This window comes from Sphingobacterium sp. G1-14 (assembly GCF_002196555.1).
Lineage (GTDB): Bacteria > Bacteroidota > Bacteroidia > Sphingobacteriales > Sphingobacteriaceae > Sphingobacterium > Sphingobacterium siyangense.
This window is the reverse complement of the sequence record NZ_CP021381.1, coordinates 403,701-461,371: the sequence shown is the minus strand read 5'-3', so window position 1 is coordinate 461,371 and position 57,671 is coordinate 403,701. Positions and strand designations below refer to the sequence as shown.

Here is a 57,671-nt window from a genome sequence, read left to right as displayed (position 1 = left end):
CGATTGTATTGAACACTTTGAGGACATCAAACTAACAACAACGGTAGATCCGGCACGGAAAATACCGTTTATGCAATATCATGTTTACAAATATGTCATTGCCATCGACCATTTCCGTAATCAACTCTATATTTTTGAACATCTGCTGGATGACGAAGAATCAGAACTTGAAAGAATGCAGTTCCTTATTCAGAACAAAAACTTTCCTGAATATACCTTCAAACTAGCTGGCGAGGAAAGCTCCAATCGTACCGATGAAGAACACCGTCAGTTGGTTAAGAAGATGAAAGAGCATATCCAACGTGGTGATGTATTCCAGATCGTTCCATCCAGAGGCTTTAAGACACCGTTCTCCGGTGATGAATTCAATGTCTATCGTGCGCTCCGCTCCATCAACCCTTCGCCCTATCTTTTCTATTTTGATTATGGTGACTTTAAACTTTTCGGATCATCGCCTGAGGCTCAACTGCGTATCCACGGGAAACAAGCGACGATTTTCCCTATTGCAGGAACATTCAAACGGACAGGTAACATGGAGGAAGATCAAAAGATAGCCACCAAGCTCAAAGAAGACCCAAAAGAGACTTCCGAACATGTTATGCTCGTCGATCTTGCCCGCAATGACTTAAGTAGACATTGCACCCAAGTTAAAGTTGAGTCTTACATGGAACCACAATATTACTCGCATATTATCCACTTGGTCTCCAAAGTAACGGGCACATTAAAAGATAATATCAACCCATTTGACATCGTAGGTGATACATATCCAGCGGGTACGCTTTCAGGAGCTCCAAAACATATGGCGTTGACATTGATTAATCGTTATGAAGGATTACAACGTTCATTTTATTCGGGTGCAATTGGATTCATGGGTTTTAACGGAGACTTTAATCATGCCATTATGATTCGTTCCTTCCTAAGTAAGCAAAACACCTTACATTATCAGGCCGGTGGCGGTATCGTACTAGATTCAGACCCCGAAATGGAGCTACAAGAAGTAAATAACAAAATTGCTGCGCTACGAAAAGCATTACAATTAGCAGAAACATTATGATCAGACCATTGGAATACTGTGTCAACAAGCAACATATCCATGATTCGGTAGACACCATTGACAACCGCATCGTTGAGCTATTGGCATTACGAAAAACCTATATCGGCAAAGGCAAGTCCTTCGAGGATGAGCAAAACGAAGAGCAGAATATTATACGGAACCTGGACAGTAATTATGTCCTACTGGCAAAAAGATTTCATTTGCCAATCGAATTTATTCAGTCTATATTCCAGGAAATTGAAAATTATATTAATCAAGATTTTATAGCAAAAGGTTATGAGCAACAATAAAATAGTCGTTATAGACAACTACGATTCGTTCACCTACAACTTGGTCCATTTGTTACAGGAATTAGATCAAGAGTATGTTGTATGGAGAAATGATAAATTTAAACTGGAAGATATTGATGCTTTCGATAAAATACTTCTTTCGCCGGGCCCAGGTATTCCAGAAGAAGCTGGATTATTACTTGATGTTATCCGTACCTACGCTCCACATAAAAGTATATTGGGTATTTGCTTAGGCCAACAGGCTATTGCAGAAGTCTTTGGTGGTACACTATTCAATATGGAAAAACCTTTGCATGGCGTAGCAACAAATATTACTGTTGTTGATGAGTCAGAGAAACTGTTTCGGGATTTCCCAAAAGATTCCAAAATTGGACGCTACCATTCTTGGGCTGTAAACAAAGACACCCTACCAGCTAGCCTCAAGGTAACGGCGATCGACGAGAATGGCATCATTATGGCCTTAACCCATACCGAATACGATGTAAGGGGAATGCAGTTCCACCCAGAGTCGGTATTGACCACAAATGGTAAAAAATTAATTGAAAACTGGTTGGGAATCTAACATCTAAAAAAATGACTATACTTGATAAAATCATTGAACGAAAAAAAATAGAAGTAGAAAAAGCAAAAGCTTTAGTTCCTTTTGAGGAACTATTAAACTATCCCTATTTCAGTGTGGCTTGTCTATCGTTGAGAGAATCTATTCTTGATCCTGAAAAAACAGGAATTATAGCGGAATACAAAAGAGCATCGCCATCAAAAGGAGACATCAATAGTACTTCAGCAGTGGAAGATGTTGTAAAGGCATACGAGGAGGCAGGTGCTTCGGCAGTCTCGGTTCTTACTGATAGCGAATTTTTCAAAGGCAATTTAGAAGATCTATCGAAAGCACGCGAGGCTATTAGCATTCCTATCTTAAGAAAAGAATTCATCGTGGATAAATATCAGATCACCGAAGCGAAAGCTTATGGAGCAGATATCATCCTTTTAATTGCAGCATGTCTGAAAAAGGAGGAAATACAGGAATTTGCAGCCTATGCACACCAATTGGGTTTAAATGTTTTACTTGAGGTACACAATGAACAGGAACTGTTGGATAATCTTTTCGATGACATTGACGCAATTGGTGTCAATAATAGAAACCTTAAAGATTTTTCAGTCGACATTCAGCATTCTTATGATCTCCTGAACAAAATACCAACAGAATATATTAAAGTATCTGAGAGCGGTATAGCTGATCCTTCGACAATTAAAGCCTTAAAAAAAGCCGGATTCCAGGGATTTTTAATTGGTGAAAATTTCATGAAGACAGCCGATCCTGGACAAGCTATCAAAGACTTTGTAAAAGAAATATAGAAAGTTATGTAAAATCAATCTAAATAAGATTATATTTGCCAAGGTATAAGCTAAGGTCAGTGTATTTTGGAAACGGATTTTTTTATTATAGATCGAGAGAGTTTTGAGCAAATATATCTTCGTCATTGGGAAGGTATGTTTGCTTTCTGTCTTAGTAATATCCAAGATGAAGAGCATGCAAAAGAAATCGTTCAAGATGTTTTCAAATCACTTTGGGAAAGACGAAATGAGCTTCGACTGAAAGAAGTGGAACGTTATCTGATCCGCTCGGTAAAACTCAAAGCTTTTGAATACATTCGCAACAAGGTCTCCCGTCAACAACACCTAAGCAATATTTCAAACACCAGCGAATCCCACTATACGGACAATACGTTGATTGCTGAGGAACTCGCAAACAAAATTTCCCACCTGGTCAACACACTGCCTAACCAATGTCGAAAAGTATTTCGGATGAGCAGGGAACAGGGACTTACCAACAAGCAAATTGCCCAGGAACTGGTGATCTCTGAAAGAGCTGTAGAATACCATATTTCGCGGGCACTTAAAACATTAAAAACAGAATTAACAGAATATATATTGTAAGTTGATCCATAAAAAGAGAAATCTCGTATTTTTGTTAGCAAGTTGAATATACTGATGAACATAGACAAGAAGTTAATAGAGAAATATCATTTAGGCCAATGCTCGCCAACAGAAAGACTGTTGGTCGAACAATGGTTGCTGGATGACACCTTCGAAACTAAGCCATTGCCTATTTCTACAGCTCAAAAAAACAAATTAGAAAGCGATATCTGGGCCGACATCAATGCGCATATTGAACAATCCAAGGCACCAATAAAAATTAAACAAAAAAAATACAATTTTAGATACCTTGGCATTGCAGCTTCGTTATTAGCCGTACTGAGTATTGGCTTCCATCTGTTTAACATGAGTGAAAAAACTGATGCGACATTCGACAACAGAACGAATGCTAACCTAAAATATATCAATCAGGATAACTATAAAATAGTTTTAGGCAAAAATGCGACTGCTCAGATCAATACCGATACTGGGGAAATTAAAACGACAGGCAATATGCTCTTTATACCCAAAAAGAACTTTGCATTCAGCCTTTCGGGAGATAAAAAGAAAGAACTAAAAATCGGCGAGACCTATTTTGTACTGCAACCGCAAAAAAATGGAAATCAGGTTATCATTGCCAAATCCGAACTAACTTTTCTTGCACCAACATTACAGCACGAACTTAAATTACAATTTAACATCATTTAATCGATCCCTATCCCCCATCCTATAGAACCATGCTAACAAGCCGTCTTATCTTATTCTTACCGCTCTTGCTTCTTAGCTTTACGATAAGTTGCCGATCAGAACATGCTGAGAAAAACTTAGCTGGCAAATATAGCTTCTATACCATGGATAAGGATTTAGGAAACACCATCATCACGACCAACAGCATTGATAGCGGAAAATTAACGATTCGACAAAGTGGAGTTGATATCCCAACACAAGAGTTCGATCGCAGCATCATTGTTAAAAATGGCAGATTTTATTTCCTCAGAGAAGGGAAATTTAGAAAATATACACTAGAAAAAACAGGCCTAAAAGAAATTGCTCAGCTGTCTATGCCTGACCAACATATTGAAAATATCAATTGGCTCAACAACGACACCTTACTCCTTTTCACATCAGACAACAAAACCAATCGCCGCCTATGGTACACTAAGGTTGCTGTCAATGACTTTAACGTCGCTCAGCAACAAGAAATAATCATACCTTCCTCAGCTTCCGATTTCAATATTATTTCTGTTGGCTTTAGTACCATACACCAGCAACAGCTACTCGTTGGATATACCTTCAATAAAATAATCAATGAAACAGACTTCACCACAATAGACACCCTCTATGTAGCAACATTCGATAAAACGACATTACAATTAAAAGAAATTCAAAAAGATACCCGATCCACTTATCCCGGAGGGATCAATACGGTACAATCTTATAGTTTCAATGATGAAGAGGGAAACTATTATTTTATGGCATGCCCAGGCATAGCCTTAGGAAATATTCCCTCAAAGCCAACTGCTATCTTTAAAATTGGTCAGAAATCAACTCAAATTGACCCGAATTATTTCTTTGATTTAACAGCACAGACCCATAACCACGCTTATGGTATGTGGTACCTGGGAAATCATCAAGCAATTGTACGGAGCGAACGTAAAGATCGCTATACCGATTTCAGCGACCACCACTCTACTTATCAATTTGAATATTTCCTTGTTGACCTCAGTGCCAAAACCACACGCAAACTCAACCTACCATTTGACAAAGGCACCCGTAAAGAATCTGTACTTGTTGAAAATGGTAAAGCATATATCACCATTGATGACAGCTCAGACAAACATCAGGTTTGGGTTTATGATATCAAATCAGGTCAAATTACCCCAGGGCTTCAATTAGATCGAGAGACCGATTTCATTGTAAGAATCGATCGACTAAATTAATTCTATCTGTAAAACAGACTATTACAAAAATTATTCTTTTTTTTCACCTTAGGACCTTCGGTAAATTTAGAGTTACGCAACTTCTTTATGTGTAATTAATCTAAATAAAACAATGTTCAAATTTAAAGTGATATGGTTAATGTTATTTTTAACCCTATCTTTTCCCTCGTTTTCTCAGCAACTGGCCCAGATCGAAGGTAGCATCAAAAATAGCACAAAGGAACCGATTGAAGGCGCTACAATCCTCCATAAAGGTACTAACAACGGTGCAAAAGCAAATAGAACCGGTACCTTTATACTAAAACATGTACCCTTTGGGAATCATGAATTTATTATTTCAGCACTCGGCTATAAAACTTTAACGCTGAAACTCGAAGTCAATAAGTCAACGGAAATTCTAAAAGAGATCACATTAAGTACGGAAAGCAATTCATTGGATGAAGTACAAGTTGAAGGAAAAACTGTCAGCAAAAGGATCAAAGAATCTGGTTTCAACGTTAATGTAATAGAAACCAAACAATATGCCAATACCAATTCCGATATAAATCAAATACTCAATCGAAGTACAGGCGTAAAGATTCGAGAACAAGGCGGCCTAGGTTCCCGATATTCCTTTTCGCTAAATGGCTTATCTGGCAATAACATTAAATTTTTTATCGACGGGGTACCAATTGAATCTTTCGGCAGTGGCATGAGTCTCAATAATATGCCGGTGAACATCGCAGAACGCATTGAGGTGTATAAAGGTGTCGTACCGGCACACCTGGGCTCAGATGCTTTGGGTGGAGCGATCAACATCGTCACCAATCGTGATTATAAAAAATCTTTAGATCTCAGTTATAGTATTGGCTCATTTAATACACACCGCGCTGCGGTGAGTGCTGGTTATAAACATCCCAAAAATGGCTTGATGATCAATTTGAATAGTTATTACAATTTCTCAAATAATAACTATCTCATGAGAACCAATCCCAAAGCTGGTGTATACCTAAAGGCACCTATACCTCCGAAAAACGAATTATTTGACACCCTGCAATCCGCAAGGCGTTTTCATGATGACTATCGTTCATTTATGACACAGGTTGAAGTGGGCATAAGTAATAAAAGATGGGCCGATATCGCTGTCTTAGGCTTGACTTATAATGACGTGTATGACCAGCAACAAACCGCAGCGACACAAGAACGTGTGCTAGGGCATGTATTCAGTAAAAGTCATACGTTTACTCCAAGCTTGCGCTATAGAAAAGACAAGTTTCTTTTTGAAAATTTATCAGCAACTGTATACGCAAATTATTCACGAGGCGAAAATATTATCACCGACACGAGCTCGAGGACATATTACTTTTGGAACGGTATAGCTACAGAATATAGTCCCAATGCAGGCGAACTGAATAGCTACAAATCCATCACCCATCAAAAGATTAACAACAGCTTTTCGCAGGTAAATTTAAATTACAAGCTATCAGCATCGCACCTATTCAATTTCAACTATAATTTAAACACCAATAAACGCGAAAATTACAATGAGATAGATCCCTACAATGATTTTTATAATATAACAAATCAGATCTATAGAACGACTATTGGGCTCAATTATCAACAGATTCTTTGGAAAGAGCGACTAAATAATTCATTTTTCATCAAAGAGTATGGCTTATCTGGCAAAACCAACACTGCTGGTAAAACCTCCAAAAACTACTTTGGTTATGGCGCTGTGACGAACATTAAATTAGATGCGAGTTACGGCATAAAACTATCGTATGAACATGCCTATCAACTACCAACTTTTACCGAGCTCTTTGGAGATGGTTTAAACGTTATGGCTAATGAAAAATTAAAGCCTGCAAATAGCGACAACTATAACCTGAATTTCTACTATGGAACAACCTTTGGAAACCACTATCTAAATGTGGACGCTTCAACCTATTATAGGAATGTTAAGGACTATATCATTCAGAAATCTTACGACACCCCGCAGGGGCAAAAACAATTAGCGGACAATGAAGGCGGAGTGAAGGTCAATGGCCTTGATTTCGAAGTTAAATATGGGTACAAATCCAATTTTATGGCCGTATTAAACATGAGTTATTATAATGCAGTCGATCGCGAAAAGTATGATAAAAATAATAGAGAAAAGATAACCTACAAAAATCGTACACCCAATGAGCCGTGGCTATTTGGAAACCTAGACATCAGTTATGGCCGGAATAACCTTTTTAGCTCCAAAGACAATCGTATACAGCTAAATTATTACTTGCAGTTTGTAAATAACTATTCGTTAAGCTGGTCCAAATTAGCAGAAAAATCAACAAAAGATTATATTCCAGCCCAATGGTTACACAATATTGCCGCTACCTATTCTTTCAATAACAATACTTATAACATCACCGTCGAGGGAAAAAATTTGACTGATCAAATTGCTTACGATATTTTCAAGCAACAGCGCCCCGGTCGTTCTGTATATCTAAAATTACGGTACCTCATCCGCTCCTCACATTAAAAATTATTTAAAACTATAATATCATGTTAAAATCAATTACAAAAAACGTTAGTTTAATTGCTTTGGCAGGCATTTCGTTAATAGGCTGTAGCAAATCCACACCTGACAACGGTACGCCCACAAATCCAACGGAAGAAGTTGGTGGAAATTTTGCGATAAAGTTCAGTACAGACAATGGTTCGTTTATGCTTCCTGTAAAAGATCTCATGTCAGGTACGATCTCTCCAGTAGGCGCCGGTACTGATGTAACAAGTATGTTCCCATGGGAAGAAAATGTAATTCAAAAAGGCAAGTATTTCTACTCGATTGATCCAAATGCCGCTCAGTTCGGAAAATATAGCTTTGAAAATGGTGTATTAAAGGCTATTAAAGTCATTCCGTTCACCAAGTTAACCACTTTATATATAGGCTGGCATAGTTGGCTGGATGACGATCGCTTGGCCGTCGGCCCACGCAATAGCAACGAATACGCTGTAATCAACACAAATACGATGCTTGTAGAGGCAAGTGGTACAATAACCTCAGACACCGACATCCCGAAAGACCATAATATGCGGATTTATGCTTTTCTTCCTCAAGGTAATAAAGTCGTCTTAGGTTATTGTTTATATAACAATATAACAAAGGTAAGCTACGACATTACGTATACAGGTTCGGTTGACTATCCATCGTTTAAAAACTTTAAGAAAACAGGTGAAGACAACCGTTCAGCACCCGTAGGTCCAGTTAGAAACGGTTATTTTCATAAATTCAAGGAAAATGGTTACACTTATTTGCAAACGTATACAATGCCCGCATTGGGTGGGGGCAAAAACCTACCTACTGGATTCTATCGAATTAAAGATGGAGATGACAAACTTGATCCAAATTACTTCTTCAATATCAGTCAGTACCAAGGCGGAGATAACCAACTGGGGGTTTCTTACCTAGGTAATGGTAAGGCTTTACTTATCAGCGCACATGACACAAAAAATAATGTTAAAGAATGGAACGATTGGTGGTATGCTGCTATGTGGGAATACCTAATCGTTGACGTAAACTCACAAAAAGTAGTTAAAAAATTAGACTTTCCATTGGTCAGTAATTCCCGCTCGGCAGTTGTCATCAATGGGAACGCATACATAGCGGTAAATGATCCCAAAGCTGACGCCATCTATATTTGGGAGTATAACCCAACTACGGACAAATTAACAAAAGGCGCCAAAATACTTGGGGGTGACGCAGATACACCAATGCTATATAATTTAGATTAATCTCTTATTAAACCGGGGCGACCTATTGTCGCCCCTTCGATTAAATACTATCCGTTATCATTATTAAATTATGTTCAGTAAAATCAACGCCTGGCTGCATCTTTGGTTGGGACTTGCCGCCGGTATTCCCGTTATTATCTTAGCAATTACAGGTTGTGTACTCGTCTTTGAACATGACATCAAAGAATTGACTACCAACTATATTCACGTCGAACCCAGAAGTGCCGAAGAACAACTTCCTCCTTCCGTTATTTACAAAGCAGTAAACCATATTCTTCCTGATAAAGAAATCGCAAGTTCCTGGTATAACGGATTAGACAAATCCGTCAAAGTGAGTTTGGACCATTCCGATAGTCTAGTTTACGTAAATCCCTACACCGCAGAAGTCCTCGCCATTGTAGATCATGAAGATTTCTTTCATTTCATGGATGAAGGGCATCGTCACCTTTGGATGCCTGTAAAAATAGGACGACAAGTAGTCGGCTGGAGCACATTCATCTTCTTTATATTGTTGATCACTGGGCTTGTACTCTGGTGGCCAAAAAAATGGAACAAGAGATCTAGAGAACAAAGCTTTTCAATCAAATGGAAGGCGAAATTTAAAAGAGTGAATTATGACCTTCACAATGTGCTCGGCTTCTATTCGCTAACAATAGCGCTGGTTATGTGTTTTACTGGACTCATCATGAGCTTTCCATGGATCCGAAGCGCTGTCGTCTCGTTGACTGGGGGGTATTCAAATAAACCTAAGATAGAGAAATCAAATAAAGAAGAATACATTGATCAACCTTTAAACGATGCTTTAGTTGTTGCAGACCAGATTTGGCATAAAGTACGTCGTGAATATGCCAAATATAACAAAGAGGCAGTCATTGTCCATTATCCTGAGCCGGAAGACAAAACAGTGTATGCTTGTACCGACATGGAAGGTGGCACCTGGCGAGATCTCAATTTCGACCGATATACACTTGAGCTAGCCGGCAGAAAACAAGGTCCCATTGATGAGGCAAATACCACAGAATGGTTGATGCGATCCAACTATGCACTCCATACTGGTTTTATTGGAGGAATGACAACAAAAATCATCTATTTCGTGGCCTCATTGATCTGTGCGACCTTACCGGCAACGGGATTCTATATCTGGTGGGGCAAGAAAAGAAAAACGGTAAAAAAAACAAAACATACACAGCTAGCAACTCCTTAAATTTTAGTAATCTCTTAATCATAGTACTATGCGTCATATCCAGCATTATATCGTAAGTTTTCTATTTATTTGTACAACGTTCAATTGCTATGCACAAAAAACCAATCCTATTAAGGGACAAATTGTGGGTGAAGATAAACGAGCTATTCCCTATGTAAGTATAAGCCTTCATAACGCCAAAGATAGTACACTATCCAATACGATTCTTTCGGATAGCTTAGGACGTTTTACATTCGCCAATGAAAAAGCAGGTCGTTATTTTGTGAAGATAAAAAACATCACGCATCAAGAGACTTTTAGCCCACATTTCAGCCTGACAGAGCAACTGGGTGAAATTAACCTCGGTCAGATTACCCTCTTACCGAATAATACGTATTTAGCAGAAGTACTGGTACAACGCAAAAAGCAATTCATCGAACAACAACAGGATAAGCTTGTGTTCAATGTAGAAAACTCGATGCTTGCTGATGGCAATAATGGACTTGAACTACTGAATAAGATTCCAGGAATAGCTGTAGATGACAGCGGAGTATTAAGTATGAAAGGGAAATCGGGAGCAACCCTGATGATCAATGGCAAGATGACCTATCTTTCAGGCGATCAACTTGCCAATTTACTGCGGAGCACATCTTCCATTGATATCAACAAAATCGAGGTTATGTCCAACCCTAGTGCAAAACAAGATGCGGCCGGTTCAGCAGGAATTATCAATATCGTTTTAAAAAAAGGAATAAAACAAGGATGGAACGGTGCCATCTCGCTCAATGGAGGGTTAGGCAGGGGCACACATCTTGGCGGTAGTCTCAATTTAAATTACCGCACGGAGAAACTCAATGTATTTGGAATTTACAATCAATATCATCAGAACCTCGAATATTTCAATTCCCTCACCCGGTATTTTTATCCCGATCAGCACAATGTTCCAGAATCTTATAGCCAACAGGAAAATAACATACGCCCCAAACTACGGTCTAATAACTTTAGAGCTGGTATAGATTATAACATAGATTCCAAACAGACACTTGGCCTACTTATCAATGGCGGTTTTGGCAAATATCCGAAGTATGAACCCACGACAAATAGTTTCAGAAACTTTGACGATAATCAATTAGTGTGGTCTTCTGCTACGATAACGGAAGGAAAAGAACACTGGCGGGACATGCTCTACAATGTCAACTATACTGTCAAATTTAACGAGAAAGGGCACGAACTAAAGATCGATCTCGATCTTGTCGACCATTATTCCAAAATGGATCAGCAGCTGAACACGAATTATACGAAAGCAGATGGCTCCACGCTCAACCAACCATCGTCACGTAGAGGAGACATTCCATCAGACAATAAAGTGTACGTCGCCAAGTTGGATTATATACTCCCGCTAGCCCAAGGGTATAAACTGGAGACAGGTTGGAAAGCCAGTCATGTACGCACAGAAAATGACCTGCATTATGACACCTTACAAAAGGATCAATACGTCCCGGACCTGACAACAAGCAACCATTTCATTTACAAAGAAACAATACAAGCGGGTTATATCAATCTATCCAAAAGCTGGCATAAAATTTCGGCACAGGTTGGTGTCAGAGGTGAGCATACGCATACTTTAGGTAATCAAATCACCCTCCATGAGCAATTTGAAAAATCATATTTCAAACTATTTCCTTCGGCATTTCTAACCTATACCCTCAATGAAAAAAACAAATTGCAGACAAGCTACAGCTACCGCGTACAAAGACCATCATTTTGGGATCTCAATCCATTTCGAGTATATACAGATCCTTTTTCCTATTCGGAAGGCAATGCTCAGCTGAATCCTGCTTACGAGCATTCTCTTGAGTTTGGCTATACACTTGCCAGCAAATATATTTTGACCTTAAACTATGCAAAGAGGACCAATGTCGTTAACGAGATCATTGGTACGGATCCAACCAATCCATACATTACCTACGAACGTCCTGAGAATATTGGTTCATTTAGAAATTACGGATTGTCAATTATCGCCCCTAGCCAATTGACAGCTTGGTGGTCAGCTACACACTTCGCAAATTATTACCGTAATGAATATAATATCCCACAAGAGGATGGCTTGATCAGCCGAAAAGGCAATACGCTTACACTCAATAGTCAGAATACATTCAAATTGCCTAAAGATTGGTCTATAGAACTCGGCGGGAACTACGTATCGGGGCTGACAATAGGCTTAAGTCAGATCAAGAGTTACGGCCAAATATATACTGGCATCCAAAAAAATATACTCAATAAAAGAGCATCTGTCAAGCTAGTTGTGAATGATATTTTGAGGACCAACAATCGGCGTTATGAGACCTTTTCGTCAACAATAAGGCTCGTAGGGAAATCGAACCCTGACAGTAGGACGGCTATACTCTCCTTTAACTATCGATTTGGCGGGGTTGGCGATTCGAACGGTCAACGTTCGACAGGATCTGAAGAGATCAAAAATCGGCTCTAAACTCGTGACAGTTAGCTAACTTTATACTAATGCCAAATTTTGTACCTTTGTAAAAAATTATCGAAGATGTCGGTCAAGATTGGTGAAAATATTGATTTGGGTAAATTCCCATTGTTATTAGCTCCGATGGAGGATGTAAGTGATCCTCCGTTTCGCTATGTGTGCAAACAGAATGGTGTTGATTTAATGTATACTGAATTTATTTCTTCGGAAGGCTTAATTCGGGATGCTGCAAAGTCAATTCAAAAACTTGATATTTTTGAATATGAACGTCCTATTGGCATTCAGATCTTTGGTGGAGATATTGAAAGTATGCGTCAGTCTGCTGAGATCTGCACAAAAGCAGAGCCTAATTTAATCGACATCAATTACGGCTGTCCAGTTAAAAAAGTAGTCTGCAAAGGAGCTGGTTCATCCCTGCTACAGGACATCGATAAAATGGTTGCAATGACAAAAGCTGTCGTTGAGGCTACGGATTTACCCGTAACGGTGAAAACACGTCTTGGCTGGGATGATAACACAAAAAATGTATACGAAGTTGCCGAAAGGTTACAAGATGTGGGGATCAAAGCACTTGCTATTCATGGACGTACGCGCGCGCAGCTGTATAAAGGTCAGGCGGACTGGTCTATGATTCGTGATATCAAACGCAATCCGCGCATCAAGATTCCAATTTTTGGCAATGGCGATGTAGACTCTGTCGAAAAAGCTGCGGTATGGCGGCAGGAGTTTGAAGTGGATGGCATTATGATTGGCCGTGCAGCAATCGGATACCCCTGGATTTTTAGAGAAATAAAACATTTTTTCAATACTGGTGAGCGTTTAGAAGGACCAACTATTGCCGAACGTGTCGAGGTTTGCAGAACACATCTGAACAAATCCATTGAATGGAAAGGTGACAAATTGGGTATTTTTGAAATGCGCAGGCATTATGCGAATTACTTCAAAGGAATCCCTAACTTTAAAGAACACCGAATGAAGTTGGTCAGCTTACAAAGCCAAGCTGAGATTCTTGAGGTACTTCATGAAATTGAACACAATTTCTCGGCAGAAATGGTATAATCCTAAAGTCCACAATTTATAAAGAAAAAGGTCGTGCTAAGTTAATATTAGCACGACCTTTTTTCGTTTAAGCGTCTTTCTTTATGAATCGCTTGAGCTGATTTCTTTCCATCATAAATACACCTCCAATGTAAGCAATCAAAAGCCCATTACCAACGAAGGCATTATGATTAAATACAAAGTAGGATAGATAGGAGAAACATATCCCTAAAAGTATATACATCAGGATCTTGCCCAATTTATAGGGTATAGGATAATGTTTTTGCCCCCATACATAAGATAGCACCACCATAGAAAAGTAGGCTAGAAATGTGACTATTGATGCTCCAACATAACTGTACCTCGGGATCAGGTAATAATTTGCAACGATGGTTATTCCTGCCCCTACCAATGAAATATACAATGCGTACCGCGTTTGGTCAGAAAGCTTATACCATACGGAGAGATTCATATAAATACCCAGCAGGACATAATTGAATAGTAATAGCGGAACGATAAAAAGTCCAGACCAATATAAGTCACGAGTTTCCACATTTCCTTTAATAAAATACTTCAGCCAGTCAATATTCGCTGTAATCCCCAGCATAACTAACATCATGGCAATTACGAAATATTCCATAATCAACGCATAGGTCTTCTTTGCATTGGCATTTTTTGCATAAGAAAAGAAAAATGGTTCGGCCCCCAATCGAAAAGCCTGAACAAAAATGCTCAGAAACATTGCTAATTTTCCAACGGCTCCATAGATCCCCAAATCGCGATCCCCAATATCCTTAGGCAGGTAGATTGGCAACACAATTTTATCTAAATTTTCGTTGATGATATAAGAAATATTGGCAATTAAAATCGGAAAGCTATACGATAGCATCTTTAAGATTAGCTGCTTTTCCGGTTTAAAATAGAAACCCCTCATTTCAGGAAGGAGCAATAGAAAGGTTGCTGCACTTGCCACAATATTAGAAATAAATACATAACCTATCCATTCATTTCTATACCAACCGGAACACCAATTACCCAAAGTACCACCATCTTTTATCAGATAGGGAACTAGCGCAATAAAGAATAGGTTAAGAATAACCATAATACCGATGTTGGCCAATTTAATAGCACCAAATCGAATAGGCCTTCCCTCCGATCTCAATTTCGCAAAAGGAACAATAGCTAAAGCATCCAATGCCAATATGAGGGCGAAATACTTCACATAGCTCTCGTAATCGGCATTGTAAGTTCCCTTATTCAACCAGCTACCAATAGTGCCAGCAAAGACTATGGCCGTAATAAAAAATAATGTTGCCAAAGAAGCAATGACGATAAAACTGTTATTGAAAACCTGCTTTTTATCCTTTTCTTCGACTTTTTGGAGAAACCTAAAAAAAGTTGTTTCCATTCCAAATGCCAAAACGGCATTGATCATGGATGCCCAGGCGTACATATTAGTAAATATTCCGTAGGACGCAGGTGGATATTTGAGGACATACAATGGCGTCATGACGAAATACAGCATACGGGCTATAATCGTACTCAGGCCATAAATCATGGTCTGTCCGGCGAATTTTTTAAGTACTGACAAGGCGAAACGGCTTAAGATTGAACTCTTTTAACTACTTCAAAATTGGAAAAGCCCTTCATTTCGCCTTCCTTTACCTCAACACTTTCAACGATTGCACCCTCGGGTCCTTCTTGGCAGAACTCCAACAGTGAATCTAGTGCAAAATCGTCGCCCTCGCCCTCTATATAGACAGAACCATCTTTTAAATTGACAACAAAGCCTCTAACACCGACTTGATCTGCAACCGCCTTGGTTGTCAATCTAAAAAAGACCCCCTGTACTTTACCTCTTATTGAAATATTCAAATGTTTCATCTGTAACTTATTTTTTCTTCCATCGGTCAGATGGAACTTACCATGACTATAGTTTCGTTATTATAGTCATGGACGGTTCAATAAGAGCAAAAGTACAGAAGTTTTGGGGAATTAAATACTACGCTAAACGTTTTACCTTAACATCTTCATTTAGGCGCATGTGTTCCATACCTTGCAACAACACAATCCCAGGTTTTTTACCCACTTCAAGTGAGCCAAATTCATTCTCAATGTTCAACGCGATAGCACCATTGATTGTAGCCCATTGAATAGTCTGCAAGAAATCCAGATCCTCAAAGTGCGCATGCAATACCTTTAGCTCCTCCAAAATGGACAATGTATCGTTTGAAGCTAAACTGTCCGTTCCGATTACCAAACGCTGTCCGGCATTCATAAAATTCTGAACCTTTGGTAATGTTCCCTCAATATAAAGGTTGGCTTTTGGACAGAGACACCACATCACATCACGATCCATACGCTCTACAAAATCCAAATCTTTAAGAGAGGTATAGGTGTTATGAACCAACAATAATTTATTTGGATAAGGCAAATAAGGAAGATAAGACTGAATCGAATTTCTTGCCTGCGCCTTAATCGCATCAGCATTTTTTCCTATACTTTTATAAAAGTCCAAGAACTCACCCATTTTATAACGGAACAGTTTATTCTCCTCTTCACTTTCTTGATTGTGAATACTGATAATATTTGTTTCCGGAACCATCTTCTTGAATTTCTTAAAAAGGACCTTCGAACAAGAATAGGGAGCGTGCGGAGTAATGGATACATGCCCATTCCTAAACTCTTGGGTCAACGATTTAGCCTCCTTTAACTTAAAGTCAGCTTCTTCAGGTTCAATTCCGAGCACCTCCACAAATGTGTGATATAATATCTGTGAATCTTCCTTCAATTTTGAAGAATTATCAGTGTTGGCGTGATCTCCGACTGCGACAATACCATTTTCGTACATATCTCGATCGGCTTTGGCCATAGCGTCATCTATTTTTTTCATCGATGCCGACCGCGTTGTCATCACCTTACTGAGAAAGCTCGGAAGCCCCGTACCTTTAGGAACAATACCTTTCATATGCGACAATTCAATGTGGCAATGTGCATTGATAAAACCTGGAATTATCACTCCTTCATATCTCTCAACCTTCGTTTTATCTGAAGGTGTAAATGAAGTTGGGTCATAGATACCTTGAATTACCCCCTCCTCATCTACCGAAACAATACCGTCTTTTATTGGCATTGAAGTAATCGGCAGAATATAATTAGCGCTTAAATATTTTAACATTTTATCTCCTCACTATCAATTTAGTAACTAAAATTTTTTGACCTGTATGAATACATACCTCTAGTAGAAAAATTCATGCCAAGGTACCTAAAAAGAACAATAAATACCAAAAACAACAATTTGCACAAATTTTTAACCAAAAAGAAATAATACCGCAAATCCACTCTTTTCCATTTGTCATAAATTACTTCTTTATACTTCATTTCAATTTTAAATTTATATATTCGCAGCATCGAATAGGGGTGCCTTGTTTTGTCAGGAACACAAATAAAGGCTGAGATTATACCCAACAGATTAAATTCTGTACACCTGATCCAGATAATGCTGGCGTAGGGAGAGGTTAGTTAAATAGTGCGGTCATAGTAACCCCTTGCTATGATTTGTTTAACTCAAACAAAATACATTACCATGATCAAATTTTTGATTTGTAGCTCCTTAGCTACTATTTCAAGCCAAATTGCCATTGCGCAACAAAATCTGACAATTAAAGCTGTAGACAATACTAATCAGACCCCCTTACAGTATGTTTCCATATCCATAGATGGACAAGCATCCTTCGCTGGCCAATCGGACAAAAATGGACTGATTAAACTATATCGTATCAATACAGGTAAGCACCAGATCCAGGTATCTTCTCTTGGATATAAAACATGGAGCCAAAATGTGGATGTTAAAGACAATTTGGAGCTTACGGTAGCGTTAGAACCTAGTACAATTCAAATGGAAGAGGTACTTGTTCAATCTACCCGTGCCAAAAGAAATGCTCCTACAACCTTTAAAAACATCTCCAAAGAAGAAATAACGCGTAATAACCTCGGCCAGGATATTCCATTCCTTTTAAATCAGACTCCATCCGTGCAGGTCAATTCCGATGCCGGTGCAGGTATAGGTTATACCGGAATGACAATCAGGGGATCGGATAATCAACGAATCAACGTAACATTAAATGGAATCCCTTTAAATGATGCGGAGAGCATGGGTTCATTTTTTGTAAACCTTCCCGACTTTGCCTCTTCTACCGAGAGCATCCAAGTTCAGCGTGGTATTGGGACTTCGACGAATGGTGCCGGATCATTTGGAGCCTCATTAAATATTCAGTCCAATACGTTAGTCGAAACCCCTTACGCAGAGCTCAACAATTCATTTGGCTCCTACAATACCTGGAAAAATACAGTCAAGGTAGGTACCGGGCTAATTAACGACAAATTTGCCTTCAATGCCAGATTATCTCGAATCAGTAGCGATGGTTATATCGAAAGAGGTAGTTCAGACTTACAATCTTTTTATGTGGACGGAGGTTATTATGGCAAGAAACATATTTTAAAAGGAATTGTATTCTGGGGAAAAGAAAAGACATATCAAGCCTGGAATGGCGTTCCCGAACCATTGATTACTGGCGATCGATCACGCATGGATGACTATGCAGATAATGCACTCGAAATCTCGGGCGCAGAGAAGGATCGTTTCATGAACGCCGGCCGGGATTATAATCTATATACGTATCAAAATCAAACAGATAATTATACGCAGAAACATCATCAACTTCATTATACCAATATCCTGAACGACAAATTGACGCTCAATACAGCCCTACACTATACAAGAGGTTATGGTTACTATGAAGAAATGAGACCCGGAGATAAACTAAGTAAATACGGTTTGCCTAACGTCATCATTGGTAAAGATACCATACAAAAAACAGATCTCGTCCGCAGGAGATGGCTTGATAATTATTTTTATGGCATGACCTATGCCCTAAATTACAGACCGAATGATCAGCTTGAAATTACTTGGGGTGGAGCTTATAATCAATACAAAGGAAAACATTATGGCCAGGTGATTTGGGCACAATATGCATCAACAGGTTTTCTTGACGATAAATATTACTTCGGGAAATCACAAAAAAATGATTTCAGTAATTTCTTAAAGGTCGATTATAAACTAGATAAGTGGATATTAATGGCCGATATTCAATATCGGAATGTAGATTACCACATGTATGGTGATGATGATAAGGTGAAAAATTATAATTATCATCCTAAGTTTAATTTCTTAAACCCTAAAGCTGGTGCAACTTATTTGCTAAATGACCATTCAAATGTATACGCTTCTTATGCCTTTGCACAGAAAGAACCTGTTCGCAAGGATTTTATAGAGAAAAATAGCGCCTTACCCGACCCGACCCCGGAGAAAATGCAGGACATCGAATTTGGCTATCGCTTTACAAATGAAAAATTCAACATCGGATTGAATGGGTATGGCATGTTTTACAAGGATCAGTTGATCCCAACAGGTGAAATCAGTGATACTGGCTCTCCAATTCGACAAAATGTCAAAGATAGCTATAGAATGGGGCTTGAATTCGATGGATCATGGAACATCAACAAGCAGTTCAACTGGAAAGCAACAGCTAGTTTCAGCCAAAATAAAATTAAAGACTTTGAAGAGGTAATCGGTGATACAAGGATATTTTATTCGAAAACAGACATTGCTTTATCTCCGGGAACGATTTTGTCAAGTAATTTTTCTTATAGTCCGATAACATCACTTACATTCTCTCTTCTATCCAAATTTGTAGGAAGACAATATCTAGATAATTCATCTGCGAAAGAGAGAAGCATTTCCTCTTATTTTGTCAACAATCTGTTAGCAAACTATAGCTTTACAGCATTAGGTATCAAAAACATCAGTGCAACTTTACAGGTCAACAACATCTTCAACGAAAAGTACGAAGCCAATGGCTACACCTTTGGTTGGATGGAAGGTGATACCCGAAAATATTATAATTTCTATTTCCCACAAGCACCAACAAATTTCCTATTGGGCTTGAATTTCAAATTTTAGAAACAATTTATTTAAATAAAAAAACGTCTCTTTTTTCCTGAGGAAGCAAGAGACGTTTTTTATTTAATATGGTGGATAAATTGCACATTACATCGTGTTTAACAATCGGAATTTTTACCTTTGGTTTTATACTTTTCATTATGCGCGCAGTTATACAACGAGTGAAAAACGCCTCTTGTACGGTAGATAATCAGATTACAGGCCAGATCCAGAAGGGTTTAATGATTTTATTAGGAGTTGAAGAAGCAGACACAACAGAAGATCTTAAATGGTTAGGACAGAAATTCATCAACTTACGCATCTTCGAGGATGAACAGGGCTTGATGAATAAATCGATACAGGATATAGACGGAAATATCTTACTCATCTCACAATTCACCCTCTTTGCTCAAACAAAAAAAGGAAACAGACCTTCTTTTATCAGAGCAGCAAAACCGGATAAAGCCAAACCAATGTATGAAGAGATGGCTTTATTGTTAAGTCAATTGCTCCAAAAAGAGGTTCAACTTGGCGTATTCGGAGCAGATATGAAAATCGACCTACTGAATGATGGTCCAGTTACCATCGTCATGGATACAAAAGATAAGGACAACTTTTAATTTTTTATTGAAAAAGATGACAATTAAAGAAGCACAAGAGGTTATTGACAAATGGATCAATAGTACCGGAGTACGTTATTTCAACGAACTGACAAACACCGCCATACTCATGGAAGAAGTCGGTGAGGTTGCCCGAATAATGGCTCGGAAATACGGAGAGCAATCTTTCAAAAAATCAGACAAAGAAGTCAATTTAGCAGATGAAATGGCCGATGTATTATTCGTTTTGATGTGTCTTGCCAATCAAACGGGAATTGATCTAACAGAAGCTCTGGAACAAAATCTTCAAAAGAAATCAATTCGGGATGCCGACCGCCATAAAAACAACGAAAAACTTAAATAATTGGAGATAGTATTGTTTGTACAACTCTTTGAGATAATATTAAAGTTTTAAATCGAATACGATGTATAAATTCATAACCTATTCGCTCATAGCGAGCATATGTCTTGCCTCTTGTGCGACAAAACAACAGCTAAATTCTAAGGTCGAGCAGGCCAGTACTTTTAATAAGGCTACCGTAGTCACAGCGCATCCTTTGGCTTCAGAAGTCGGCGTAAAGATTTTAAAACAAGGTGGAAATGCAATAGATGCTGCAGTTGCCGTGCAATTTGCTCTTGCAGTTGTTTATCCCAATGCAGGAAATATTGGCGGCGGCGGCTTTATGCTCTACCGCGATCATCGGGGTAATTTAGATGCCCTAGATTTTCGTGAGAAAGCTCCTCAAAAAGCATCCCGGGATATGTATCTCGATGCCCAAGGTAATGTTATTCCTGAGTTGAGCCTTTATAGTCAATTGGCCTCAGGCATCCCTGGGTCTGTTGCCGGTATGTGGGAAGCACACAGAAAGTATGGCAAGTTGCAATGGAAAGATCTCGTACTCCCAGCAATACAGCTAGCCAGAACAGGTTTTAAAATCAGTCAACGACAAGCTAATGAGTTTGAAAGCCATAAAGATCGTTTTGTCAAGCTGAATCCCTCTGGTGCTGCAATTATCAAAACCAAAGCTTGGAAAACAGGTGACCTATTTATCCAGGAGGAGCTAGCGAAAACGCTGGAAAGAATCGCAATAGAAGGGCGAGACGGCTTCTATAAAGGTAAAACGGCCGACTTAATTGTTGCCGAAATGGGCAAGGGGAAAGGCATTATTAACCATCAAGATCTACTGGATTATCAGGCACTTTGGCGTATCCCAATTTCCACAAATTATAGGGGCCACAAAGTTATTTCCATGCCGCCGCCTTCGAGTGGGGGAACATCTCTTTTGGCCCTGCTCAAATCAGTCGAACAGTTTCCACTTCAACGCTGGGGCTTTCAAACCGATTCAACCATTCGTGTCATGGTCGAAGCTGAACGTTATGTATATGCCAATCGGGCCAAATATTTAGGAGATCCTGATTTTATTAGGGTACCCGTCCAACAGCTTATTGACTCCAGCTCAAATGCACATAAACTCAATTCATTCAATTTCCGTAAAGCGACATTAAGCAAAGATGTCAATGCAGATGTCATTCCTGGCTATGAAAGTGAACAAACGACACATTTCAATATCGTAGACGAGCAAGGGAATGCAGTATCCATTACAACAACACTCAATGATTCTTATGGCTCGGGAGTATTTGTGGCCGGCGCAGGTTTTCTCCTAAACAATGAAATGGATGATTTCTCTGTGAAAACCGGTGTCCCAAACATGTATGGGCTTACAGGAGAAAAAGCGAACGAGATTCAGCCCGGCAAAAGAATGCTCAGCTCAATGACACCCACTATTGTAGAAAAAGATGGCAAACTATTCATGGTTGTGGGAACCCCGGGGGGATCAACTATCATTACCTCTGTTTTTCAGACTATCCTCAACGTTATTGACTTCCGACAAAATGCACAATCGGCAGTGAGCCTGCCAAGATTTCATCATCAATGGCTTCCTGATCGCATTGATGTCGAAAATAACGCTATCAATGCCAATTTACGTGGCCAATTAACAAAAGATGGCTATACGATAAATCCGAGAGGGGCAATCGGCCGTGTGGAGAATATACTTGTCTTACCAAATGGTAAATTACAGACAGGAGCCGATCCACGTGGAGACGATACAGCGAAAGGTTATTAGATTAAAAATGATTAAACTATTTGATGCAATCCCTATCTTACAAGAAACAACATATTATGAATCAAAGGAACTACAACAGGATTTTCAGAGCAACATTAGCGACCATATTTACGTTGATTTTATTTTCAAACTGCAAAATACTTCAAGGGCCTGATCTTACAAAGATACAAGTTGGTATGACCAAAGCACAAGTTATTCAAAAACTTGGAAAACCAGACGCTATTGTGGCTGCTAAGAAGTATCAGGAAGGCATCTTAGAAATATACGAATATAATACTCCTCAACTTGAAAATCCAGTAGATTCAGCCTCAGGATTTCGTCAATATTGGTTACATTTTTTTAATGACGAGCTGCAGGAATGGGGTACTAAACGTAATTATTCACCTCGAGAATACGATCATTATTACGAGAAATACAGAAGGCGTCATTAAGTACAAGGCATAAAAAAACCTGTTATCTAAGATAACAGGTTTTTTTTATAAGGATGAATCTTACATCATTCCACCCATACCGCCACCCATTGGAGGAGCACCAGCACCTACAGGGTTTTCTTCAGCTTCGTCAGCTAAGACACACTCGGTAGTCAATAACATTGAAGCAACTGAAGCTGCATTTTCCAATGCTACACGAGATACTTTAGTTGGATCAATTACACCAGCAGCGATTAAGTTCTCGTAACGGTCTGTACGTGCGTTGTAACCGAAATCTGCAGTTCCTTCTTTCACTTTTTGAACGATTACTGCACCTTCAATACCAGCGTTATTACAGATCTGACGTAATGGCTCTTCGATAGCGCGTTTAATGATGTCAATACCGATTTGCTCATCTTCGTTGTCACCTTTAAGGTTTACCAAGGCTTCAGTTGAGCGAATGAATGCAACACCACCACCAGCGATAATACCTTCTTCAACAGCTGCACGAGTTGCATGTAAAGCATCATCAACACGGTCTTTTTTCTCTTTCATTTCAACCTCAGTAGTCGCACCTACATATAACACAGCTACACCACCTGACAATTTTGCCAGACGTTCTTGTAGTTTTTCGCGATCGTAATCAGAAGTTGTTGTTTCGATTTGTGAACGGATTTGAGCAACGCGTGCTTTGATATCCTCTACATTACCAGAACCATTGATAATAGTTGTGTTATCTTTGTCAACTTGAACTTTTTCAGCTTGACCCAAGTAAGATAACTCAGCATTCTCTAATTTGAAACCTCTTTCTTCAGAGATAACAGTACCACCAGTTAAGATAGCGATATCTTCTAACATTGCTTTACGACGGTCACCGAAACCTGGAGCTTTAACAGCTGCAACTTTCAACGAACCACGGATTTTATTAACAACTAATGTTGCAAGTGCCTCACCATCTAAGTCTTCAGCAATGATCAATAATGGTTTACCAGTTTGAACTTGTTTCTCCAAGATAGGCAACAATTCTTTCATGTTACTGATTTTCTTGTCGTAGATCAAGATGTATGGGTTATCTAGTTCCGCTTCCATTTTGTCAGAATTTGTCACAAAATATGGCGATAAATAACCACGGTCAAATTGCATACCTTCCACAGTTTTTACTTCTGTTTCAGTACCTTTTGCCTCTTCAACAGTGATAACACCGTCGTTACCTACTTTTTCCATTGCTTGAGCGATCAAAGCACCAATTACTTCGTCATTGTTCGCTGAAATAGTAGCAACTTGTTTAATTTTATTGTTGTCTTGACCAACTTCTTGAGATTGAGATTTCAAGTTAGCAACAACAGTTGCAACAGCTTTGTCAATACCACGTTTTAGATCCATTGGATTAGCTCCAGCCGCAACAGATTTGATACCTGGAGCAACGATTGCTTGCGCTAATACAGTAGCAGTTGTAGTACCGTCACCAGCTTGATCAGCTGTTTTGGAAGCTACTTCTTTTACCATTTGTGCCCCCATATTTTCTAAAGCGTCTTTCAATTCGATTTCTTTCGCTACCGAAACACCATCTTTAGTAATTACTGGAGCACCAAATTTTTTCTCAATAATTACGTTACGTCCTTTAGGACCCAATGTTACTTTAACTGCATTAGCTAAAGTATCTACACCTTTTTTAAGGGCCTCGCGAGCCTCAACGTTATATTTTACTTGTTTTGCCATTGTTATATGAGTATTTAGTATTTCTAAGAAGCATAATTAGGCGTTGAAATAGAACCGTAAACCAATTTTATCTTTTAATACGTCTAATTTTAAAGCTTCACTAAAATAATCTATTGAATTCTTATTTGAGCCAGCAAGCTCATTTTTAAATAACCTGTTCGTATTAATTAGATAACAGCGTAAATATCAGACTCACGCATAATTAAGTACTCTTTTCCTTCATAAGTGATTTCAGTACCTGCGTATTTTCCATACAATACTTTATCACCAACTTTAACAGTTAACGGCTCGTCAACTTTACCTGTACCTACAGCAACTACTGTACCTTGAGATGGTTTTTCTTTCGCTGTATCGGGAATATATAACCCTGAAGCTGTTTTTTCTTCTGCAGGAGCAGCCTCTACTACTACTCTATCTCCGATAGGTTGGATACTTAATGCCATAATTAATTTACTTTTTATCTGTTATTGAATTTATTTTAATGTTATAATCGTTATAAACACATCATCTTTTATGCCAATTGTAAATAAGACAGCTTATAAGACAATTTTTCACAGAAAAGTTAATATCTCCATCGACAAAAATTCATTTTGCTGTCACACTGTCATTCCCGGCCTGCCAGTCTTACTTCCGTCGACCGCCATCCCAATAAAATTAACGGTACAGGTCTGCCTTAGACAAAATACCCAACATAAAAAAGCCCCGTCTGTGAAAACAAACGGGGCTCATAATTCTTTAATGACAACTATTTCTTAGCTTCTTCTGCTGGTTTTGTTGCCGGTGTAGTCACTGGGGCCTTTTCTTGCGATTGAGACGGAGCAGCTTGCTCTTGTCCCGCAGGAGCACCAGCAGGTTGTTGTCCAGTACCCAAATTCAATGGACCTTGTTGTTTAGGCGCTTCAATTTGACCTCCCAATCCACCTTTAGATGTACTTGGAGACGTACCAATAACATTTACACCTAAGCTAAATACCATAATGGCAATAACCATGATCCAGGTACCTTTTTCCAAAAAGTCACCTGTACGTTTTACTCCCATAAGATTCGTTCCACCTGAAAAACCAGATGACAAACCACCTCCTTTTGGATTTTGGATTAAAACCAAAAACGCTAAAATAATACTAGCTAATATGATTAGACCGATTAATAATCCTTGCATCTCTTTATGTTATTAATTTAATTTCTTTTCTAATTCTGTTATGCGTGCCGCAAAGTAAGCATTTTTTTCTGGATATTTCAAAACTAATTTTTTGTAAACCTCTATTGCTTTTGGATATAAGCCTTGCTCCATATAGATCTTTGCAAGCGTTTCGGTAACAAGTGAATGTTGATCTTCCGAACTTTTCCTAGCTTTATTCTCCAAGTCTAATTTTTCCGCTTGCAGAGGCTGAATCATAGGCTCCTCACGAATAAACTTCTCGATCACCTCATCAGTTTTACGTGGTATTTGAAAAGATATGGTCGTTTTAACCTCATCACTCAACTTTGCTTCAGGCGATTGTAAGTGAAAGATATTCTCCCGGATCTGTTGATCGAGTAGCTGACTATCCAGTTTCTCATGAATTTTAGCAATATCGTCATTGGAGGGCGTCATCGGGCCTAATGGAGATTTAACATAGGGCTGATAGGTATCAGCATATTCTAATCTCGTCTTATGCAACCACCATAAGAAACTGTATGGCATGGTATCATCATCATAGACCGAAACACGCTCTTGACCATCATCCATTATTTCGGCAACAGATTCCGATAGAACAGGTGTTACTAGTGCCGACTCCTCTGAATCGGCAATAATTTCTTGCTGCTGATCGCTTGACCGAAAATAATCTTTTGCAACCCCCGCTTGAATCAAACGATCCAATTCATCAACCTCCACCTTGGATAAAACTGGTTCAGCAACAATTTCGCTCTCAGTTTCAATTTCGACAATCCCATCATCGTCGCGAATTGCTCCATCCACTAGAAATTCATCTGAAGGCATTATTGTATCAGGCTCTGCCGCTGATTTACAATGCATAAATTCATACAACCAACTCGGAGAAGATGCATAGAGCAAAGTAGACGATAAATTCTGAACTGAACTATGCTTGCCAAAAACTTTACGCTCATAGACAAATCGCAGGCTTTGGGCATACGGGTATTTTTCAATCAATGCTAAAACAACATCTTCGGCCACGGTGTCCGGATGATTGATTGCTTGAAAAAAAAGCTCGTTATTGGATAATGATATATTAAGATTCATCTTGGAAATAGAATTACCAATTAGCAAACGCTTTATTGTATATATCCTCAGTTAACATTTGAATAATTTCTTTACCCAAGGTCTCTTCTTGCGCGCTCTGAAGGTTTCCTGCAAATTCTTTAAATCGCGTAAAAGGTTGCTCAAAATCATCCTTCGGATTAATTTTATTATGATAGGTAACCTTGATTGTAATAGTCAATCTATTCATAGCTGCACGATCTGTCCCAGCTTCAACAGCTGCCGGACTTATCGAATACTCTGTAATAAATCCCTCAAAGGTAGCATCACCATCTTGATTCACCTGACTCAATCGAGATTGGTTACGGATACGCTCTTTCAGTGCCTCCGTAAAATTCTGACTTAAGGTCGGATAAACCAAAGGAGCTATATTTTCGAAATATTGAATATTGACTGTTTTCATTCCCTCAGGAATGGATCCACCAGTAAATCCATATTTTACCCCACAACTATTCATTACAAACAAAAAGGTTGTGGTGAGAAAAGCATATAAAATTTTTCTTGACAACATCTGTAAACCTTAATCTAAATTTAAGTCTTTAATTTTTCTGTACAAAGTTCTTTCAGAAATTCCCAACTCTTGCGCAGCAGCTTTACGTTTACCGCGGTGCTTTTTCAGTGCTTTCTTGATCAGATCAGACTCCTTATCAACAAGCGATAAAGATTCTTCAACTTCTTGAGCATCCTGCAGATATTCATCCTGTGCAACAGGACTTTTTAATACATTTGTCGTATTTGCCGGAGAATGTATCGTTAGCGTTGGGGTTGTATTATAATTTTCTGGATCCGCTTTCAATTGTGGTTCAATCTCTTGGTACAATTGATTAATGTAGGGAGAATTTTGATCAAATGTGCTAGAATCGACACCTTTCTGAATTAATTCAACCACCAGTTTCTTCAGATCAACCATATCCTTCTTCATATCAAATAAGACTTTATACAGCAAGTCTCTTTCTGAAAAATCCTCTTTTCCACCATTATTTGAAGGAACGACCGCTGGCAAACTCGTTCTGGATTCATTGGGCAGATAATTTTGAAGTGTATATGAATCAACAATGCGTTCTTTTTCCAAAACAGCGATTTGTTCCGCAACATTTTTCAGTTGACGCACGTTTCCAGGCCAGCTATAGTTGCGTAGCATATTCTGTGCATCTTCTGTCAGTTGAACCCCAGGTGTACGGTATTTCTCAGAAAAGTCCACAATAAACTTGCGAAATAATAAGTTGATATCTTCAGGTCTTTCACGTAAAGACGGTACGCGCAATGGTACAGTATTTAAGCGATAATAAAGATCTTCGCGAAATTTACCTTTTTGTACGGCTTCAAACACATTCACATTTGTCGCAGCAACCACCCGCACATTTGTCTTCTGTACCTTGGATGACCCTACCCGTATATACTCACCGGACTCCAATACCCGTAATAATCTTGCTTGTGTACCCAAAGGCAACTCACCTACTTCATCTAGAAAGATTGTTCCACCATCAACGACTTCAAAATATCCCTTCCTGGCTTCATGGGCACCCGTAAAAGAACCTTTTTCGTGACCAAACAACTCGGAGTCAATGGTCCCCTCTGGTATAGCTCCACAATTGACCGCAATAAAAGGGCCATGCTTACGGGAGCTCAATTGATGGATAATATGCGAAAAAACTTCTTTACCACTCCCACTTTCACCCTGTATTAATACGGAGATATCAGTTGGAGCCACTTGTCGTGCAATATCGATAGCACGGTTCAACAAAGGCGAATTACCGATAATTCCAAATCTATTCTTTATATCTTGGTTATCCATAAATTTCCAGTTGGAAATAAAACAATCTAAGTTTTCTTAATCAACAATCTTTCCTAATAATGTCGCAGAAGTACATGACTCGATAAGTACATTCACATAATCACCTTGTTTAAATCGAGGATCGATTGGAAATACCACCAATGCATTTTGATCATTACGACCGCAAAAATCGAACTCAGACCTTTTTGAAAATCCCTCAACAAGCACTTTACATACTTTGCCAACAAAATGTTGATAACGATATAAGCTATGATCGCGCTGTTTATTGATAACTTCTGTTAAACGACGTTTTTTTACATCCTCTGGAATATCATCTGCGTATCTTTTTGCAGCCAAAGTACCTGGCCTTTCCGAGTAAGCAAACATATAGGCGAAATCGTATTTGACATAATCCATCATAGATAATGTTTCCTGATGCTCCTCTTCCGTTTCAGTACAGAAACCTGTAATAACATCTGTAGAAATAGCACATTCAGGAATAATACGACGAATGGCATCCACACGTTCCATATACCATTCACGGTCATATGTACGATTCATCAATTCCAATACACGGGAATTTCCAGATTGAACTGGCAAGTGAATATAATTACAGATGTTTTCATGCGAAGCTATTGCATATAAAACTTCATCTGTAATATCTTTTGGATGGGAAGTAGAGAAGCGAATACGTAAAAGCGGGCTGATTTCAGCAACCATCGTAAGCAAGCTAGCAAATGTTATAGTTTCACCCGGTTCCTCCCCTTCAGCTACTGGAGCAGTATATTTGTAGGAATCCACATTTTGTCCCAACAACGTAACCTCCTTATAGCCTGCATTAAAGAGATCTTGGGCCTCCTTGACGATAGATTGCGGATCACGGCTACGTTCACGTCCACGTGTAAAAGGAACAACACAGAAAGAACACATGTTGTCGCAGCCACGCATAATCGAAATAAAAGCTGTTACACCGTTTGAATTCAAACGAACAGGATTAATATCGGCATACGTTTCCTCTCTAGATAACAAGACGTTTACAGCTTTAGCTCCATCGTCAACCTTATCAATCAAATTTGGCAGATCGCGATAAGCATCTGGCCCTACAACGACATCAACCAACTTTTCTTCCTCTAAGAATTTCGATTTCAAACGCTCGGCCATACACCCCAGCACTCCAACGATCATTCCAGGATTTTTTGCTTTAGCAGCTTCAAATTCCTTTAGACGATTGCGCACTCGCTGTTCTGCATTTTCGCGGATTGAACAGGTATTAATAAAAACCACATCAGCTTCCTGATAATTCTTGGTTGTTTCAAATCCCTTATCCAACAAAATAGAAGCAACAATCTCACTATCCGAAAAATTCATCTGGCAACCGTAACTTTCAATATACAGTTTGCGTCCATTACTTAAAATCGGATCCTGTTCTAATAATAATGCCTCACCCTGACGAGATTCGTCGTGTTCCTTAGTGGTATGTGTTAAATCTAGCATAGCTCGATATTCAATAGAATATAATTTTTATTATTTTCGATGGCGTAACCAATGCAATGACCGATCTTTTGCTGATCTGATTTTATGCCCTTAGTTATTTCAAAGACTACAAAGTTAGAAATTTAAATCCATATAATGACAGTTTGTCAGACAGAAATATGGTTTATCCTTTGTCAAATTTTAGGAGCAAATGGACCATATAAAAATTCTGACACGCTGTATTTCACAAAAAAAGCGTTGATTAAATCAACGCTTTCTTATGATTCAAGATCAATAAATTTGTTTCAGGAGAATATTCCTAAAAATGCTTACTGACCTGCTTGTTGTTTTGCTTCTTTTTTCATTTGATCACCTGCTACAATAACGATTTCAACACGACGGTTTTGAGCTCGTCCTGCTTCCGTATCGTTACTTGCAATTGGCTCAGAGAAGTTTCTACCTTCAGTTCTAATACGCGAAGACGCTAAGCCTTTAGATACCGCAAATGCACGTACAGAATTTGCGCGGTCCAAAGACACTTTTTCATTCGCAGCCAACGTACCTACATTATCTGTATGTCCGATAACCAGGATTTCAGTACCTTGTTCTTTGTTCAAGGTTGTTACCAAATTTGCGATATTATCTTTAGCTGACGCTTTTAAATCTGATTTATTGAAGTCAAATAAAATACCTGAATCAAACTTAACCACGATACCTTCCGCAGATTGCGTAACTTCAGCACCTTCAACAGTTTTAGAAATCTCAGCAGCTTGCTTATCCATTTTTTTACCAATCAATACACCGGCAGCTCCACCAATGGCAGCACCCGCTAATGTACCGATAGCCGTATTACCGGCTTTGCCACCGATCAATGCACCTAAAGCACCTCCAGCAACACCACCGATTACACCACCTTTAGTCGTATTATTTGTATTTTGGATGGTAGAACAACTTCCAAATAACATAGCTGAGGTTGCAACTGTCAAACCTAATACAGCTAATTTTCTATTCATTTTCATATGTATGCTATCTAAGACTTTTAATATTCAAATTAAATACCGTTCTACTAAAATCAAACAAAGTGCCAAAAGACATTTTTATCAACTTTTTTGTTACAAAACACTGAAAAAGGCCGTTAAAACTTCCAAAAATGACGTCGATACGCTACATAATTTTAAATCACCTTTTCCTACTCGTACAAACAGCTAACAGTAACAAAAGCAAAATGTTTTTATTTTTCTTGAGTCTTTACTTCAATATCAGGTAAAAGAGCTCCTTTAGGCCTTCCCTTTGCATTAAAGTCGTCCATAGATTGTTGTACGTAATGCATTAAATCATACTGTCCCCAATGCTCAGCCAAATCAAAAGATGGACGGTAACGTATCATAAAAGCATCTAATTCTGTACTATCCAGCTTCGTCAGATTTTTAACAGCTTCACGAGAGAAAATACGATCAACTTGTAATTCATCCTTCTCTTTGTCCATAAATCGCCCAAAGCGTTTTGCATTCTTGGCTTCCCTTCCAAAAAGATTATAAAGGGCGGTTGCAGGACTACCCAGATAGGTTCCGAACTTATTTTTACCCCCATTATAAACACCCTTTTTAGCGTAATTATTCATGGCATCATTTAATTCGGCCTCTTTCGTTTTTCGCTCAACGATGACGGTCTCCAATCGTATCCCTTCTTGCAATTCCACATAAAACTCATTCAGGTTGGTCAGCACGGTTTTAACAGGTGAATACCCGACTTTGGTAAAAGACAGGGAGTCTCCTACCGATGCATCAATCGTAAAAACACCAAAAGAGTTACTCAACGTTGATCTGTGCGTGCGCATATTAAGCACCACAGCATCTCCAATGCGATTACCGTTCCCCTTTTGCAGCACCATTCCCGAAACCTTCTGCTGTTGTTGCGCAGTAGCTCCAAAATAGGTGAATAACAGCAAAAAAAGCCCTAATATATGTATATGTATTATTTTCATCCTATTATCTCTCTTCAATTACCCCAATTGGTTTCAGTGCGATTGTAAATCAACAATTTCATTGGGTCAAACATTCATTTCCGTAAGGAACAGCTTATAATTTATTTCAATCTTATTAATTCCCAGCTACACCTAACCTACTTTGTTAAAAGTAATAATAGTTTGACACTTGTACTGTTAAAAAAGTTTAAATATTCTTTGTTTATCATTTGTATGGATAAAAAACAAAATTAGCCCCTTCAGCAACTACAACAAACAAGCACATATAGTCTTTCGCAGGCTTATAGTTCTGAATAAAAGACGCTTTACGATCTTCTTGAATAATATCCATTTCTACAAACTCTTCCAGTGTCGAGGCGTTTATGCTCCATTTCGTCTCCAGTTCCTTACGATCTAATATCACTTCGCCAACGGAAACTTCATGCTGATGTGCGACAAAAATTGGGTAGTCAGAATAACCTTCTTCAACAATCTCCAGCGCTACTTCGCGGATTGATTCACTATAAAAATCGAGATCTACCTGCAGACTTTTTAATGGACTTTGCTCTGTAGACGGTGTATTTTCTTCTCTTGCAGATCCTGCAAATAAATCTTCTACTTCCATACTGTATGCTATTACTTCTTTAATTCCAATAAAACCACATTCTCAACGTGTTGGGTATGCGGAAACATATCTACTGGCTTGATCCGCTTCACCTCATATTTTTCGCCCAACAACACCAAATCGCGTGCCTGTGTAGCAGCATTACAACTGACATATACAATACGCGGTGATTCCATTTCTAACAAACGAGCTACAACGTCAGCGTGCATTCCTGCACGTGGTGGATCTGTAATCACCACATCTGGTTTTCCGTGTTCAGCTATGAAGGAAGGGGTCAACACATCTTTCATATCTCCAGCGTAGAACTTTGTATTCGTAATATCATTGATCGACGAATTGACTTTAGCGTCCTCAATGGCAGTAGGAACATACTCTACACCAACAACTTCTCTCGCCCTCTTAGCGACAAAGTTTGCAATTGTACCCGCTCCTGTATACAAGTCATACACCAACTCATCCCCCTTTAAATCGGCAAAGTCACGTGTGATTTTATACAGCTCATACGCTTGTGCAGAGTTTGTTTGATAGAACGACTTAGGCCCAACTTTGTAACGCAAGCCCTCCATCTCCTCATAGATAAAATCACGACCGGCATATACATGAATATCCTGGTCGAAGATTGTATCATTGCGTTTCTGGTTTACAATATATAACAGGGAAGCGACTTGAGGAAACTTTTCTTTAACAAATTCCATCAACAACTCAACCTGTCCTTCTTCCGGATATGCAAACACAACGATCACCATCATCTCCCCGGTTGAAGAAATACGGATAATCAAATTACGCAATACACCTGTGTGTTCACGCAAATCGTAGAACGTCATATCTTGACTAAGAGCAAAATCACGGATACTATTACGAACTTCATTTGAAGGATCTTCTTGCAAAAAACAATGATCGATATCTAAAATCTTATCAAAACGTCCAGGCACGTGAAAACCCAGTGCATTCATTTCTAATTGGGACGAATCTTCATCAACAGAAGTCAACCATTTTTTGTTTGAAAAAGTATATTCTAATTTATTTCTGTAATATTCTGTTTGCACAGAGCCTAAAATACTTTCCATCGCTGAAGTATCTACTTTCCCAATACGCGACAGCGCATTATCGACAGATTGTTGCTTAAATTTTAACTGAGCATCATAGGTCATATGCTGCCACTTACATCCACCACACACTCCAAAATGTGCACAAAACGGATCTACGCGATAAGATGAAGCCTCTTTTAAACTGGTTACCCGAGCTTCCGCAAAATTCTTTTTCTTGCGCATAAGCTCCACGTCAACAACATCACCAGGAACAGCTTTTTCTACAAACAAAACCAAATCTTCGGTTTTTCCAACACCTCTACCCTCTTCGGCAATATCAATGATGGCAATATCTTTCAAGAACTTTTTATCTTGCGGAATTCTTCTACTCATAGGGTGCAAAAATACAAATTTATACCGATTTTCCATCTGCATAAATTATTTATAGGCATTGATTATCACTGGTATAAACGGGTTCTTAACAGGCTCGTAACTTCGTAAAGGAAACAATGGGACAAAGGAATATGAGCAAAAGCAACTCCCCTACAAGAGAATCATAAGAAAAGAGAGCTATACTCAAAAGATGGCGCCGCGATTTGGGCAGAGATGAAAGGCTTAGGATAATTTTACTGAACTGTTGCCTGAACAAGATAAGGAAGGATCTCTTTCTGAAACGAAATAAAGTTTTTTCGTACATCGGCATCTGAGACGGCCGTAAAAGCAAAAGAAAACACAATGCTTTTACTGGACTTGATCAAAAAGGTCAGCTTTTCTTCGCTAATCGCTTCATTTATTTTTTCATTCTGAATGAATGTGCTTAGGAGCAAAAACTCCAAATCTTCAGAAAGCGTTTTTAAATATTCTTGTGCGTTCGCAGATTCCCGGATAAACTCCCAACCGATCAATTCATTGCAAGCCGTATAAGTCAGTCGGCTTACCCGCAAAATTGTTGAAGCCAAAAACGAAGCCATATCATCTTCATATTTGGTTGTTTTCAAAATATCCTGCAGACTCGCACGAAGATAATCCATGAGAATGGCATGCAAGATCATCTCTTTACTATCAAAATACTTGTACACCGTCGCCTTCGCAATCTTAGCTTTTTTTGCCAATGTGTTTACACTGGTTTTATGGTAGCCATTTTGACGAAAGAGCTCACGTGCTGTTCTTTTTATGGATTCAATAATATAATCTGGTTCCATATACGTTAGATCGTACGAATGTTGAAAGTCATCTACAAAGCTTAAAGACCAAAAAGCATCACATTATTCTCTTGCCTAGTTATCGTAGAGAATAATGTGATGCCACAATCTTTACAATGATTAATTTATATTAATTCAGTCTCAAATTGAGACAAGAAACGTGTGTCATTTTCTGAGAAAAGACGTAGGTCTTTAATCACATATTTAAGGTTTGTGATACGTTCTATTCCCATACCAAAAGCAAAACCCGAATATTTTTTACTATCGATACCACAGTTATCAAGCACGTTAGGATCGACCATACCGCAGCCTAAAATTTCTACCCAGCCAGAGTACTTACACAAGTTACACCCTGCCCCTTTACAGATTGTACAGGAGATATCCATTTCTGCCGAAGGTTCAGTGAAAGGAAAATAGGATGGACGGAAACGTACTTTGGTACCTTCGCCATACATCTCTTGAACAAAATGATATAAAGTTTGTTTCAAATCCGCAAAAGAAACATTTTCATCTACATATAAACCTTCTACTTGATGAAAGAAACAGTGTGCACGTGCTGATATAGCTTCATTTCTATAAACACGTCCAGGCATTATCGCACGAAACGGTGGTTTACCGGCTTCCATTAAACGCACCTGAACCGAAGAGGTATGCGTTCTCAATGTAATGTCATTACCTTCTTGTTTTTTGATAAAGAAAGTATCTTGCATATCACGCGCAGGATGTTCCGGCGGAAAATTCAACGCAGAAAAATTATGCCAGTCATCTTCAATTTCCGGCCCTTCTGACACAATAAAACCCAATTTCTTGAAAATTTCAACAATTTCTTTACGAACTAAAGAGATTGGATGTCTAGACCCTAGCTGAAAACCTTGACCAGGCAATGTTAAATCACTCGCTAATTCCTGGGATTTTTGCTTCTCACCAGACCCGAACTTTTCTTGTACTTCTTTGAATGTATTTTCTGCTAACTGCTTAAATTCATTCAACACTTTTCCCAAAGTACGTTTCTCTTCAGGCGTAACTGTTTTGAATTCATCAAAAAGATTTTTCACAATCCCTTTGGAAACCAAAAACTTCAATCTGAAATTTTCTACATCGGCTGAAGAAGTTGGCACAAATGCCTTAATCTCTTCAGTATACTGCGTAATTCTATCTTGCAACATAATTAGAGCAAACATAGCCAAAATTTCCGCTAAAAAGAAATTTTGAACTTCGACTGAGCATCATAAAAAAACACGCAACAGAAACAGCATACTCGCTTGGGAGAAAGCTATCAGATTTCAACCCCCAAAATACGAATAAAACAAAAGAGCAGGCATAGTTGCCTGCTCTTTTGTTCTTCGATGATTTTACTATATTTACTATACATGTAAAGTTTTTACATAATCTCAAATTCTTCCGCTTAAAATGGTAATGGATTATCCTCCTGATCATTCTCCGTAAAATCGACCTCCACTTCCTTATCTTCGACTTTTTGCGCTTGTGTGTTTGCTGTATTACCAGCACTTACACCAGCATTCGGCTCAAAATCCGATTTACGGCCTAAAAGCGTAAAGGTTTCGGCGACAACCTCTGTAGCATATCGTCTAATACCTTCCTTATCTTCATAAGTACGAGTCCGCAGCCGACCTTCAATATAAACTAACTTCCCCTTTGTTAGATATTTTACAGCCACGTCAGCCAGACCTCGCCACATAACAATATTGTGCCATTCGGTTTGTTCTACTCTTTTTCCGTCTTTGTTATACGTTTCTGATGTTGCCAATGGAAAACTGGCAACAGAGACATTGCCTTCTAAATAGCGAATTTCGGGATCTTTTCCAAGATGTCCCACTAAAATGACTTTGTTAACTCCTGACATAATTTAAAAGCATAAATGGTTAAAAATTTGACCTTTCCAAAAAGGTAAAGATCAACTTGTGTTTAGCTAATTTATCTAAATCTTTTAGAAATACATAATCCCAATTGGATTTTTTTTGAATTAGATCGCCTTTTAACCGCACCTCAAAAAATGTCGCATAAATATTCTGATGACTCAAGATATGTTTTGTCTGCTGCTGTAAAACATGCAGCTCTGCATCGGGACCGAAACAGGAAATAAACCACTCATCGCTAAGAACATCCGGAATTGACAAGCTGTAATTAGACTCCAAAAGTGGAAACTCATATAGATTCTGCCAAACGTCACCTTCACCGCGTTTAGACATCAGTATCCGATCGTTGTCCTTCAAGATAAAATAATTAAAGTATCTATCTTTGCTTGCCTTGGCTTTAAGCTTTACAGGCAATTGATCTACCTGGCCTTTAGATAACGCATAACAGGAAGGACGAAACATACAGAATTCACATAAAGGCAGCTTGGGCTTACAATGGGTAGCACCAAAATCCATAATCGCCTGATTATACAATGCCGGGTGTTTAGGATCAAGATTTTCTTTGGCTATAGCTGTAAAAATCTTCTTTCCTTCCGTAGAATTGATAGGTGTTTCTATGCCATAGTATCGCGCCAATACACGAAACACATTTCCATCCAATACCGCCTGGGCTTCATCGTTCGCAAAAGAGGATATCGCCGCAGCAGTATACTCTCCTATTCCAGGAAGCGTTATTAATGTTTGATAATCTACCGGAAAAACACCCTGATACTGATCGCGAACTATTCGCGCAGCCTTATGCATATTCCGGCCTCTAGAATAGTAACCCAGACCTTGCCAAAGATGAAGAATGTCATCTTCTTCTGCATTCGCAAATTCCACAACATTCTTAAATCGCTCGACAAAGCGTACATAATAGGGCAAGCCTTGTTCGACACGAGTCTGTTGCAGAATAATTTCAGAAAGCCATATTTTGTAGGCATCTTTTGTTTCTCGCCATGGTAGATCTCGCTTATGTTGTCGATACCATACTTGCAATTCCTCGCCAAATTTCATAGCGACAAAAATGCGTAATTTTTCGCTAATACCAACATTCCATCATTCGAGGATAGGTCTACGAATGTAGGTAATCTGTTCATCAGGTTCTAAAATCGTATTTTCCAATGTGATAAACCCCTTATATTTTTCCTTTAGCGCCTGATAGAGACGTCCATCATAAGAAACAGCAAATCGCCCATCGGCTTTGAGATAAACCGGCAAATGTCGATTGCCCACGTCGAAGCAGAACTCGCCCACAACAGATAGATTCTGACTATCCAACAATACACAAAGACAAGGTAAAATGTTGACCTGGATAAATAAATCACCGCGATGATAAATACACTGCCCTGAACGCAATGCGCTGCTATCATCACGCTGTATGCGCACTCGATTACCCTTTCTTGTTTTCCGCTGGATAACGCGCTTATTTACTTCATAATAGGAAAGATCCAAAATATCTGAATCGCGGCCCAGCTTCAATTTGTCAAAATCAGGGATAACATCAATCCATATCTCGTCGTGCAGGTTTCCCTTATGCATAGTTAGTTCCTTCCACCACTACAGCATCCACCAACTCCCGCTTACTTTTTCGACGAGGTTTTCTGTGTTCAATGACGGTGATTTCCTGCGCCTTCGATTTCTCATCTTCGGCTATAGCTTCAACTGTTGTGTCTTCCTTCTTTTCAGAAAGCTTATGTTGTGTAAAATCCCAACACAATTGCCCCAACATATGTAAAAAGTCATAAAGCAACTCTCCATCAGTACCCAAAGCACGTAGGATAACCACATCTTTTGAAGCCTGCGTAAAGCCGTAAGAGATGTCATTGTATTCAACAGTTAGGATTTCATCCAATTCATATTTTAATTCTTGCGCAAAAAGAGCCGAGAACACAAAAGTTGCCTGATGGGTGTATCCCTCAAAAAATAACATCTTCTGTATCGGCTGACTTTTGGGACGCAAAAGCTGATTGTCAATAAAGGACAGTTTACCTTGTCTAAAAATCTTGGTTTGGGTATGCAGGCTACCAAACTCAAAAGCTTCTTTCATGTGGATTCTTCCCACACTAATAATGTCCCCCCACATCAAAACTGCATCTTCAGCCAAGTGAATATGATTGCTTGCCTTAAAAATAGAATCCTTAAACGGGGTTACTGGATGTGGAATGTAATGAAACAGGCCTCCGGCATCCACATGCACGTCCGTATGTTGTCTTGCTCCGGTTTTCATAGGATGAAGCTTATTGAAAGACTGTGTAAAAAGTTTCAATTGTGCATCTTTTTTCACATGAACATCAATGTGCAAATAATCCGTATCCATAATACCAGGCGATGCACTCATGATGATCATTTCCAAATGATTGGTCAATCCTGACGCGCCATAATGCGTTAGTTTATAAGGTGCATTATGATAACTTTCCTTCAATCTACTTCTGCCGTCCTCTTTGGCAACATTTAATACGATTTTGCTATCCATATACGATAAATTTTAACCTACGGGCTCCAACAAAGCATACTTTTTGATCCATGATTTCACATCTTCTAAACCTTCTAAAGTCATTAAGTTTGTAAAAATAAATGGTCGTTCACCACGCATGCGGATTGTATCCTGACGCATAACTTCCAAGTCGGCATTTACATAAGGGGCAAGGTCTATTTTATTGATCAACAACAAATCCGAGCGCGTAATACCTGGCCCACCTTTACGCGGCATTTTCTCTCCTTCAGCAACATCGAGAACAAATATGGTCAAATCGGCTAGATCCGGACTAAAAGTCGCCGTCAGGTTATCGCCCCCACTTTCAACAAAAATCAGTTCCACATCCTCAAAACGATTCGCTAATTCTTCTACAGCTTCAATGTTCATCGAAGCATCTTCACGGATAGCCGTATGCGGACAACCTCCTGTTTCAACACCAATAATACGTTCAGCGGGCAGTGCCGAATTCTGTTGTAGATACATAGCGTCCTCACGCGTATAAATATCATTTGTTACGACACAGATACTATAATCTGCCGACATCGAACGTGTCAACCGTTCAATAAGTGCCGTCTTGCCAGAGCCCACAGGACCAGCAACACCAATTTTCACGTAATTTCTCTTAGACATCTTTTATTTCAGTTATTTTTACGAAATGTAAATTCTCGTGTATAATTTTTCATGTTGCATGCATCCAATATCCTGAGCGATACAACAATTTCCAATCAGATCATCATCCAGTTCGGGCTGTAATGCAACCAATTTATTAATCAAGGGCTGTAGTTTAAACAAAATCTGCTGTGCATCCATTTGGCTAATTGGAACCAGTTTGGCACAATTCGTCATAATACCATTCAAAGAATTATAATAAAAAGCACTCAGTGCGTCTGCATAACTAATTTCCTGCGCATGGGCAAACATGGCAAATGCCATCGCATAGTGACCATGCAATTCTTGCGCATTTATCGCCTTTAGATAAGCCGAACAACGCTTGACCGGTTTTAACTTTTCTGTCAATTTTAAAAACCGTATTCCCAATTTCTTACTGGCATCCCGAATCTCATAAGGGGCTTTGAAAGCGGTTATCAATGCATCCAGTTCAGCGATCTTTTTCCTAGTTGCTCTTGATTCACACAATTGCCAGGCCTTATGAAAAAAAGCGGCATCGTTGTAATAGAAACTATGCTCCAATAAAGTCTGTGCATATTCTTTTGCAGTTTTAGCATCATGTACAATCTCTTTATTGATATAAGTTTCCAAGCCATAGGAATGTGTGAAGCCTCCAATCGGAAATACAGAATCATTAATCTGCATTAATGTCAACAATGGATTCATATGTAATCGTTATTAATTAAGTATTAGAGTCCCTTGGCCAGGGTAATTTTGTGCTGGACTACGGCATACTGATGTATGCGTAACGTATGGGTTCTTTCAATCACCCGTAGTTCTTTCGTCGGCGTAAAACCTGCTCTTTCTAAGGTTTCCCAAAGGGGATTTTCATAGGCTGCAATAATTTCATGTGCAGCGTTGATGAAAACAGGGATATGTTTGTTGCCAATTTCGAGACATATCCGAGCCATATCCAAGAGGTTTTTAGGACGTACAACAAGGCAAGGACAGGGCAATATTCGAACAGCAATGCGCAGTTCCTTTGTTTCGAACAAAATATCACCGTCAAACAAGGATTCCGTCCCCAAATTTTTAAAGCCTATTTCACGGCCTTCAACAGTGAACCCTCGGATAATACGTCTTTCCGTATCAAACCATTCGAGTTCCAAAAAATCAAGTTCAACACCGTTCTGATCTGTGCTATCGGCCCAAATATTCCCCTTAATGTCTCTTGCTAACAACATAAATAACCAATTAGAATAAGAAGTACCGTTGGGCCATTGGAAGTTCCTTCAATGGTTCACAGGTCGCCAACACACCATCGACTGTTACTTCATAGGTTTCTGGATTAACGACGATATTTGGTGTTGCATGATTATGTACCATATCTTTTTTCATCACCGTACGACATCCCTCCACAGGCAGGCATTTACGTGACAAATTCAATTTTTGAATATTTCCGTTCTCCAAAGAAATTTTCGAAACGAAATTGAAGCATAGTTTTGAAACTGCTTTACCATAATTCCCAAACATTGGCCTATAAATGATTGGCTGTGGCGTCGGAATTGACGCATTGGCATCCCCCATTTTAGCGCCCAAAATCATACCGGCTTTGATGATCAACTCGGGTTTTACACCAAATAATTCTGGTTTCCAAAGGATCAAATCTGCATACTTTCCTTTTTCAATCGAACCAATATATTGGTCAATACCATGTGCTTTAGCAGGGTTGATTGTAAATTTAGACACATAACGTTTGACACGGAAGTTATCATTTTCTTTGCCTTGATCTTCAGCTAAAGGGCCGCGTTGGATTTTCATCTTATGGGCGGTTTGGAATGTACGGGAAATGACCTCTCCCACACGTCCCATCGCTTGGCTATCCGAACTCATAATTGAAAATACGCCCATGTCTTGCAAAATATCCTCGGCAGCAATTGTCTGTGGACGGATACGTGAATCAGCAAATGCCACATCTTCTTTCACATTTTTATCCAAGTGATGGCAGACCATCAGCATGTCCAAGTGTTCTTCAGCAGTATTTACCGTAAAAGGTTTTGTTGGATTGGTAGATGCAGGGAGGATATTGGGATACATGGCGATCTTAATAATATCCGGAGCGTGTCCACCGCCGGCTCCTTCCGTGTGAAAAGTATGGATTACACGACCATCTATCGCAGCAACAGTATCTTCCAAGAAACCGGCCTCATTCAGTGTGTCGGTATGGATCGCAACTTGTACATCGTATTTATCAGCAACTTTCAATGCCGCATCAATTGTTGCCGGAGTCGCTCCCCAATCTTCATGGATTTTCACGCCCAGTGCACCAGCTTCAATTTGTTCTTCGATAGGTTTAGTGGTCGATACGTTACCTTTTCCGAAAAAACCAACATTGATAGGAAGGTTTTCAAAAGCTTCAAACATACGCTCGATATACCACTTTCCTGAAGTCACTGTCGTTGCCAGTGTTCCATCTGCAGGTCCCGCACCGCCACCAATAAAAGTAGTTACACCAGAATATAGCGCTGTTTCAATCTGTTGCGGCGAGATAAAGTGAATGTGCGTATCAATACCGCCTGCAGTTAGGATATAGCCCGCTCCCCCATGCACTTCCGTAGAAGCACCGATGATCATGCCTTCGGTTACACCATCCTGTACATCTGGGTTTCCAGCTTTACCAATACCTACAATTTTACCATCCTTAATACCGATATCGCCTTTTACAATACCCCAGTGATCAATGATAATGACATTAGTGATGCAAAAATCCAACACACCCTCATCACGCAAGGCACGAGCAGATTGCCCCATACCATCACGAATAGTTTTACCGCCACCAAATTTGTTCTCTTCTCCGTAAACATTGAAATCTTTTTCAATTTCAATAAAAAGCTCTGTATCTGCCAGACGAACCTTATCTCCAGTGGTCGGTCCAAAAAGAGCGGCATATTTGTCTCTCGGGATATAAAGTTCCCCATCAACATATTTTACAGATGATTTATCTAAACCTAGTTTATCTAAACCAAGCGCATGTAGACCAACAGTAGTACCCAAAGTAGTGAGCCCTACAACTTTAATCCATTCGCGTCTATTCCATCCTCCCATATTTATTTAGATTGTCTGAATTTCAATTTTTTCATTTTATCAATGGCTTTGGTCTTCACCGATTGATCTGTATACTTCCCATTTGTCAATCCATTAAAACCGTGGATTTCCTTACTTCCGCCAAATTCAACCAGAACAACTGATTTTTGTTCCCCTGGTTCAAAACGAACAGCGGTGCTGGCTGGAATATTCAAGCGCATCCCAAACGCTTTCTCCCTGTCGAAGGAAAGCAACTTGTTCGCTTCAAAGAAATGATAGTGTGAACCTACCTGAATCGGTCGATCACCTTCATTTTTCACAACAATGCTTGTGGTTCTGTGCCCAACATTAGCTTTGATTTCCTCTTTTTTTAAAATGTATTCTCCTGGAATCATATCATTCAATATTTATTAACGAATAGGATCATGGACAGTCACCAATTTAGTTCCGTCCGGAAAAGTAACTTCGATCTGTACATCATGGATCATCTCGGGGACTCCTTCCATGACTTGGCTCCTCTTCAATAAGGTAGTACCATAAGACATTAAGTCCGCCACAGACCTTCCGTCCCTAGCCTCCTCCATAATCTGGGCACTGATGTAAGCGATACACTCTGGATAATTTAATTTTACCCCGCGTTTCAATCGCTTAGCCGCCAATTCGCCGGCCAAATGCAACAACAGCTTTTCTGTTTCTCTCGGTGTTAAACGCATAAAAAAATAATTATTTGTTAATTTGTTAAAGGAATTATTATAAAACTGGAATGGTAAAATATGCCCCAAAGGCTAAGCGGTTGTACTGACTCTTGGCCATATCCATATAGCCCTTATAGTTTACGGTGTTACCAACGTAACCTAAATAAAACCGAAGATCCTGGTTGTGAAACGGCTTATGTTGCAAAGCCGCAAAATAGGTCCAGTTTTGGCGAAAATTCTTACCTAGTTGATTATCATCTCTCGATCCCGCGATCTCATACCCACCTTTCAAAGCAACCTCCCATTTTTTACTCAAAAATTGATCATAGCGCAATATGGCAGAGCTGTAGTTCACATCTTTGGCCAATACACGGTTCTCGCCAGTTCTACCATAAAATTCGTTGATCGCCGAAGATGCAATCATCGCATGATCGACAGCAAGATAAGAGTACTGTAAATCAAGATATAGCATCTGTTTTGCTGTTTTGAATTTATTCGCTAATGAAACGGCATGATTAGTATGTCCCTTTGCAAACTGAGAGATGTTGTAAGACCATTTCGTATTAAAACGCTTATCCATAAATGCACCCACCCAAGTGAAATAGGCTCCCATTGGTACACTAGAGCGTTCCAAATCACCTACAGCAAAACCATTTTTTGCATGAAGCTCCATAAAACTATCATTGGTCGTGTTGTAAGCTTGGGCATGTAACGAATGATTCGGGTTGACTTCATAAGATAACATTCCACCGACAACAAAGAGATTCAGTATACGGTCGACATAGTCTGTGAACTTATATTCGTAAATTGGGTTATTTTCAAATTCATAACTCCCGACCATCGCACTTTGCTTGCCGGCCGTAACGGACCATTTGAGATCCTTGCCAAACTTGTACTTGATCAATGCCATGTCCAAGGCTCTGGATCCATTATCCTGACTCGTTGGAGCAAATGACCGATTCAAGCGAAAACGTACTTTATACGACAGTCTATCATTGTATTCCCCGCTCATCAAAATACGGGCATCATCAAGGTTTGCTTTTGCTTGAGACGCCCCCTCCCCATTGTCCGTTTGCAGGCCTGCTCTTAACAGGACATCCAATTGAAATGATTTTGCTCTCGCGGGTTCTTTCAGTAACAAGCTGCTCCTTTGCGCCTGAACAGAGTCCGTTTGGATCTGCTCCTGCGCATGCAATGATGCTATGCCAATCCCCAGTGTTGTAAAAAGTGAAAGTGTTTTTTTCATCCTTATATTTTGTTCCTTTATGGTAACGAAGCAATCCCGCGGTTTCAAAACATAATTCGATTCGAAACAACAAGATAGATCCATGAGTTATACTTATCTCTGGTACAAGTATATCACAGCCACCTAAAAATGGAATAAGGATGAGATTAAAATGAAATTAGAGAGGAGTTTTTGGGATTGTAACAACGACCAAAGTGCCTTGACCTTCCGTTGAATTGAGGAACAATTCAGCACCATGGAGGTCAAAGATATTTTTGGCTAAAACAAGCCCCAAACCATTGCCATAGATGTCACCTACATTAGAAGCACGGTAAAAAGAGGTAAAAATATGTGGCTGGTCTTTTTTAGGAATACCTATCCCTTGGTCAAACACTTTTATCGTAATATTTTTGCTATCGCTACTTATGGCTACGCCAACCTGCAGTCCATTGCCGTACTTAAATGCATTTGAAATAATATTGCTAAAGGCAATAAAAAACAGATCCGGGTTCGCCAAAACCGTAAGTTCATCACTATCTTCTGGAATTTCTGTTAGATCAAAAGAAAGCTTGAGGTCCTTATGAATACTTTTTTCGGCTTTATAAATTTCATAGAGTAACTCGTCAATTCGAATAATTTCTTTATTGTCCACTTCCCCCTTGAAGCCCATGCGGGATAGTTGCAAAAGATTGTTGATAATCAACTCCATTTTATCCGCATATTTCGCGATAGTCTCCAGGGAATAGTAGGCTTCATGCTCTTTCGACAGGAGCTGTTGTGCCAATTCGGCTTCTCCCCCAATAATTGTAAGTGGGGTCTTTAGCGAATGAGAGGCATTTCCAATAAAACTCTGTTGCGACTGAACCGAGATATCCAATCGGCTAAGCATTGAATTTAAGTTCGCAATCAAAACACCCAATTCATCTTTGCTATTGCTAAATTTACTAAACAGGCGATGGTCTAAATGTGCGATATCAACTTTATCTAAATCATTGTTGATATCCTTAATGGGTTTCAATAATCGGTCAGCAAAGTAAAAAGACATCAGTACAATTAAAAAAATCGCCAAAATCCCACCTGTGATCAGGGTACGATCCAATTGACGCTGTTCATCATGGCCGTAATCATCAATACCTTCCGATACAACAATCAAATTTTCCTGGTGAAGATGATCCTGAAAGAATACCGCTACAAAGGCAGTCTTACCATGCATATATCTTCCCTTTCCATGACGAATTACATCGGCATAGAATGTTTTTGGCATAGGCAGCTCAGGCCTCAATTGAACTCGATCACTTCCCTTAACAACACGAATGAGATGGTCTGTTCCTTCAGATAATTGTTTCAGGTATTTACGTTTTACCTGAATATAAAGCGCCCTATTTTCATCCTTCTGATGGACGATATGATCTCCGACAATCACGGCGTTCTCTTCTAGCCGATGAAAAAATTTGGTCTGTAGACTGTCGTACGTGAAATAAGACACATAAATGGCAAAAATAACAAGCAGCAGGGTGCTGATGATAGAAAATAGGAGAACTATTTTGGTCCTAATTTTCATGACGGATTACATAGCCCATCCCAATCACTGTATGGATAAGTTTACGTGAAAATTGTTTATCGATCTTTTTCCGAAGGTAATTCACATACACGTCAACAACATTGGTACTTAAGTCGACATCCATACCCCATACTTCTTCTAGGATATCGATCCGACTTAATACCTTATTTCGGTTGAGCATTAAAAATTCAAGTAAACGAAATTCAGTAGCTGTGAGAATAATAGGAGAATTGGCACGTTGAACCGATTTACTGTCTCTATCCAATTGAAGATCGTCAAATACCAATATATTTTTCTGCTCGGTAATGGTTTTGGATTTGCGGCTGTAGCGACTGATTCGAGCTTTTAATTCCTCTAAACGGAACGGCTTTGTCAAGTAATCATCCGCATCCCTGTCAAAGGCCTCGACAATGTCCTCCGTTTGATTTAATGCCGTTAAGATAATAATTGGGACTTCGTTGTTGGACATCCGAATGTTTTTACAGACATCTAAGCCATTCATACCAGGCAACATCACATCCAATAGGATCAGGTCATAACGGTTCAATCCCGCCATTTTTAGACCAGTATAACCATCCATAGCAATACTAATATGATAGCCTTCTTCTTTTAAGCCTCTTTCGATCAATGATATGACGGATGGTTCATCCTCTATTAGTAATAGTTCCACAGGTATCTTTTTTAAACAGTAAAAAATTCGAGGTTTGTAAAATACAAAATTAACATTTCACCTTTTTCCAAAAAGCTACATTCCCTAATTATTTTCGCTTTTTCTTGACGATTATATGATAATAACCTATAAAACAAGTAAAAAATACATACACCCCCGCAAGACCGCTATCTCAACCGTCGTCCTTACAACGATTTACTTCACTTGATATAGAAATAGTCCACAACTTAAGGTCTCTACTCAAAAGATAGGACTATTTCGAGCACCTGAATCTGAAGCACAGACCAAAAATTAGATTTAAACAACCAAATACAATAATATCTATTTTTGAAAGAATTTCCACAAACAGCGAAAGATTATTTCAAAAATCAATCGAATTTCAATATTTTTGCAGCTTAAAATCACACAATGAAACAATTTATCCTTTGTTTACAGTTGGCGTTTTTACTCCTTATCGGACAAGGACACGCTCAGCAAAAGCTATATAAAATTTCATATCAATTTGCTGATCCTGAAACGGGAACAGATACCGCATCTTCAGAATTCATCAAAATATTGGCTGGAAATAATGAAGCATTAATGCAGGCCTTCATCACCAAAGACCAGATGCGAATTGAAAGTTTATTATTCGGAAAATCGATACAGATCAGCAATATCCACGAAGGCAGCTCTTTTCTACTGGATGAAATAAATAAAACCTATACTGCAACAGAGCTGGCCACCGGCAAACTCATTGAGACTGCCGTAAACGAGGGTGATAATTATGCCTATTCGGGAGATTTTGAGATCAGCTTAGTTCCCGATCAAAAGAAGATAATTGCAGGAATCACCTGCGAAAAAGCAACATTCAATCTAACAGGTAGCCAAGATCCACAAACGGAAATTACCGTTTGGTATGCACCAAAATTGCCAAAGTTATACTGGGGCACTTACGATTATCTCGAAAAAGTGCCCGGGGCAGCGCTCTATATCGGATCGGCCGGGCTCGGAATACAAGCGACCAAGGTGGAAGAAATAACATTCGACAAATCACTCTTTGAAATTCCGGCGGATTATGAAGAAGGTGAACCTATTGAAGAAGCTGTAGATTCCACGCTAAACGACCATTTATCTTGGTATCAAGATTCCAATACAGCATATTTTGGTGTACAGGACAGCTTAGGAAACAAATTAACACCAGCAAAGTATACGGCAATATATAGCTATGTAGGAGATTATGCTATCGTAACTGATGCAGCTCAAATGTTTGGCTTAATAGACATACAAGGCAGAGAAGTTATTCCATGTCAATATGAATCGCTCAGTTTAGAAACCGAAGGCGGTCCAGTGGTTTACATGAGAGATCTTAAGTATGGGCTGTTGGATACAAACGGTAAAATATTGCTGCAGGCCAAATATGACTTTATTTCAGTTCCTAGCCCAGAATATGCACTTTTTACGGAAGGAGATCATACGGGTATCATGGACCAAAAAGGCGCTGTTTTACTTCCTGCCAAATATGAAACCATTTCGGATTATCGCGATAATCTCGCGTTAATTCTAGTCAACCAATCCTACCAGCTTATTAATAAAACGGGGCATAATCAACTTAAAACGGATTATGAGTTTCTATCTTTTGCGGGTGAAAGACTTCTACTGGCATTTAATGACAATAAATATGGGTACATTGATTACACAGGGAAAGTCGTTGTTCCATTTAAATTACAAAATGCCCAAGCTTTTGAAAACGGGCTAGCGCTTGTAACGGAGGATCTAGAGAATTTTTATTATATTGACGCAAAAGGGAATTTTATCAAGAAATATGAAGAGTAATCCACAGACATTCCACTTGTCGACATTGCATCGTGGAAAATACATGTTAATCTTGCTAATTTCAATCTTTTTGATCGGAATGGGAATGTCTAAAGTTCCCATACAGGAAATTCTCAAGATTATTATTGCTCTTTTAATGATTCCTTTAGCACTGTATCTGGCCATAAAGTCTTCGACTTTGTCGTCGACTTGGGTCTTGGATGAAAATACACTTCAGATAAGCAACGCTAAAAAAACAATCGTTTTCCCTTTGAATAATATTTCTCATATCAGGAATCTCAAACGTTCCGGTGGCAACCTGATCATTATCAACCAAAACAAAGGGCCAGCCTTCCGTACCTGGCGCAACAAATTATTTCAAAAGGAAGATGATCTTCCCCTGCTAACGGAAGCCCTAAAGGACGCTGACATCGAATATTACGACCTATAAATTCTTTCTTCCTTCGGTAACATTTGTTACAGGCTTTTGCAAAGGCAGTATGTACCTTTGTAACATCACTTAAGAACAATGTTATGCTATTGGAATACATCAAACAACCATGGCCCTGGTATATTTCAGGACCTTTAATTGCACTGGTCATGTACCTGCTGCTCAAACAGGGAAAGGATTTTGGCATGTCCAATAATCTGCGTACCATGTGTACTGTATTAGGAGCCGGAAAAACTTCCTCTTTTTTCAGATTCGATTGGAAGACCCAGTCATGGAATTTATTGGTGGTACTCGGGACAGCCATTGGCGGTTTTATTGCACATAATTTTCTGAGCGATGGCACTGCAAGCCAGATTAATTCCAAAAGTGTTGCCGACTTAAAAGAGCTGGGTATTATCGACCATCTACAAGGCTACCTTCCTGAATCCATTTTCATTTTCGATGGATCTTTGTTTCAGTTTCTACTTTTAAGTATTGGCGGTGTATTGATTGGGTTTGGAACCCGCTATGCTGGTGGATGTTCATCCGGCCATGCTATTTCTGGACTTAGCAATTTTCAGCTTCCTTCTTTGATCGCCGTTATAGGTTTCTTCCTAGGAGGGATCATCATGGTTCATTTTTTATTCCCGCTAATTTTCGCATAAATGAAAGCACTAAAATTTATTTCCATCGGTATATTGTTTGGAATCATCTTATACAAATCAGAAGCCGCATCATGGTATAGAATCTACGAAATGTTTCAATTTCGTTCCTTTCATATGTATGGGATTATCGGTACAGCACTGACCACAGCAATTATAATCGTACAAATCATCAAGAGAAAGCAAATCAAAGATAGTAACGGGATGCAAATAGCATTCCATGATAAAGACAAAAGTATTACACGATACCTGCTCGGGGGAACAATCTTTGGCTTAGGCTGGGCATTGACAGGCGCTTGTCCGGGACCAATGTTTGCCCTAATCGGTGCTGGTTATTGGACTATAGGGATCGTCTTGCTTTTCGCTTTGTTGGGTACTTGGCTTTATGGTGTCTTGCGCAATAAGTTGCCGCATTAGTTTTAACAAACTACTTTATACCAAATCACCTCATATACGCGCAATCTGACGCCTGTACCACGGGTTAAAATTTTAGAAAGAGAAAATGGAATTAATATTTATAGCTGGTTTTATATTAGCTGTTCTGGTCGGCCTATCAATGGGTTTGATGGGTAGTGGCGGAAGTATTCTAACATTGCCAATATTTGTTTATATTTTTCATATAGAACCTCAATATGCATTGGACTATTCGTTGTTTTCTATAGGAATATTAGCCTTGGTCGGATCAATTTCTCCGTTGAAAAAAAGAGAAATTGACCTGAAAACTACGGCCATTTTTCTCTTTCCATCGCTAATTTCGGTCTATTTGACCAAGCGTTATCTCCTTGTAGCCATACCAGAGTCATTCCACCTGGGCGAAATAGCAATCTCCAGAAACCATATCATCATGCTGCTTTTCTCGATTGTGATTTTGATTTCTGCGACAGCAATGGTACGAAGACGTAAACAGGTTCAGCACGATCGATTCAGGGGCGGAATTGGCCAGATTTTCAACGTTGTCCTCGTCGGATTGCTCGTCGGTATCATGACCGGCCTGGTGGGTGCAGGAGGAGGCTTTATCATTGTACCGGCCCTCGTATTACTCTTAGGAATTCCACTTAAGCAGGCCATTGCCACTTCATTGTTTATCATCGGTTTAAACGCCTCATTCGGTTTGATCGCGAATTATCAGTTCCTGGAACATATGAATTGGTTTATATTGGTTACCTTTACGTTAATCACTTTAATAGGCCTCCAAATTGGTTCCAAATGGAAAGACAAATTAGATGCAGCAAAATTGAAAGGTATTTTTGGATACTTTTTAATTAGTATCGGCATCCTAATCTTCGCTTTCGAATTCATTCAATTTGTAAATCATTAAAATCACACGTTATGTTTTTTCAACACATTTTTGAGTCATCTTTAGCACATTCGAGTTATATCATTGGTTGTCAAGCCAAGGGTGTAGCGCTAGTCATTGACCCTAAAAGAGATGTAGACAGCTATCTTGAGATTGCACAAAAGAATAATCTGACCATAACCCATATTGCGGAAACGCATATACACGCCGACTACCTTTCAGGTACGCTAGAATTAGCCGCATTGACAGGCGCCCAACCTTATCTATCCGATGAAGGTGGAGAAGATTGGCAATATGAATTTCCACATATTGGATTAAAACATGGAGATCAATTTCAAGTTGGAAATCTGATTTTCCAAGTTATCCATACCCCTGGACATACGCCCGAGAGTATCAGTTTTGTATTGATTGATACGCCTGCAACCATGGAGCCAGTCATGATATTTACAGGTGATTTTGTATTTGTTGGAGATATCGGACGCCCAGATCTGTTGGAAAATGCCGCGGGAATGATCGGAACCAAGGAAATTGGAGCCCACCAAATGTACCAATCGTTGCAACATTTCTTGGCTCTACCTGATCATATTCAAGTATGGCCCGCACACGGGGCCGGATCCGCTTGTGGAAAGGCGCTAGGCGCCGTTCCGAGTTCAACAGTTGGTTATGAAAAAATACGCAACTGGGCGCTTCAATACCAAAACAACGAAACAGCCTTCGTGGAAGAGCTATTATCAGGACAGCCCGAACCGCCACGCTATTTTGCCATGATGAAAAAACTCAACAAAATAGCACGGCCTTTGCAAACAGCAGTTCCTCAGTACAACAAGTTAACGAACAAAACTTTTCTGGATTTATACCACAAAGGAACAACTGTCATTGATACACGCCATAAGTTTGAGTTTGCCAAAGGATATCTCCCAAATAGCATCAATATTCAGAATAACAAAACGTTTAATACCTGGGCTGGCTGGATCCTTAATTACACGGATCCCTTTATACTCATTGTAGAGGAAAGCCAATTGGACGACATTGCCCGCAAGCTTATGCGCATTGGATTGGATCATGTCGCTGGATATGTTACGCCTGATACGATTCCTCATTTGGGGATTCCATTGGAACATCAGCAACTCATCGGTTTCGAAGAGATGAATAGTGTATTGGGCAAATCCGATATCCAAATACTTGATGTGCGCAATGCCAGTGAGTTTTCAGAGGGCCATTTACCGCATGCGACTCATATCTTTGTTGGTACAATTGCAGACAATCTTAACCAAATTGACCGAACTAAACAGCTATACCTGCATTGTCAGTCCGGAGACCGAGCAACCATAGCGGCATCCATATTGGCGAAAAATGGTATTAAGGACGTCAAAATTTATAGTCCTTCCATCAATGAATGGAAATTAAAAGGTGGAACATTGGTACAATAACATATACAAAAAGATCCCAGGGGAAATATTCCTGGGATCTCTTTGTAAAGAACCAAGCTATACGATCGAATTTGAGCTGCCATTGCATATAATAAAGAGCAATTCAACTCGTCAGTATATTTCGTTTATAGACTATTTCTATTGATCCGCAAGAATTCGATAACCTCGTCCTTCTTCTCTTCCATCTTGCCTTTCTTTTCCGTAAATTGGTGATTATAGATGGTCAGATACTGATGGTCGTCCGTTTCAGATTCATATAATTCGGCAGTGGCAAAAGAGAAATGCTCTTCTTCATCCGAAAGATGGTCATACACATAGGCAAAATCATGATTACCCAAGGAGCTTACTACAGCATCTTTATCCGCCACGAATTTTAACCTTCCCGGCAATATTCGCTTATTCATCCATGCTTCGTCTTTTTCAGAAAAAGGATAAATAGTAATACCCCTGAATGCCATAATAATTGGGGTAATCAGAATAATACCCATTTCAATCGCCCACACGGCCCACAACATACCGCCCGAAACCGGACTCTTTTTCAAGGTAAAAGTGCCGACTTCATTTAAACCCTGCATCGCTTCCCAAATAAATGAAGGGTGTAAGAAAAATGCCTTGAACCCCTCCAGATTAAAAGACGATTTTACCCAGGTATCTCCGCCCATTGTCCCCTCCGCATTGTACATCAGCGACACAAAAAGAGCCCATTGGGCATAAAAGCCTAAAATTGCAATCAGCAAAGTAATCAATATTGCAATGCCCTTATTTCTTAATTTCCATTGTTTGAAACAGAAGTTAAGAACATAGAATATTCCAGCGCCAAATCCCAATGTAATAAATACATTAAAATAAATAATAGGAATAAACCATTGCAAAGCGATGTAAACAATTGCCAGGACAATGGCACCCACTGTACCTAGCACATGAGATCCAATAAATGCCAAAGCAGGAGCCTTTCCCGAGGGCTTATAATATAGATTTTCCATAAAAACAGTAAAATTGATTTTTAACTTAACAGATAAATCCCCTAACCAAAACCAAGCCAATTCTCCAAAGACCAGTCAATTTTCGTCAAGATTTGATGACATTAACTTCGTTACATTCGTTTAAGTGCCATTTATTGAGACAATTTTGTAAGTTTGGGGCATGAAAATCAAAATAATATCCTTTTTTACACTTGCATGTGTATTAAATATTTGGGGGGCAGTAGCGAAGGCCCAAAGAAAAGGATTCTGGCAACAGAAGGTTGACTACAACATGGATGTCAACGTGGATGAAAAAGCATATCAGTACGATGGAAAAATGACCTTGAAGTACAGTAATAATTCAGGGCAGTCACTAAAAAAGGTATATTTCCATTTATATTTCAATGCGTTTCAACCAGGATCGATGATGGACTATCGATTAAAAAACATAAGTGACCCCGACAAGCGAATGGTCACTAACTTGGGTACAAAAGAAAAACCGGTATATCAAAGCCGTATTGGAGAACTGAAAGCCAATCAAACTGGTTATCAGAAAATTAAAACCCTAACAGTCAATGGTACCAACACAACATTTAAAATTGATGGAACTATTTTGGAGGTAACTTTACCAGTTGCAATCCAAGATGGGGAAACAGCACGTTTTGATATGGAATGGACTGCACAAGTTCCGGAACAAATCAGAAGAACTGGCCGAAATTCAGCCGAAGGTGTAGCACTATCTATGGCGCAATGGTATCCGAAGATGGCTCAATTCGATGAATTCGGCTGGCATTTGGATGAATATACGGGCCGTGAATTTATTGCCCCTTTTGGCAACTTTGACGTTACCATACACCTCAATAAAAATTATGTCGTTGGTGCCTCAGGTGTTCTTCAAAATCCATCAGATGTCAAAGGTTATCAACAGAAAGCGAAAGTAAAAGCCGTCGACAATAAAGCAACATGGCACTATAAGGCCCAAAATATCCACGATTTTGTATGGGCTGCAGACCCCAAGTTTGTCGTTGATTCCGCTTCAAGTAAAAATGGCATAAGAGTGTATACCGTGTTCTTGCCAACAGACAAAGAAGTGATCTCGAATTGGAAAACAGCAATAGGCCTTTCTACCGAATTCTTTGATTTCTGTAGTACGAAGTTTGGTAAATATCCATGGCCAACTTATACCATCATTCAAGGTGGAGATGGCGGAATGGAATATGGTACAGCTACGCTTATCACAGGTGGCCGCAATCTAAAAAGCCTTGTCGGTGTAATATTCCATGAATCGGCACACTCTTGGTACCAACAATTGTTTGGAATCAACGAAACCGTCGATGAATGGTTTGATGAAGGCTTCACATCCTATGTCGAGGAGTTGGCTATGCAGCATATCTTTGAAAAAAGAGGTGCCATAGCATCTAACCCGCAAATTGCAGCCTACCGTGGATATTATAAATTGGCCCTTTCAGGTAAAGAAGAACCGATGAGTTTACTGGCAGATTATTATAACACCAACTATGGCTACAGCAACGAAGCGTACAACAAAGGTGCCGTGCTTGCAGAACAGTTGGGTTATATTATTGGTCAGGAAAATTTAGAAAAAACCTTCTTGAAATTCTATGACATCTGGAAGTTTAAACATCCGACACCAAATGATTTCAAACGCGTTGCTGAAGATGTTTCCGGTATCAACTTAAAATGGTATTTCAACCTGTTTATCAATACGACACGTCAAATCGATTACGCCATTGAAAAAGTAACAGATACAGAAATCCTATTGGCCAATAAGTCCAATTTTGCCATGCCACTGGATGTTCTGGTAGAATACACCGATGGAAGCAAAGAATTATTTTATATCCCTTTGCGTGAAATGCGTGGAGAAAAACCAGAAGAGCATTTTGACATTTACAAAGGTGTTAAAAGAACCGTGCTTGAGGATTGGTTCTGGACCAAACCCGACTATACTATCCATGTGTCGAAAACACCAAAAACGGTAACAATTGATCCTTCATTGCGATTAGCGGATGTAGAATCGGCAAACAACAGTTTTAGTAAGTAACTAAATATATTTCCCATTATCCGAACAGATGGGAAAATCAAGACAGCTTCCAACCCCAATATATACGACGCGGTTTGGAAGCTGTTTTTTAATTCCGTGGATTATATACTCTTAAGAGGAATAACCATATTCCATGTACGTTCAAATTGATAGGATTCTGAACCATCTCCCGTAGCAGCAAACAAATGAGTAGGCTTCCCATTTTCAAATAGTAAAAACGGTCGTTCAAAATTGGCCTGATGACTCGTCGTGCCATCATCCCATTGAATTGTTTTAGAATAAGCTTTTACAGACTTCGAAAGATGCCAATCTATGCCATCCTTCGAATAAGCATGTATCCCGCCTCCCTCTTCACCGCAGATCTTTCCGTAACGGTCCTTCATAATAAGTTCAAACTGCTGACCGTTATACCAGACAAATGGATCTTCTACATCGTTTTCATGGTTTTGGTCCGTATGGAATGAAAAAATAGGCTTGTCCGATAAACGGCGATAAGGTCCGAGGAAAGAATCCGCTTGCGCGGCTCCCAATAAAAGTGGTGGATTATAATTTACTGGGGAAGATTTATAAACTAAATAAACCTTTCCGTTCGGTAAGACAACTGGCGAAGGATTTGATGTAATGGAGGCATCCCATTCCCCTTTTCGGGGATTCAAAATCGGTTGATCAACTCTTTTCCATGGCCCTGCAATTGACTTGGAATAGGCCATCCCAATACGTTTATGCATCCAGGCTTTCTGGCCTAAGCCTGACTCCCATACGTTTTCTGTAAAAGAGGGATTTGGTTCGTCATAGTTATTGCCAAAGTAATAAAGCACATAATAGTCACCATTTTTTACGATTCGAGGATTGTGTGTTGTACAGCCATCAAAATATTGCTTCCCCCGGGCAGGCAGTACAACTTCAACAAATTCGTATGGCCCTTCAGCGGTATCTGAAATAGCCCTGACGACTTCGGAGTTTGTCACCCAATTACCAAACCCATATTTTTTGCTCCAACGCGAAGCAAACATATGATATCGTCCATCTTCTCCTTTTATGACCGATGGATCCCAAATCCAATAATCTTTCATCGCAAATCCTCCTCCTTTTGGCGCCGGTAATAACTTATCAATAAAGGAGTCTTCAAGACTGTCCCCCAAAGCATATCCATGGTTTGAAAATAGGAAGAAGCCAGAAACACCGGCTACATTTTTCAGAAAGTCTCGACGAGAGGTTTTCATACGTTTTACATTTATTAGAAGAAAATAATTCGTTTTTTAATCTATTTGATAGGCTCCCATGAAATAATTTAAACGCGGCTGGTACCGATAGCTTTTTTATTTTCAGAAGGAAACTTTTGAATTCACTCCTCCTTCGTCAGACATTAGGTGCTATATTGGTGCTTTCTACCAACAAATATTGACAACAAGATAAAGAATAACTAGCTTGTTGTCAACCTTCTTTTAGATGATTCTTCCATCCTATTGCACTTTCTTTTTAAATCCGTAATGAGCGTGCGGAAAAGCCATGCGAAGATTTCAGGTACGCATAGTCGAAAGAAGAAAAAATAAAGGGCGATTTGGTCAGGTCTTGGTATATTTGTCCCCATGATTTATGTCCATGTCCCCTTCTGTAAACAGGCTTGTCATTACTGTGACTTCCATTTTAGCACTTCACTACAATACAAAAGTGAGATGATCAATGCCATACGACGGGAAATCGAGCTCAGAGCAGCCTATTTGGAAGACAAAAAGGTCGAATCGATCTATTTTGGTGGTGGCACGCCATCCTTATTGGAAGCTGAAGAGATCGCACGGATCATCGATACGATAGCAATGCATTTTGACATCGTAAATCAGGCTGAAATTACGTTGGAAGCAAACCCCGACGATCTAAATGCAGCCAAAGTAAACAGTCTGCGGAATACAGCAATCAATCGATTCAGCATAGGCATACAGTCTTTCTTTGAA

Annotated in this window: 55 protein-coding genes, 1 pseudogene and 1 riboswitch (2 of these 57 cut by a window edge); of the genes and pseudogenes, 25 read left to right on the top strand and 31 right to left on the bottom strand. The window is 39.2% G+C overall.

The genetic code is table 11. From position 1 onward, the window contains the following. The 12 genes from CBM24_RS02000 to dusB all read left to right on the top strand — a co-directional run. On the top strand, positions 1–1,054 hold the 3' portion of the coding sequence (locus tag CBM24_RS02000; protein ID WP_088163429.1) for an anthranilate synthase component I family protein. Its footprint begins 350 nt before the window's first position; only the last 1,054 of its 1,404 coding nucleotides appear in the window; the start codon falls outside the window, past its left edge; its stop codon occupies positions 1,052–1,054. Further along, entirely contained in the window at positions 1,051–1,344 is a 294-nt protein-coding gene (locus CBM24_RS01995; protein ID WP_075990830.1) for a chorismate mutase, read from the top strand. Before CBM24_RS02000 ends, CBM24_RS01995 begins: the two co-directional genes overlap by 4 nt. Further along, the gene (locus CBM24_RS01990) at positions 1,331–1,906 is read left to right on the top strand and encodes an anthranilate synthase component II (RefSeq protein WP_070561612.1); all 576 of its coding nucleotides are present in this window, start codon (positions 1,331–1,333) and stop codon (positions 1,904–1,906) included. The genes CBM24_RS01995 and CBM24_RS01990 overlap by 14 nt, the downstream gene beginning before the upstream one ends. A gap of 11 nt (positions 1,907–1,917) precedes the next feature. After that, positions 1,918–2,700, top strand: a complete 783-nt coding sequence (gene trpC / locus CBM24_RS01985; protein ID WP_088160045.1) for an indole-3-glycerol phosphate synthase TrpC — start codon at positions 1,918–1,920, stop codon at positions 2,698–2,700. A gap of 66 nt (positions 2,701–2,766) precedes the next feature. After that, positions 2,767–3,282 (top strand): RNA polymerase sigma-70 factor, encoded by a 516-nt coding sequence (locus CBM24_RS01980; protein WP_227550098.1) that lies wholly within the window; start codon positions 2,767–2,769, stop codon positions 3,280–3,282. 54 nt (positions 3,283–3,336) lie between these two features. Beyond that, entirely contained in the window at positions 3,337–3,969 is a 633-nt protein-coding gene (locus CBM24_RS01975; RefSeq protein WP_088160043.1) for a hypothetical protein, read from the top strand. Positions 3,970–4,112: 143 nt separating this feature from the next. Then, positions 4,113–5,201 carry a DUF4374 domain-containing protein gene (locus CBM24_RS01970; RefSeq protein WP_157698355.1) on the top strand — a complete coding sequence of 363 codons (1,089 nt, stop codon included), beginning with the start codon at positions 4,113–4,115 and terminating at the stop codon, positions 5,199–5,201. A 112-nt stretch (positions 5,202–5,313) separates the two neighbouring features. Then, complete coding sequence (locus CBM24_RS01965; RefSeq protein ID WP_088160041.1) at positions 5,314–7,701, top strand: TonB-dependent receptor; 2,388 nt, start codon at positions 5,314–5,316, stop codon at positions 7,699–7,701. 23 nt (positions 7,702–7,724) lie between these two features. Beyond that, positions 7,725–8,954, top strand: a complete 1,230-nt coding sequence (locus CBM24_RS01960) for a DUF4374 domain-containing protein (protein ID WP_088160040.1) — start codon at positions 7,725–7,727, stop codon at positions 8,952–8,954. Between the two features lie 70 nt (positions 8,955–9,024). Beyond that, positions 9,025–10,158: a PepSY-associated TM helix domain-containing protein gene (locus CBM24_RS01955; protein ID WP_088160039.1), complete on the top strand. Its 1,134-nt coding sequence runs from the start codon at positions 9,025–9,027 to the stop codon at positions 10,156–10,158. A 28-nt stretch (positions 10,159–10,186) separates the two neighbouring features. Further along, the gene (locus tag CBM24_RS01950; RefSeq protein WP_088160038.1) at positions 10,187–12,628 is read left to right on the top strand and encodes an outer membrane beta-barrel family protein; all 2,442 of its coding nucleotides are present in this window, start codon (positions 10,187–10,189) and stop codon (positions 12,626–12,628) included. A gap of 66 nt (positions 12,629–12,694) precedes the next feature. After that, a complete protein-coding gene (dusB, locus tag CBM24_RS01945) occupies positions 12,695–13,690 on the top strand; it encodes a tRNA dihydrouridine synthase DusB (RefSeq protein ID WP_088160037.1) in 996 nt (331 codons plus the stop codon). Positions 13,691–13,757: 67 nt separating this feature from the next. Here the strand turns inward: dusB and CBM24_RS01940 are convergent, their stop codons facing one another. From CBM24_RS01940 to CBM24_RS01930, 3 genes are all read right to left on the bottom strand, one after another. Next, entirely contained in the window at positions 13,758–15,227 is a 1,470-nt protein-coding gene (locus CBM24_RS01940) for a lipopolysaccharide biosynthesis protein (RefSeq protein WP_088160036.1), read from the bottom strand. A 44-nt stretch (positions 15,228–15,271) separates the two neighbouring features. Beyond that, positions 15,272–15,553 carry an acylphosphatase gene (locus CBM24_RS01935; protein WP_046674815.1) on the bottom strand — a complete coding sequence of 94 codons (282 nt, stop codon included), beginning with the start codon at positions 15,551–15,553 and terminating at the stop codon, positions 15,272–15,274. A gap of 118 nt (positions 15,554–15,671) precedes the next feature. Next, the gene (locus tag CBM24_RS01930; RefSeq protein ID WP_088160035.1) at positions 15,672–16,847 is read right to left on the bottom strand and encodes an amidohydrolase family protein; all 1,176 of its coding nucleotides are present in this window, start codon (positions 16,845–16,847) and stop codon (positions 15,672–15,674) included. Between the two features lie 228 nt (positions 16,848–17,075). Continuing rightward, a riboswitch (TPP riboswitch) is annotated at positions 17,076–17,201 on the top strand. Between the two features lie 54 nt (positions 17,202–17,255). Here CBM24_RS01930 and CBM24_RS01925 point away from each other — a divergent pair. The 5 genes from CBM24_RS01925 (at position 17,256) to CBM24_RS01905 (ending at position 22,826) form a co-directional block, all read left to right on the top strand. Further along, positions 17,256–19,691 (top strand): TonB-dependent receptor, encoded by a 2,436-nt coding sequence (locus CBM24_RS01925; protein WP_088160034.1) that lies wholly within the window; start codon positions 17,256–17,258, stop codon positions 19,689–19,691. A 140-nt stretch (positions 19,692–19,831) separates the two neighbouring features. Continuing rightward, complete coding sequence (gene dtd, locus CBM24_RS01920; protein WP_088163428.1) at positions 19,832–20,290, top strand: D-aminoacyl-tRNA deacylase; 459 nt, start codon at positions 19,832–19,834, stop codon at positions 20,288–20,290. 16 nt (positions 20,291–20,306) lie between these two features. Next, entirely contained in the window at positions 20,307–20,633 is a 327-nt protein-coding gene (locus tag CBM24_RS01915; protein ID WP_088160033.1) for a nucleotide pyrophosphohydrolase, read from the top strand. A 61-nt stretch (positions 20,634–20,694) separates the two neighbouring features. After that, a complete protein-coding gene (gene ggt / locus CBM24_RS01910) occupies positions 20,695–22,395 on the top strand; it encodes a gamma-glutamyltransferase (protein WP_088160032.1) in 1,701 nt (566 codons plus the stop codon). Between the two features lie 56 nt (positions 22,396–22,451). Continuing rightward, complete coding sequence (locus tag CBM24_RS01905; RefSeq protein WP_088160031.1) at positions 22,452–22,826, top strand: hypothetical protein; 375 nt, start codon at positions 22,452–22,454, stop codon at positions 22,824–22,826. 60 nt (positions 22,827–22,886) lie between these two features. On the opposite strand, the gene groL is transcribed toward CBM24_RS01905, so the two are convergent. From groL to CBM24_RS01770, 26 genes and pseudogenes are all read right to left on the bottom strand, one after another. Further along, entirely contained in the window at positions 22,887–24,524 is a 1,638-nt protein-coding gene (groL, locus tag CBM24_RS01900) for a chaperonin GroEL (protein WP_070561631.1), read from the bottom strand. Between the two features lie 167 nt (positions 24,525–24,691). Next, positions 24,692–24,967 carry a co-chaperone GroES gene (groES, locus tag CBM24_RS01895; RefSeq protein ID WP_088160030.1) on the bottom strand — a complete coding sequence of 92 codons (276 nt, stop codon included), beginning with the start codon at positions 24,965–24,967 and terminating at the stop codon, positions 24,692–24,694. A gap of 302 nt (positions 24,968–25,269) precedes the next feature. Continuing rightward, positions 25,270–25,683, bottom strand: coding sequence for a preprotein translocase subunit SecG (gene secG / locus CBM24_RS01890; RefSeq protein ID WP_088160029.1), 414 nt, complete (start codon positions 25,681–25,683; stop codon positions 25,270–25,272). Between the two features lie 12 nt (positions 25,684–25,695). Then, entirely contained in the window at positions 25,696–26,766 is a 1,071-nt protein-coding gene (locus CBM24_RS01885) for a hypothetical protein (RefSeq protein WP_088160028.1), read from the bottom strand. A gap of 13 nt (positions 26,767–26,779) precedes the next feature. After that, positions 26,780–27,295 carry an LptE family protein gene (locus CBM24_RS01880; RefSeq protein WP_088160027.1) on the bottom strand — a complete coding sequence of 172 codons (516 nt, stop codon included), beginning with the start codon at positions 27,293–27,295 and terminating at the stop codon, positions 26,780–26,782. Positions 27,296–27,304: 9 nt separating this feature from the next. After that, positions 27,305–28,579 carry a sigma-54 interaction domain-containing protein gene (locus CBM24_RS01875; protein WP_088160026.1) on the bottom strand — a complete coding sequence of 425 codons (1,275 nt, stop codon included), beginning with the start codon at positions 28,577–28,579 and terminating at the stop codon, positions 27,305–27,307. Positions 28,580–28,615: 36 nt separating this feature from the next. Next, positions 28,616–30,052, bottom strand: coding sequence for a tRNA (N6-isopentenyl adenosine(37)-C2)-methylthiotransferase MiaB (gene miaB, locus CBM24_RS01870; RefSeq protein WP_088160025.1), 1,437 nt, complete (start codon positions 30,050–30,052; stop codon positions 28,616–28,618). A 308-nt stretch (positions 30,053–30,360) separates the two neighbouring features. Next, positions 30,361–31,044: an OmpA family protein gene (locus CBM24_RS01860; protein ID WP_349681403.1), complete on the bottom strand. Its 684-nt coding sequence runs from the start codon at positions 31,042–31,044 to the stop codon at positions 30,361–30,363. 218 nt (positions 31,045–31,262) lie between these two features. Continuing rightward, positions 31,263–32,015, bottom strand: coding sequence for a hypothetical protein (locus CBM24_RS01855; RefSeq protein WP_088160023.1), 753 nt, complete (start codon positions 32,013–32,015; stop codon positions 31,263–31,265). A 205-nt stretch (positions 32,016–32,220) separates the two neighbouring features. Continuing rightward, the gene (locus CBM24_RS01850; protein WP_088160022.1) at positions 32,221–32,619 is read right to left on the bottom strand and encodes a hypothetical protein; all 399 of its coding nucleotides are present in this window, start codon (positions 32,617–32,619) and stop codon (positions 32,221–32,223) included. Between the two features lie 11 nt (positions 32,620–32,630). Next, entirely contained in the window at positions 32,631–34,040 is a 1,410-nt protein-coding gene (rlmD, locus tag CBM24_RS01845) for a 23S rRNA (uracil(1939)-C(5))-methyltransferase RlmD (RefSeq protein WP_088163427.1), read from the bottom strand. A 233-nt stretch (positions 34,041–34,273) separates the two neighbouring features. Continuing rightward, positions 34,274–34,849 (bottom strand): TetR/AcrR family transcriptional regulator, encoded by a 576-nt coding sequence (locus CBM24_RS01840; protein WP_046674798.1) that lies wholly within the window; start codon positions 34,847–34,849, stop codon positions 34,274–34,276. 125 nt (positions 34,850–34,974) lie between these two features. Continuing rightward, on the bottom strand, positions 34,975–36,015 hold the full coding sequence (gene pheS, locus CBM24_RS01835) for a phenylalanine--tRNA ligase subunit alpha (RefSeq protein WP_088160021.1): 1,041 nt from the start codon (positions 36,013–36,015) through the stop codon (positions 34,975–34,977). Positions 36,016–36,254: 239 nt separating this feature from the next. After that, the gene (locus CBM24_RS01830; RefSeq protein WP_046674796.1) at positions 36,255–36,713 is read right to left on the bottom strand and encodes a single-stranded DNA-binding protein; all 459 of its coding nucleotides are present in this window, start codon (positions 36,711–36,713) and stop codon (positions 36,255–36,257) included. Positions 36,714–36,732: 19 nt separating this feature from the next. Continuing rightward, a complete protein-coding gene (gene mutY, locus CBM24_RS01825) occupies positions 36,733–37,782 on the bottom strand; it encodes an A/G-specific adenine glycosylase (protein WP_088160020.1) in 1,050 nt (349 codons plus the stop codon). 42 nt (positions 37,783–37,824) lie between these two features. Beyond that, positions 37,825–38,307, bottom strand: coding sequence for an urease accessory protein UreE (locus tag CBM24_RS01820; protein ID WP_088160019.1), 483 nt, complete (start codon positions 38,305–38,307; stop codon positions 37,825–37,827). Then, positions 38,300–39,241 (bottom strand): urease accessory protein UreD, encoded by a 942-nt coding sequence (locus tag CBM24_RS01815; RefSeq protein ID WP_088160018.1) that lies wholly within the window; start codon positions 39,239–39,241, stop codon positions 38,300–38,302. Before CBM24_RS01815 ends, CBM24_RS01820 begins: the two co-directional genes overlap by 8 nt. A gap of 12 nt (positions 39,242–39,253) precedes the next feature. Further along, entirely contained in the window at positions 39,254–39,874 is a 621-nt protein-coding gene (gene ureG, locus CBM24_RS01810) for an urease accessory protein UreG (protein ID WP_088160017.1), read from the bottom strand. An 18-nt stretch (positions 39,875–39,892) separates the two neighbouring features. Beyond that, positions 39,893–40,579: an urease accessory protein UreF gene (locus tag CBM24_RS01805; protein WP_088160016.1), complete on the bottom strand. Its 687-nt coding sequence runs from the start codon at positions 40,577–40,579 to the stop codon at positions 39,893–39,895. Positions 40,580–40,602: 23 nt separating this feature from the next. Next, entirely contained in the window at positions 40,603–41,097 is a 495-nt protein-coding gene (locus tag CBM24_RS01800) for an urease accessory protein UreE (protein WP_088160015.1), read from the bottom strand. A gap of 10 nt (positions 41,098–41,107) precedes the next feature. Beyond that, positions 41,108–42,958, bottom strand: coding sequence for an urease subunit alpha (gene ureC / locus CBM24_RS01795; protein WP_088160014.1), 1,851 nt, complete (start codon positions 42,956–42,958; stop codon positions 41,108–41,110). Positions 42,959–43,035: 77 nt separating this feature from the next. Continuing rightward, positions 43,036–43,332 (bottom strand): annotated as a pseudogene (ureB, locus tag CBM24_RS01790) (urease subunit beta); the annotation flags it as partial. A gap of 15 nt (positions 43,333–43,347) precedes the next feature. Continuing rightward, positions 43,348–43,650, bottom strand: a complete 303-nt coding sequence (gene ureA / locus CBM24_RS01785) for an urease subunit gamma (RefSeq protein ID WP_046674789.1) — start codon at positions 43,648–43,650, stop codon at positions 43,348–43,350. A 37-nt stretch (positions 43,651–43,687) separates the two neighbouring features. Then, positions 43,688–44,878: a porin gene (locus tag CBM24_RS01780; protein WP_088160013.1), complete on the bottom strand. Its 1,191-nt coding sequence runs from the start codon at positions 44,876–44,878 to the stop codon at positions 43,688–43,690. A gap of 157 nt (positions 44,879–45,035) precedes the next feature. Further along, a complete protein-coding gene (locus CBM24_RS01775; RefSeq protein WP_088160012.1) occupies positions 45,036–46,418 on the bottom strand; it encodes a sensor histidine kinase in 1,383 nt (460 codons plus the stop codon). Continuing rightward, positions 46,408–47,088 carry a response regulator transcription factor gene (locus CBM24_RS01770; protein ID WP_088160011.1) on the bottom strand — a complete coding sequence of 227 codons (681 nt, stop codon included), beginning with the start codon at positions 47,086–47,088 and terminating at the stop codon, positions 46,408–46,410. Before CBM24_RS01770 ends, CBM24_RS01775 begins: the two co-directional genes overlap by 11 nt. 408 nt (positions 47,089–47,496) lie before the next feature. On the opposite strand from CBM24_RS01770, the gene CBM24_RS01765 reads away from it, so the two are divergent. From CBM24_RS01765 to CBM24_RS01740, 6 genes are all read left to right on the top strand, one after another. Then, positions 47,497–48,900: a WG repeat-containing protein gene (locus CBM24_RS01765; protein WP_088160010.1), complete on the top strand. Its 1,404-nt coding sequence runs from the start codon at positions 47,497–47,499 to the stop codon at positions 48,898–48,900. Next, the gene (locus CBM24_RS01760) at positions 48,890–49,330 is read left to right on the top strand and encodes a hypothetical protein (protein WP_083663466.1); all 441 of its coding nucleotides are present in this window, start codon (positions 48,890–48,892) and stop codon (positions 49,328–49,330) included. The genes CBM24_RS01765 and CBM24_RS01760 overlap by 11 nt, the downstream gene beginning before the upstream one ends. Before the next feature lie 83 nt (positions 49,331–49,413). Continuing rightward, on the top strand, positions 49,414–49,974 hold the full coding sequence (locus tag CBM24_RS01755; protein ID WP_198386026.1) for a YeeE/YedE family protein: 561 nt from the start codon (positions 49,414–49,416) through the stop codon (positions 49,972–49,974). Continuing rightward, positions 49,975–50,388 (top strand): DUF6691 family protein, encoded by a 414-nt coding sequence (locus CBM24_RS01750; protein ID WP_088160009.1) that lies wholly within the window; start codon positions 49,975–49,977, stop codon positions 50,386–50,388. Between the two features lie 85 nt (positions 50,389–50,473). Then, entirely contained in the window at positions 50,474–51,289 is an 816-nt protein-coding gene (locus tag CBM24_RS01745) for a sulfite exporter TauE/SafE family protein (protein ID WP_088160008.1), read from the top strand. An 11-nt stretch (positions 51,290–51,300) separates the two neighbouring features. Next, positions 51,301–52,698, top strand: a complete 1,398-nt coding sequence (locus CBM24_RS01740) for an MBL fold metallo-hydrolase (protein WP_088160007.1) — start codon at positions 51,301–51,303, stop codon at positions 52,696–52,698. 125 nt (positions 52,699–52,823) lie between these two features. Here the strand turns inward: CBM24_RS01740 and CBM24_RS01735 are convergent, their stop codons facing one another. Further along, entirely contained in the window at positions 52,824–53,681 is an 858-nt protein-coding gene (locus tag CBM24_RS01735) for a hypothetical protein (RefSeq protein WP_088160006.1), read from the bottom strand. Between the two features lie 160 nt (positions 53,682–53,841). Between CBM24_RS01735 and CBM24_RS01730 the strand changes: the two genes are divergently transcribed. Continuing rightward, positions 53,842–55,719, top strand: coding sequence for a M1 family metallopeptidase (locus CBM24_RS01730; protein ID WP_088160005.1), 1,878 nt, complete (start codon positions 53,842–53,844; stop codon positions 55,717–55,719). A gap of 101 nt (positions 55,720–55,820) precedes the next feature. On the opposite strand, the gene CBM24_RS01725 is transcribed toward CBM24_RS01730, so the two are convergent. Continuing rightward, entirely contained in the window at positions 55,821–56,942 is a 1,122-nt protein-coding gene (locus tag CBM24_RS01725; RefSeq protein WP_198386025.1) for a glycoside hydrolase family protein, read from the bottom strand. 366 nt (positions 56,943–57,308) lie between these two features. On the opposite strand from CBM24_RS01725, the gene hemW reads away from it, so the two are divergent. Continuing rightward, a protein-coding gene (gene hemW, locus CBM24_RS01720) for a radical SAM family heme chaperone HemW (RefSeq protein WP_088160004.1) crosses the window boundary here: on the top strand, positions 57,309–57,671 show its 5' portion. It continues 765 nt past the right edge of the window; the window shows 363 of its 1,128 coding nt (coding positions 1–363); it begins with the start codon at positions 57,309–57,311; its stop codon lies off the right edge, out of view.

What these genes read in the sequence shown, in the direction of transcription:
- CBM24_RS01995 (WP_075990830.1), top strand. Translation starts at nt 1,051, where the DNA reads ATGATCAGACCATTGGAATACTGTGTCAACAAGCAACATATCCATGAT.
- CBM24_RS01990 (WP_070561612.1), top strand. Translation starts at nt 1,331, where the DNA reads ATGAGCAACAATAAAATAGTCGTTATAGACAACTACGATTCGTTCACC.
- trpC (WP_088160045.1), top strand. Translation starts at nt 1,918, where the DNA reads ATGACTATACTTGATAAAATCATTGAACGAAAAAAAATAGAAGTAGAA.
- CBM24_RS01975 (WP_088160043.1), top strand. Translation starts at nt 3,337, where the DNA reads ATGAACATAGACAAGAAGTTAATAGAGAAATATCATTTAGGCCAATGC.
- CBM24_RS01970 (WP_157698355.1), top strand. Translation starts at nt 4,113, where the DNA reads ATGGATAAGGATTTAGGAAACACCATCATCACGACCAACAGCATTGAT.
- CBM24_RS01965 (WP_088160041.1), top strand. Translation starts at nt 5,314, where the DNA reads ATGTTCAAATTTAAAGTGATATGGTTAATGTTATTTTTAACCCTATCT.
- CBM24_RS01960 (WP_088160040.1), top strand. Translation starts at nt 7,725, where the DNA reads ATGTTAAAATCAATTACAAAAAACGTTAGTTTAATTGCTTTGGCAGGC.
- CBM24_RS01955 (WP_088160039.1), top strand. Translation starts at nt 9,025, where the DNA reads ATGTTCAGTAAAATCAACGCCTGGCTGCATCTTTGGTTGGGACTTGCC.
- CBM24_RS01950 (WP_088160038.1), top strand. Translation starts at nt 10,187, where the DNA reads ATGCGTCATATCCAGCATTATATCGTAAGTTTTCTATTTATTTGTACA.
- dusB (WP_088160037.1), top strand. Translation starts at nt 12,695, where the DNA reads ATGTCGGTCAAGATTGGTGAAAATATTGATTTGGGTAAATTCCCATTG.
- CBM24_RS01940 (WP_088160036.1), bottom strand. Translation starts at nt 15,227, where the DNA reads ATGATTTATGGCCTGAGTACGATTATAGCCCGTATGCTGTATTTCGTC.
- CBM24_RS01935 (WP_046674815.1), bottom strand. Translation starts at nt 15,553, where the DNA reads ATGAAACATTTGAATATTTCAATAAGAGGTAAAGTACAGGGGGTCTTT.
- CBM24_RS01930 (WP_088160035.1), bottom strand. Translation starts at nt 16,847, where the DNA reads ATGTTAAAATATTTAAGCGCTAATTATATTCTGCCGATTACTTCAATG.
- CBM24_RS01925 (WP_088160034.1), top strand. Translation starts at nt 17,256, where the DNA reads ATGATCAAATTTTTGATTTGTAGCTCCTTAGCTACTATTTCAAGCCAA.
- dtd (WP_088163428.1), top strand. Translation starts at nt 19,832, where the DNA reads ATGCGCGCAGTTATACAACGAGTGAAAAACGCCTCTTGTACGGTAGAT.
- CBM24_RS01915 (WP_088160033.1), top strand. Translation starts at nt 20,307, where the DNA reads ATGACAATTAAAGAAGCACAAGAGGTTATTGACAAATGGATCAATAGT.
- ggt (WP_088160032.1), top strand. Translation starts at nt 20,695, where the DNA reads ATGTATAAATTCATAACCTATTCGCTCATAGCGAGCATATGTCTTGCC.
- CBM24_RS01905 (WP_088160031.1), top strand. Translation starts at nt 22,452, where the DNA reads ATGAATCAAAGGAACTACAACAGGATTTTCAGAGCAACATTAGCGACC.
- groL (WP_070561631.1), bottom strand. Translation starts at nt 24,524, where the DNA reads ATGGCAAAACAAGTAAAATATAACGTTGAGGCTCGCGAGGCCCTTAAA.
- groES (WP_088160030.1), bottom strand. Translation starts at nt 24,967, where the DNA reads ATGGCATTAAGTATCCAACCTATCGGAGATAGAGTAGTAGTAGAGGCT.
- secG (WP_088160029.1), bottom strand. Translation starts at nt 25,683, where the DNA reads ATGCAAGGATTATTAATCGGTCTAATCATATTAGCTAGTATTATTTTA.
- CBM24_RS01885 (WP_088160028.1), bottom strand. Translation starts at nt 26,766, where the DNA reads ATGAATCTTAATATATCATTATCCAATAACGAGCTTTTTTTTCAAGCA.
- CBM24_RS01880 (WP_088160027.1), bottom strand. Translation starts at nt 27,295, where the DNA reads ATGTTGTCAAGAAAAATTTTATATGCTTTTCTCACCACAACCTTTTTG.
- CBM24_RS01875 (WP_088160026.1), bottom strand. Translation starts at nt 28,579, where the DNA reads ATGGATAACCAAGATATAAAGAATAGATTTGGAATTATCGGTAATTCG.
- miaB (WP_088160025.1), bottom strand. Translation starts at nt 30,052, where the DNA reads ATGCTAGATTTAACACATACCACTAAGGAACACGACGAATCTCGTCAG.
- CBM24_RS01860 (WP_349681403.1), bottom strand. Translation starts at nt 31,044, where the DNA reads ATGAATAGAAAATTAGCTGTATTAGGTTTGACAGTTGCAACCTCAGCT.
- CBM24_RS01855 (WP_088160023.1), bottom strand. Translation starts at nt 32,015, where the DNA reads ATGAAAATAATACATATACATATATTAGGGCTTTTTTTGCTGTTATTC.
- CBM24_RS01850 (WP_088160022.1), bottom strand. Translation starts at nt 32,619, where the DNA reads ATGGAAGTAGAAGATTTATTTGCAGGATCTGCAAGAGAAGAAAATACA.
- rlmD (WP_088163427.1), bottom strand. Translation starts at nt 34,040, where the DNA reads ATGAGTAGAAGAATTCCGCAAGATAAAAAGTTCTTGAAAGATATTGCC.
- CBM24_RS01840 (WP_046674798.1), bottom strand. Translation starts at nt 34,849, where the DNA reads ATGGAACCAGATTATATTATTGAATCCATAAAAAGAACAGCACGTGAG.
- pheS (WP_088160021.1), bottom strand. Translation starts at nt 36,015, where the DNA reads ATGTTGCAAGATAGAATTACGCAGTATACTGAAGAGATTAAGGCATTT.
- CBM24_RS01830 (WP_046674796.1), bottom strand. Translation starts at nt 36,713, where the DNA reads ATGTCAGGAGTTAACAAAGTCATTTTAGTGGGACATCTTGGAAAAGAT.
- mutY (WP_088160020.1), bottom strand. Translation starts at nt 37,782, where the DNA reads ATGAAATTTGGCGAGGAATTGCAAGTATGGTATCGACAACATAAGCGA.
- CBM24_RS01820 (WP_088160019.1), bottom strand. Translation starts at nt 38,307, where the DNA reads ATGCATAAGGGAAACCTGCACGACGAGATATGGATTGATGTTATCCCT.
- CBM24_RS01815 (WP_088160018.1), bottom strand. Translation starts at nt 39,241, where the DNA reads ATGGATAGCAAAATCGTATTAAATGTTGCCAAAGAGGACGGCAGAAGT.
- ureG (WP_088160017.1), bottom strand. Translation starts at nt 39,874, where the DNA reads ATGTCTAAGAGAAATTACGTGAAAATTGGTGTTGCTGGTCCTGTGGGC.
- CBM24_RS01805 (WP_088160016.1), bottom strand. Translation starts at nt 40,579, where the DNA reads ATGAATCCATTGTTGACATTAATGCAGATTAATGATTCTGTATTTCCG.
- CBM24_RS01800 (WP_088160015.1), bottom strand. Translation starts at nt 41,097, where the DNA reads ATGTTGTTAGCAAGAGACATTAAGGGGAATATTTGGGCCGATAGCACA.
- ureC (WP_088160014.1), bottom strand. Translation starts at nt 42,958, where the DNA reads ATGGGAGGATGGAATAGACGCGAATGGATTAAAGTTGTAGGGCTCACT.
- ureA (WP_046674789.1), bottom strand. Translation starts at nt 43,650, where the DNA reads ATGCGTTTAACACCGAGAGAAACAGAAAAGCTGTTGTTGCATTTGGCC.
- CBM24_RS01780 (WP_088160013.1), bottom strand. Translation starts at nt 44,878, where the DNA reads ATGAAAAAAACACTTTCACTTTTTACAACACTGGGGATTGGCATAGCA.
- CBM24_RS01775 (WP_088160012.1), bottom strand. Translation starts at nt 46,418, where the DNA reads ATGAAAATTAGGACCAAAATAGTTCTCCTATTTTCTATCATCAGCACC.
- CBM24_RS01765 (WP_088160010.1), top strand. Translation starts at nt 47,497, where the DNA reads ATGAAACAATTTATCCTTTGTTTACAGTTGGCGTTTTTACTCCTTATC.
- CBM24_RS01760 (WP_083663466.1), top strand. Translation starts at nt 48,890, where the DNA reads ATGAAGAGTAATCCACAGACATTCCACTTGTCGACATTGCATCGTGGA.
- CBM24_RS01755 (WP_198386026.1), top strand. Translation starts at nt 49,414, where the DNA reads ATGCTATTGGAATACATCAAACAACCATGGCCCTGGTATATTTCAGGA.
- CBM24_RS01750 (WP_088160009.1), top strand. Translation starts at nt 49,975, where the DNA reads ATGAAAGCACTAAAATTTATTTCCATCGGTATATTGTTTGGAATCATC.
- CBM24_RS01745 (WP_088160008.1), top strand. Translation starts at nt 50,474, where the DNA reads ATGGAATTAATATTTATAGCTGGTTTTATATTAGCTGTTCTGGTCGGC.
- CBM24_RS01740 (WP_088160007.1), top strand. Translation starts at nt 51,301, where the DNA reads ATGTTTTTTCAACACATTTTTGAGTCATCTTTAGCACATTCGAGTTAT.
- CBM24_RS01735 (WP_088160006.1), bottom strand. Translation starts at nt 53,681, where the DNA reads ATGGAAAATCTATATTATAAGCCCTCGGGAAAGGCTCCTGCTTTGGCA.
- CBM24_RS01730 (WP_088160005.1), top strand. Translation starts at nt 53,842, where the DNA reads ATGAAAATCAAAATAATATCCTTTTTTACACTTGCATGTGTATTAAAT.
- CBM24_RS01725 (WP_198386025.1), bottom strand. Translation starts at nt 56,942, where the DNA reads ATGAAAACCTCTCGTCGAGACTTTCTGAAAAATGTAGCCGGTGTTTCT.